At 62.3% G+C, this 57,671-nt stretch carries 41 protein-coding genes and 1 pseudogene (2 of these 42 cut by a window edge); 17 read left to right on the top strand and 25 right to left on the bottom strand.

The genetic code is table 11. The features are described from left to right. The 5 genes and pseudogenes from XI02_RS17570 to XI02_RS17550 all read right to left on the bottom strand — a co-directional run. Positions 1 to 348: the beginning of an AAA family ATPase gene (locus tag XI02_RS17570; protein WP_172648095.1), read on the bottom strand. The gene continues 849 nt to the left of window position 1, outside the view; the window shows 348 of its 1,197 coding nt (coding positions 1–348); it begins with the start codon at positions 346 to 348; its stop codon lies beyond the left edge, outside the window. Continuing rightward, on the bottom strand, positions 348 to 1,316 hold the full coding sequence (gene cpaB / locus XI02_RS17565; RefSeq protein WP_172648096.1) for a Flp pilus assembly protein CpaB: 969 nt from the start codon (positions 1,314 to 1,316) through the stop codon (positions 348 to 350). Before cpaB ends, XI02_RS17570 begins: the two co-directional genes overlap by 1 nt. Before the next feature lies 1 nt (position 1,317). Beyond that, on the bottom strand, positions 1,318 to 1,824 hold the full coding sequence (locus XI02_RS17560; RefSeq protein WP_172648097.1) for a prepilin peptidase: 507 nt from the start codon (positions 1,822 to 1,824) through the stop codon (positions 1,318 to 1,320). A 419-nt stretch (positions 1,825 to 2,243) separates the two neighbouring features. Further along, positions 2,244 to 2,444: a Flp family type IVb pilin gene (locus tag XI02_RS17555; RefSeq protein ID WP_016845998.1), complete on the bottom strand. Its 201-nt coding sequence runs from the start codon at positions 2,442 to 2,444 to the stop codon at positions 2,244 to 2,246. Positions 2,445 to 2,852: 408 nt separating this feature from the next. Continuing rightward, positions 2,853 to 3,743 (bottom strand): annotated as a pseudogene (locus XI02_RS17550) (IS481 family transposase). Between the two features lie 35 nt (positions 3,744 to 3,778). Here XI02_RS17550 and XI02_RS46380 point away from each other — a divergent pair. From XI02_RS46380 to XI02_RS17530, 4 genes are read left to right on the top strand one after another with little or no spacing between them, the layout of a single operon-like run. Then, positions 3,779 to 4,252 (top strand): transposase, encoded by a 474-nt coding sequence (locus XI02_RS46380; protein WP_172648098.1) that lies wholly within the window; start codon positions 3,779 to 3,781, stop codon positions 4,250 to 4,252. Continuing rightward, positions 4,249 to 4,602, top strand: a complete 354-nt coding sequence (tnpB, locus tag XI02_RS17540; protein WP_027577378.1) for an IS66 family insertion sequence element accessory protein TnpB — start codon at positions 4,249 to 4,251, stop codon at positions 4,600 to 4,602. The genes XI02_RS46380 and tnpB overlap by 4 nt, the downstream gene beginning before the upstream one ends. A gap of 50 nt (positions 4,603 to 4,652) precedes the next feature. Next, positions 4,653 to 6,215 carry an IS66 family transposase gene (locus XI02_RS17535; protein ID WP_194483463.1) on the top strand — a complete coding sequence of 521 codons (1,563 nt, stop codon included), beginning with the start codon at positions 4,653 to 4,655 and terminating at the stop codon, positions 6,213 to 6,215. 50 nt (positions 6,216 to 6,265) lie between these two features. Next, complete coding sequence (locus XI02_RS17530) at positions 6,266 to 6,841, top strand: UPF0149 family protein (protein WP_244980693.1); 576 nt, start codon at positions 6,266 to 6,268, stop codon at positions 6,839 to 6,841. A gap of 526 nt (positions 6,842 to 7,367) precedes the next feature. On the opposite strand, the gene XI02_RS17525 is transcribed toward XI02_RS17530, so the two are convergent. The 3 genes from XI02_RS17525 to XI02_RS17515 form a co-directional block, all read right to left on the bottom strand. Further along, on the bottom strand, positions 7,368 to 7,568 hold the full coding sequence (locus tag XI02_RS17525) for a Flp family type IVb pilin (protein ID WP_016845996.1): 201 nt from the start codon (positions 7,566 to 7,568) through the stop codon (positions 7,368 to 7,370). Between the two features lie 198 nt (positions 7,569 to 7,766). Further along, positions 7,767 to 9,266 (bottom strand): hypothetical protein, encoded by a 1,500-nt coding sequence (locus XI02_RS17520; protein WP_244980694.1) that lies wholly within the window; start codon positions 9,264 to 9,266, stop codon positions 7,767 to 7,769. A gap of 398 nt (positions 9,267 to 9,664) precedes the next feature. Beyond that, entirely contained in the window at positions 9,665 to 9,898 is a 234-nt protein-coding gene (locus XI02_RS17515) for a hypothetical protein (RefSeq protein ID WP_172648100.1), read from the bottom strand. Here XI02_RS17515 and XI02_RS17510 point away from each other — a divergent pair. Continuing rightward, entirely contained in the window at positions 9,885 to 10,142 is a 258-nt protein-coding gene (locus XI02_RS17510; RefSeq protein WP_172648101.1) for an NYN domain-containing protein, read from the top strand. The two genes, XI02_RS17515 and XI02_RS17510, sit on opposite strands and share 14 nt — an antisense overlap. After that, complete coding sequence (locus tag XI02_RS17505; RefSeq protein WP_172648102.1) at positions 10,139 to 10,369, top strand: NYN domain-containing protein; 231 nt, start codon at positions 10,139 to 10,141, stop codon at positions 10,367 to 10,369. Before XI02_RS17510 ends, XI02_RS17505 begins: the two co-directional genes overlap by 4 nt. Positions 10,370 to 10,754: 385 nt before the next feature. Here XI02_RS17505 and XI02_RS17500 read toward each other — a convergent pair whose 3' ends face one another. Beyond that, positions 10,755 to 12,020, bottom strand: a complete 1,266-nt coding sequence (locus XI02_RS17500) for a glycosyltransferase family 87 protein (RefSeq protein ID WP_172648103.1) — start codon at positions 12,018 to 12,020, stop codon at positions 10,755 to 10,757. Between the two features lie 503 nt (positions 12,021 to 12,523). Here XI02_RS17500 and XI02_RS17495 point away from each other — a divergent pair. Next, positions 12,524 to 13,282 (top strand): hypothetical protein, encoded by a 759-nt coding sequence (locus XI02_RS17495; protein WP_172648104.1) that lies wholly within the window; start codon positions 12,524 to 12,526, stop codon positions 13,280 to 13,282. A 28-nt stretch (positions 13,283 to 13,310) separates the two neighbouring features. Beyond that, positions 13,311 to 14,102, top strand: coding sequence for a hypothetical protein (locus XI02_RS17490; protein WP_194483462.1), 792 nt, complete (start codon positions 13,311 to 13,313; stop codon positions 14,100 to 14,102). A gap of 72 nt (positions 14,103 to 14,174) precedes the next feature. On the opposite strand, the gene XI02_RS17485 is transcribed toward XI02_RS17490, so the two are convergent. The 8 genes from XI02_RS17485 to XI02_RS17450 form a co-directional block, all read right to left on the bottom strand. Beyond that, positions 14,175 to 15,545, bottom strand: a complete 1,371-nt coding sequence (locus XI02_RS17485; protein WP_244980695.1) for an HlyD family type I secretion periplasmic adaptor subunit — start codon at positions 15,543 to 15,545, stop codon at positions 14,175 to 14,177. 8 nt (positions 15,546 to 15,553) lie between these two features. After that, entirely contained in the window at positions 15,554 to 17,266 is a 1,713-nt protein-coding gene (locus XI02_RS17480) for a type I secretion system permease/ATPase (RefSeq protein WP_172648105.1), read from the bottom strand. 217 nt (positions 17,267 to 17,483) lie between these two features. After that, on the bottom strand, positions 17,484 to 24,080 hold the full coding sequence (locus tag XI02_RS17475) for a VCBS domain-containing protein (protein WP_194483461.1): 6,597 nt from the start codon (positions 24,078 to 24,080) through the stop codon (positions 17,484 to 17,486). A 24-nt stretch (positions 24,081 to 24,104) separates the two neighbouring features. Beyond that, positions 24,105 to 24,476 carry a hypothetical protein gene (locus XI02_RS17470; RefSeq protein ID WP_172648107.1) on the bottom strand — a complete coding sequence of 124 codons (372 nt, stop codon included), beginning with the start codon at positions 24,474 to 24,476 and terminating at the stop codon, positions 24,105 to 24,107. A 570-nt stretch (positions 24,477 to 25,046) separates the two neighbouring features. Further along, positions 25,047 to 25,523 carry a hypothetical protein gene (locus XI02_RS17465; protein ID WP_172648108.1) on the bottom strand — a complete coding sequence of 159 codons (477 nt, stop codon included), beginning with the start codon at positions 25,521 to 25,523 and terminating at the stop codon, positions 25,047 to 25,049. Between the two features lie 201 nt (positions 25,524 to 25,724). Next, positions 25,725 to 28,517 (bottom strand): DUF11 domain-containing protein, encoded by a 2,793-nt coding sequence (locus XI02_RS17460; protein WP_172648109.1) that lies wholly within the window; start codon positions 28,515 to 28,517, stop codon positions 25,725 to 25,727. Positions 28,518 to 29,715: 1,198 nt separating this feature from the next. Continuing rightward, positions 29,716 to 29,961 carry a hypothetical protein gene (locus XI02_RS17455; protein ID WP_016845446.1) on the bottom strand — a complete coding sequence of 82 codons (246 nt, stop codon included), beginning with the start codon at positions 29,959 to 29,961 and terminating at the stop codon, positions 29,716 to 29,718. 120 nt (positions 29,962 to 30,081) lie between these two features. Continuing rightward, positions 30,082 to 30,375: a hypothetical protein gene (locus tag XI02_RS17450; RefSeq protein WP_172648110.1), complete on the bottom strand. Its 294-nt coding sequence runs from the start codon at positions 30,373 to 30,375 to the stop codon at positions 30,082 to 30,084. Positions 30,376 to 31,132: 757 nt separating this feature from the next. Here XI02_RS17450 and XI02_RS17445 point away from each other — a divergent pair. The 6 genes from XI02_RS17445 to XI02_RS17420 all read left to right on the top strand — a co-directional run bounded on the left by XI02_RS17445 (position 31,133) and on the right by XI02_RS17420 (position 39,140). After that, the gene (locus XI02_RS17445) at positions 31,133 to 31,669 is read left to right on the top strand and encodes an NYN domain-containing protein (protein ID WP_016845444.1); all 537 of its coding nucleotides are present in this window, start codon (positions 31,133 to 31,135) and stop codon (positions 31,667 to 31,669) included. A 124-nt stretch (positions 31,670 to 31,793) separates the two neighbouring features. After that, positions 31,794 to 32,252 (top strand): hypothetical protein, encoded by a 459-nt coding sequence (locus XI02_RS17440; RefSeq protein ID WP_016845443.1) that lies wholly within the window; start codon positions 31,794 to 31,796, stop codon positions 32,250 to 32,252. Positions 32,253 to 32,615: 363 nt separating this feature from the next. Next, on the top strand, positions 32,616 to 34,220 hold the full coding sequence (locus XI02_RS17435; protein ID WP_244980696.1) for a TolC family outer membrane protein: 1,605 nt from the start codon (positions 32,616 to 32,618) through the stop codon (positions 34,218 to 34,220). Positions 34,221 to 34,469: 249 nt separating this feature from the next. Further along, positions 34,470 to 36,641, top strand: a complete 2,172-nt coding sequence (locus tag XI02_RS17430) for a type I secretion system permease/ATPase (protein WP_051110152.1) — start codon at positions 34,470 to 34,472, stop codon at positions 36,639 to 36,641. A gap of 14 nt (positions 36,642 to 36,655) precedes the next feature. Then, the gene (locus tag XI02_RS17425; RefSeq protein ID WP_018270880.1) at positions 36,656 to 37,906 is read left to right on the top strand and encodes an HlyD family type I secretion periplasmic adaptor subunit; all 1,251 of its coding nucleotides are present in this window, start codon (positions 36,656 to 36,658) and stop codon (positions 37,904 to 37,906) included. A gap of 220 nt (positions 37,907 to 38,126) precedes the next feature. Continuing rightward, positions 38,127 to 39,140 carry a transglutaminase-like cysteine peptidase gene (locus XI02_RS17420; protein ID WP_018270879.1) on the top strand — a complete coding sequence of 338 codons (1,014 nt, stop codon included), beginning with the start codon at positions 38,127 to 38,129 and terminating at the stop codon, positions 39,138 to 39,140. 84 nt (positions 39,141 to 39,224) lie between these two features. Here XI02_RS17420 and XI02_RS17415 read toward each other — a convergent pair whose 3' ends face one another. Next, positions 39,225 to 48,947 (bottom strand): DUF5801 repeats-in-toxin domain-containing protein, encoded by a 9,723-nt coding sequence (locus XI02_RS17415; RefSeq protein WP_194483460.1) that lies wholly within the window; start codon positions 48,945 to 48,947, stop codon positions 39,225 to 39,227. Positions 48,948 to 49,185: 238 nt separating this feature from the next. Between XI02_RS17415 and XI02_RS45400 the strand changes: the two genes are divergently transcribed. Beyond that, positions 49,186 to 49,626, top strand: coding sequence for a hypothetical protein (locus XI02_RS45400; protein WP_244620856.1), 441 nt, complete (start codon positions 49,186 to 49,188; stop codon positions 49,624 to 49,626). Between the two features lie 50 nt (positions 49,627 to 49,676). Here XI02_RS45400 and XI02_RS17405 read toward each other — a convergent pair whose 3' ends face one another. Both XI02_RS17405 and XI02_RS17400 read right to left on the bottom strand, forming a co-directional pair. Then, positions 49,677 to 50,228, bottom strand: a complete 552-nt coding sequence (locus tag XI02_RS17405; RefSeq protein ID WP_018270875.1) for a DUF3617 family protein — start codon at positions 50,226 to 50,228, stop codon at positions 49,677 to 49,679. Positions 50,229 to 50,495: 267 nt separating this feature from the next. After that, a complete protein-coding gene (locus XI02_RS17400) occupies positions 50,496 to 51,080 on the bottom strand; it encodes a DUF3617 family protein (protein WP_018270874.1) in 585 nt (194 codons plus the stop codon). A gap of 326 nt (positions 51,081 to 51,406) precedes the next feature. Here XI02_RS17400 and XI02_RS17395 point away from each other — a divergent pair, with 326 nt between their 5' ends. Next, positions 51,407 to 51,781 carry a hypothetical protein gene (locus XI02_RS17395; RefSeq protein ID WP_016845748.1) on the top strand — a complete coding sequence of 125 codons (375 nt, stop codon included), beginning with the start codon at positions 51,407 to 51,409 and terminating at the stop codon, positions 51,779 to 51,781. A gap of 62 nt (positions 51,782 to 51,843) precedes the next feature. On the opposite strand, the gene XI02_RS17390 is transcribed toward XI02_RS17395, so the two are convergent. The 5 genes from XI02_RS17390 to XI02_RS17370 all read right to left on the bottom strand — a co-directional run bounded on the left by XI02_RS17390 (position 51,844) and on the right by XI02_RS17370 (position 56,695). Continuing rightward, entirely contained in the window at positions 51,844 to 52,107 is a 264-nt protein-coding gene (locus XI02_RS17390) for a hypothetical protein (RefSeq protein WP_018270873.1), read from the bottom strand. Positions 52,108 to 52,204: 97 nt separating this feature from the next. Then, positions 52,205 to 52,975, bottom strand: a complete 771-nt coding sequence (locus XI02_RS17385; protein WP_018270872.1) for an SDR family NAD(P)-dependent oxidoreductase — start codon at positions 52,973 to 52,975, stop codon at positions 52,205 to 52,207. A gap of 53 nt (positions 52,976 to 53,028) precedes the next feature. Next, positions 53,029 to 53,826, bottom strand: a complete 798-nt coding sequence (locus XI02_RS17380; RefSeq protein WP_018270871.1) for an SDR family oxidoreductase — start codon at positions 53,824 to 53,826, stop codon at positions 53,029 to 53,031. Next, positions 53,826 to 55,214 (bottom strand): transaminase, encoded by a 1,389-nt coding sequence (locus tag XI02_RS17375; RefSeq protein WP_018270870.1) that lies wholly within the window; start codon positions 55,212 to 55,214, stop codon positions 53,826 to 53,828. Before XI02_RS17375 ends, XI02_RS17380 begins: the two co-directional genes overlap by 1 nt. Continuing rightward, positions 55,211 to 56,695, bottom strand: coding sequence for an aldehyde dehydrogenase (locus XI02_RS17370; RefSeq protein ID WP_172648112.1), 1,485 nt, complete (start codon positions 56,693 to 56,695; stop codon positions 55,211 to 55,213). Before XI02_RS17370 ends, XI02_RS17375 begins: the two co-directional genes overlap by 4 nt. Positions 56,696 to 56,912: 217 nt before the next feature. On the opposite strand from XI02_RS17370, the gene XI02_RS17365 reads away from it, so the two are divergent. After that, positions 56,913 to 57,671 carry the 5' portion of a Tm-1-like ATP-binding domain-containing protein gene (locus XI02_RS17365; RefSeq protein ID WP_018270868.1) on the top strand. 504 nt of this gene lie beyond the right edge of the window, so only the first 759 of its 1,263 coding nucleotides appear in the window; the start codon lies at positions 56,913 to 56,915; its stop codon lies off the right edge, out of view.

Below are 57,671 nucleotides of genomic sequence, written 5' to 3'. Positions count from 1 at the left end.
AAGATACTCGGTGATACCGATTTCCATCAGCTCCCGGTAGAACGTGATCTCCCTGCTCTCACCGACCAGAGACACCCTGACATCGGGTGGGCAGACGCTTGCCAACCTTTCCAACTCGGCAAATGGATCATCGATACCACTGATGTCGACCACCAGCGCAAACAGCTCAGTGTCGGATTCGAGCATCCGTATGGCATTGCGGATCGTACCGCGCCTGATCGCCAGGTTGCTGCCTTCGAGGCCTTTTCGCAGAGCCGCGGCACTGATCTCGTCGTCGACGAAGCAAACGACTCTGTCGCGCGCGACAACCGAGACAGCTTCAGGCGGGCTTACCATTGCCAAGTTCATCACCTCTTCTCCTGCAACTTGCCGGTGTAACCCGCTGCCGCCGCTGTAGTCTGGCGGGCAACCTCTGGCGACCCATCGCAGCTAACGCCAGTGACGTTGTCTGGGTCTTCCTTCCTGACCGAGAACTCCTTGCGCTCGCCGCCGGAATGAACAACCACCGCCGTCGTCTGGCCAGCAATTGCATTCTGGCGGGCGAGTTCAGGTGATACATCGCAGCTCGACATGGCGCCGTCGTCTACCTTGTCCCATTGATCGACAGCCGCGCGCACGGACAGTGAGAGCGTCCCGAGTTGTTTTGCGACCGTGATCTTCTTGACCTGGTCAGGCCCAAGCTCCAGTGAAACGGTTTGCGCCTGTTTGCCTGTCACGCCGCTGATGCCGCGCCCGCCCTGCACGATCTCCTGATCGATAGCGATGACCCGAACATTCCGCAGAACGGTTTCGCTCAGTGCACGGCGCGCCGGATTTGCCTTCTCGAACACCTGGGTCAACAAAACATCCACGTAGTCGCCTGGCCTGATCAGGCCAGAGACGCCGGACTCTTCGTCAACCTTGATGCTGATGGCACGGCTGTCCGGTGCCAAGACACTGGCAAGAAAACCGCGATCCTTCGGACGCAGGATGTCTTGCAACGTCACGGGACTGCCGGCGTCGACGAATTTGCGAACCAGAGCACCGGGAAGTCCAGCTTTGGAGGCGGGCGTCTCAAGGATCGCTCCCGCTGGAACACTTTCCGGTGCAGACGTGCGCACAGCGAAGTCTTCGTCGCGGGCCAATGTCCCCCTTGGCAGCGGCCGCGCCGCAACAAAATAGCCCACAGTCGCGGGCGCAGCTGCTGGAGCCGGAGCGCCGTCCGCAACCGCCACGGGGGCTTGTTTCGGCTGGTTCAAATTGAGAGCAATCAGCCCGAACGCGGTGGTTGCCAGCAACAGCACCACGATGATCGAAATACGCAAAGCGGATGACATCTCAAATTCCTTTGCTCAAAATGGTCCAGATGCCACCGCAGGCTATAGCAACGCCGTACGGCAGCGGTGCGTGCCGCAGATGGCGCCAACGCTCTACCGCGTAGACCCGGCGCGCGAACGACGACCCGGCGGGAGCCAGTTTCGGATATGGCAGATTGCGCATCACCAGATGCGAAAGGGCAAGCACGCCGCCGGCCAGCGAGGTGATGGTTAACAGCTCGATCACGCCGGTTAGCGGCAGGCCAATTGCCAGGGCGACCAGCAACTTGACGTCGCCACCGCCGATCGCTCCTCGCGTGTATACAGCGAACAGCAGCAGAAACAGGATCGCTGCGACGATCAGCGACTGCGCAATCAGCATCGGGCTAGCCAGTTGGCTGGCGCCCCCGAGCAGCGCCAGGGCTAGACAGATCTCGTTTCGTATCAGTCGTGTCGCGACATCGATCGTTGCCACATACAGCAGCAACAGGATTTGCAGAACCGAGGCTATGGGCACAATCCAACTCATCAAATACTTGCCTCAAGAAAATAAAAAATGCGCGTCTCAAAAAAGCAGTCGTAGATTCAAATGTCTCCGTCAGAAGGTGATTTAAGCTCAAGTTGCAGCGACGATGGCAGCACCAATCGCGATTACCGTCGACGATTGTCGGGATCGAAAACAGCGATCACGGCGACCACGGCGACCACGACACAAACAGCGACGATCACGTATTCGAAGGATACCACTCCGCCTCTGTCCGTGAGGAGGCATCAAAGCATCAATGATCTTATCGCAATACCCCAACACCGGAAAAATCCTTCATTGGCTTTGAGGGGCTTCTTCAAAAAAGCAGACGTACGTCCAATCCGACTTGAAAATAAAATGCCGTAGAAGAATGGAGGTGAAAGAGGGGAAGACGTGAGCCCGCCCCTCTCTCGCGAGATCGATCAGAGGCCACTCATAGTGCTCGAGATCTTGACGATACCGTTGTGCAGAGCGGTCGAGATGCTGGTGTCGGTCTTGAACACGGCGAGCACCACGGCGACGATGCACGCGGCGACGATGATGTATTCGAACGACACGACTCCGTCCTTGTCGGTGGCCAGCCGCTTGAAAGCTTCCTTGGTCTCGGTAAAGTAATTGAGCATAGGAAAATATCCCTCTTGAGATGAATTTGCGCGATTACTGTTGGCCAGCAATTCCGGTGCCAACTGGAATTTGTTTATAATCTTTCGCCAGTTGGCTGTCATCCGGTAATCGTTTGTTAACCCTACTGACACAGCGGCGAGCGGCTCACACGGGCAGGTTGTCACCACGCAAATGACCGGAATCCTTTGAGATAGCTCGGACTTTCCGAACGCTCTGTAACCCGGTGAAGCCGCTCCGTGCGAATACGGTGCGTGGCTTCTACGGGGTCAATGCAAGGGAAATATTGCGACAAAATGCCCGAATGGGGTCGCTCGTACGATTTCGGAATATTAGAAGAATATCGCTGAATTGCCCGACGTGTCAAGTTGACTGGCCTAGGTGTGACTGGCCTAGGTGTGTTGACTGGCCTAGGTGTTCAGTCCCGAAGTCAAGTGGATGGGATCGATCTTGAAGCGGGTTGGCTCGTCAGCCCATGCCTTGCAGATGGCTTCATAGGGTGTGAGACCGTGTAGGGTTTTAAGGCATCTGGCGAAGTTGTAGGCTTCAACGAAGGCAGCGAGGTGATCTTCCAGTTGGCGATGGGTCTCGTAGTGGTATCGCCGGACAGTGGCCTCCTTAAGCGTGCGGTTCATTCTCTCGACCTGACGTTAGTCCAAGGGTGATTGGGTTTGGTCAGGCGATGTTCGATGCCATGTCCTAGGCAGGCTCGGTCGAAGGGGTGCCGCGCCAGCTTGCGATGGCGCCACCGCGATTCTTGAGCAGATCGGCGAACTAGATACCGTTGTCGGTCAGCACAGTGTGGATCTGGTAAGGGATAGCTGCCACCAACTCTTCGAGGAAGGCCCTGGCCGCGGCACCCGTGGCCTTTCTCACCAGCCGTGCAAAGGCATACTTGGCGGTCCGGTCCACCGCCATAAGAGATAGAGTTTGCCTTCCTCGGTGCGAACTTCGGCGATGTCGATGTGGAAGTAGCCAATTGGGTAGCGCTTGAAGGGTTGCCTGCGGGGCTTGTCGCCGGCGATCTCGGGCAAGCGGCTGATCCCGTGACGTTGCAGGCAGCGGTGCAGGGACGAACGCGTGAGATGCGGGATCGCTGCCTGCAATGCGTAGAGACAGTCATCCAGAGGCAGCAATGTGTAGTTGCGGAAGGCGACGACCATCGCCTCTTCCGCGGTCGAGCGCACGGTCTTGGAGCCCATCGGCGCATCGTGGATGAAGGCGCGTTTACGCCACTTGGCAACGGTCTTCTGTAACCGGCATGAGCCCCCCACCTGGGCATCGCGCGAATGAGCTGCGATACAGCCTGGTATGACCTGTTTTTTGGAGGTGGGCTATGGCAGATGCCATGCATGAAGCCATGCTTGATGCCAGGCAGGAAGGCGGCTCCTATCGTCGGATCGAGGTGATCACCGGGCAGCGTCGGCGACGGCACTGGACGGCGGAAGAGAAGGCCCGGATCGTGGCGGAGAGCTTCGAGGAAGGGGCCAATATTTCCGAGGTCGCTCGGCGCCATGGCGTTGTCCGTGGGCTGCTGACGGTGTGGCGGCGCAAGTTCGCGACGGCAGCGAGCTTTCAGGCGCCAGGCTTCGTGCCGGTCCGGATCGCTTCTGAGAGCGGTCCGGCGACGGCAGACGAGCCGGACCGGTTCGCGTCCGCGCATAAGGTGCTGCCGCAGATGGCATCGCCCCCAGGCAAGCTTGGCGGGACGATCGAGATCGAGGTGGGCGGGGCACGCGTCCGGGTCGAGCCCGGAGTGGAGCTGGCGACGCTTTCGACAGTGCTATCGGCGCTTCGGGGCATCCGTTGATTGCATTACGGTCTGACCTCAAGGTGGTGCTGGCGGCACAGCCGGTCGACTTTCGCAAGTCGGTGCACACGCTGTCGGCGCTGGTGAGCGAAGCGCTGCGTGCGAACCCGTATTGCGGCGACGTCTTCGTGTTCCGCAGCAAGCGCATGGACCGAGTGAAGCTTCTGGCGTGGGACGGCAGCGGCATGGTGCTGGTGACGAAGTGGCTGCACCAGGGGCGCTTCACCTGGCCGCCGATCCGCGATGGCGTGGTGCATCTCAGTGCAACGCAGCTTGCGATGCTGCTCGACGGGCTGGAGTGGACGCGTGTCTCACCCAAGCCTGTGAAGCAGCCGGCGGTTGTCGGCTGAGAAGTGAGGATTTCGCTGGAGCCTGTGGCGCGCGGATGTATCGTTTGATCATGGCGATTCGCCCCGACGCTCTCCCGGCCGATCCAGCAACGCTAACCGAGATGGTGCTCGCGCTTGACGCCGAGAACGAGAAGCTGCGCGTGGCGATGCAGACGCTCAAAGAGATGATTTTCGGGAAGCGCTCGGAGCGGCTTGCGGTGATTGTCGCGGCCCAACTGGCGCTCGAGCTGGGCGATCTCGAGACCGACGCCACCACGCTGCCTGCGCCGACCAACGACGATACGCCCGCGACGAAGCCGTCCGACAAGCCGCGCAAGAAGGCGCGCCGCAACATCGGTGCGCTGCCCAAGCACCTGCCGCGCTGCGAGCAGGTGCTGGAGCCGGCAGCGACCGCGTGCCCGTGCTGTCAGGGTCAGCTTCACAAGATCGGCGAGGACGTCAGCGAGGTGTTGGACGTGATCCCGGCGATCCTGCGGGTGCTGCGGACGATCCGCCCCAAGTACGCCTGTCGCAGCTGCACCGACGGTGTGGTCCAGGCGAAGGTGCTGCCGCGTTTGGTTGAGGGCGGAATGGTATCGACGGCACTCGTGACTCACGTGGTGGTCTCGAAGTTCGCCTGGTATCTGCCGCTGTACCGCCAAGTGCAGATCCTGGCTGGCCAGGGCATTCATCTCGACCGCGCGACGCTCGCCGGCTGGGTGAAGCGTGCGGCATGGTGGCTCAAGAGCCTTTATGAACTTCAGCTGCGGACGATCCAGGCTTCGCCGCGGCTGTTTTGCGACGAGACGCCGATGCCGGTGCTCGATCCCGGGCGACATCGCACCCGTATCTGCCAGTTCTGGGCGCATGCGATGGATGATCGCCCGTGGGGCGGCCCATCGCCGCCGGCGGTCGCCTATGTGTTTGCCGATGGCCGCGGCACCGAGGAGATCGCCGGGCAACTAACCGGCTTCTCCGGCATTCTGCAGGTGGATGGCTATGCCGCCTACAAAGCGCTTGCCCGCGGTCATGGCGGCGCGATCCAGCTCGCTTTTTGTCTCGCCCATGCCCGCCGCAAATTCGTCGAGGTGTACAAGACGATGCAGTCGCCGTTCGCGCGCGAGATGATCGAGCGCCTGCAAGCGGTCTACGCCATCGAGGCCGAGATCCGCGGCTTGAGCGCCGAACAGCGGCTTGCCGCCCGCCGCACCAGGACCGCACCGCTGATGGAGGTGCTGAAGGCGCGACTGACCTCGATGCTCGACCAACTGTTCTCCCAGTCGAAGCTGGCGGAGGCCATCAACTATACGCTCAATCACTGGGACGGACTGACGCTGTTTCTCCGCGACGGCCGCGTCGAGGTCGACAGCAACACCGTCGAGCGTTCTATGCGCCCGATTGCGATGGGAAGGCGGAACTCATTGTTCAGCGGTAGCGAGGGCGGCGCCGAGAGCTGGGCAATTCTTGGGTCACTGGTCAATACGGCAAAGCTCCACGAACTCGATCCGCAGGCCTATTTGGTCGATGTGCTGGAGCGCATCGTCTCCGGTCAGGCCAAGAGCCGCCAGTTGCACGAACTTCTCCCCTGGAACTGGAAGGCGGCCCGCGAGCTCAGCGCACGGGAGGCTGCATGAGCCGACGCCGCCGTTCATCATCATCTTCATCATCGATGGCGGCAGCCGCGATGCCGCTCGACGAGCTTGAGCCTTGGCTGCAGGCTCGCGCCGAGCAGCATCCCATCGCCACGAATCTTTCCATGCTCGACGGCTATGTCGCCGCGATCGTGGCCGGGCCGGTGTCGATGAGTCCGCCCGACTGGATCTGTCCGCTACTCGCCATCGACGCCGACGCATTCAACCACGGCGGCACGCCGGAATTCGCTGCGATTTCGGCCGTCGCGCTGCGCCACAACGACATCAGTAACGTTCTTTCCACCGCACCACATCGGTTCGCGCCAATCCATGGCCGCAAGCCGAATGGCGACGTCGATGCGCGGCCGTGGTGCCAGGGATTCTATGCCGCCATGCGGCTGAGACTATCGGCCTGGGCCCCGCTGCTCGACATCCGCAACATAGACCACGGCTTGCTCCTGCCCATCCTGCTGCATTGCGTCGACAATCAAGGGCGTCCACTGCTTGGACCGCCAAGGCCAGGCCGCGAGACCGAGGAATTCCTGCGCAACGCCCATACCGACATTCCGGACGTCGTCGAGGCCATGCGCCAGTACTGGATGCCGACCCGCTACGCTCGCGCGCGCTGATCACGGCAGACGTGGGAGCTCATACCGGTTACGGTCTTCTGATTGAGACCGTGCTGGGCTGCTAATTCTTTGAGCGAAGCCTTCGATCGCTGTATCGCCGCTCGGATGGCGTGCGTTGTCGTGGCGGTGCCATGGAGTATTTGGCATAGGCACTCCCAGAATGAGGGATCGGCATGGCTAATTCCCCCACACTCCGGGACTAGACACCTAGCGCGGGCCGCCACACCCACTACTTTGCATGGGGCTGTTGTTCGAGATTTTGGCAGCGCCCCTGCGACGGGCCGCCAGTGGTCGCAGGTCGGACGCGCAATAATTGCGTGGATCGGAGAGAGGCTGCCAAATGACGGCCGGCGAAGCAATCCTGAGTGGAGGCAGCCTGAGATTGCCGTTGCGGATGTCGGCAGCGTCAGCCAGATCGCAGACTCAACCGGACTCTCGCCTGCCGAAATTCAGCGGCCTCCACTCGCCCATATCTAAACGTGTCGCTCGGGGGGCAGACCCTGTCCTGCCCCTCTCCGGCGGTCGATCAGAGGCCCGAGAAAGTGCTGGAGATCTTGGTGATTCCGTTGGACAGAGCAGTCGAGATGCTGGTGTCAGTCTTGAACACCGCGAGCACGACGGCGACGATGCAAGCCGCGACGATGATGTACTCGAACGACACCACGCCATCCTTGTCGGTGCGCAGACGCTTCAAAGCTTCCGTGGTCTTGATGTAATACTTCAACATAGGAAAAATCCCTTTTACTGAGATGAATTTTGCAAAAGCCCGTCAGCAGGCAATCTCACTGCCAACCACTCAATTTTACAATATTTCGCCTAAAGTTGTCATGTTAATCCTTTCTTAACCTTACTATAATAGTAGCCCTTCCGTATTTTGACGGCTGCTCAGACCATCGCAGGGAGCGCCGCGCCTGGTGCGCGCCCCCTACTTTCGCGCATCCACATTTTCCGGATGCGCGCGCCGAATGTGAACGACGGCCACCTCATCGGCATAGGCCCGCTCCCAGTCTGGCAGCCGATCGAGCAGACCTGCGGCTCGAGTCGACGGGGCGAGCAGCGTTGCGTCGATCTTGTACTCGTCGAGCAATCTGACGAAGTCCGGCACATCGTGAAGCGAAACGGCCAGGTAATAGCGGGTGAGAAAGGCCGACCCATAGAGTTCGGCGCGTGAATCGATGAATGTCGGTATGCCCTCGAAGATCAGATATCCGCAGAAATAGTAGTCATTCAGGATGCGACTTGCCTTCAGCTCCTTGAGCCTCTCGACTGCATCGCGCGGAACACGTGGCAGCGTGTACTGCACCGTCGCCATAACCATCCCCGTCGCGACAACAAGGGCGGCGATCGCTGCCACGAACGCCGTCCTTGCTGGTTGAACCAATTTCCGGCTGTGCTGCAGCTCGGGCCACAAAAGCTGCCGGCCTAACGGACCGGCAATGAAGAAAGGCGCAACGAGCGCTAAAACGTCGACATAGCGGACATGGGCCAGGGTCTGCCAAATGACAGCAAGCAGCGCCGCAACCCTGATCGGAGGCAACTTGAGCCCGCTGTACAGGGCGTAGCCAGCGCCAGCAATCAAGCACACCGTCACAGCGTTTGTTTCGCCGAAGTCCAGCGGTTGCCACTCGCTGATCTTTGAAAGAATCGGTCCCAGTTGGAAAAGGCGCATCGTAACCAGTATAGATTCCGGCCCATACGGAGTGATGCAGGCGGCCGCGAGTGCAAGCCCGCCAAATCGAAGCCAATGCCACGCGACCGTCACCCGGGCGGATTTGTCTGCGGTCCAAAGCGCCTCCAGCGCGAACGGCCCGATCAACGCCAGGCCCAGCGTAAAGCTGCCGTGAAGGTTCGCCCAGAGCGTGATGAGCGGGAGAAACCAGAGCGAGGGCGCGCGTCGCTGTTCGCTCGCCTCTACCAGCGCGTTTGCCCACAGCACCATCAACGGAAAGACCAGGACATGCGGCCGGGCCATCGTGTGGATCGCCGCCATGGCGATTGCAGCGGCCACCATGATCATGACCGGCACGTTCGGCAATGCTTTCAGTAGCAGGCGAGTGAGCAGGAAAATCGCCAAAGACGCCGACAGCGCGGCAAGCATTGCAAGTCCCTGCCATCCGGCCAATTTGAACGCAGCGAAATAAATGACCTCTGCCAACCACGCGCTGGTTATCCAGGGCGCGCCGGACATCGTGAAAGAGAAAGGATCAGCATGCGGTACGGCACGATGATCGATGATCCACTGCCCCACCACAATATGCCAATAGATATCAGAATCGACTAACAGGTTGCCCTTGATGATGAGTGCCAGGTAGGTCGTGGCCGCGAATATCAGCGGCAACCAGGGCCGAAGATGATCGCTGCGCGCGGTGGCAACGCTCAGCTTCGTTTCGGAATCCATCTGAACCGAGTGATTGCTTGAAAGCATGCTGTGGTCCCGGACGCTAATTAACGATGTCAACTTCACCCATAGGCGCAACACACTTGCGTCGATGAGGCGCCATCGAGGGCACGTCGACAAAAAACAATCCAACAGAACGGCAAACCAAGGTCGACCGCAACAGGCAACTGTGCGCAAGGTTTACGGGCCGGCCAAACGGCAAGCTCCGGCGTTCCTGCAATTGATGGACGGGACAATATTCGGACCGCTTGGAAGGGCTGATCCAATTCCAAGACTGGTGGAACTCGGAACTCCGCGCGAATTGGGCCGAGCCTGCGCACCACATAGCCATGAAACGATTTCCGCACCTACTCACGTTGTTTGACTTCTGTTTTATGACCCGACAGTGGGCAGTGACCAAGACGGCCGCACATCATGCCGCCGCGCTACGCGAGTATTGCATCCGCAAAAATACGGGGCACATCGGTCGCGGACGTCGTCGGCATCATTCCAAAAAAATAGCCACCGGCATTGACGCCGCAGAGCCATTTTCCGCTTTCTCCCTGCCAACTTCTTGTTCTAGGATTCAGTGGGAAAGCTCGCCCGCAAGGCTCAAGCAACGTCAAGAACCAAGCGCCGCGAATATCCGGCGTCATGGGGATTGAGATGACCGACTGCATTGCACTTTCTATTCATGACGCGAATCTTCATACCACCGTCAAGAGCCTCGGCTTCGAAGTCGATTTCCGGCGATTGCTCGCGGAGTTCGGCAAGTACGGACTGATCGTCCGTGCCTACTTCTACGCCGTGGGGACAGACGAGGACGAGTTCAGAAGCATCAGGCCACCGGTGGATTGGCTCGATACAACGGGTATACGGTCAGGCGAAAGCCGGCCCAAAGAGCACAGTGACGGCAAAGAGTGAAGCGCAGCGTCGGTGTTGACATCGCCGTCGACGCGTTGGAGATCGCACGCCAGATCGACCACACATTCTTGTTTTCCGGCGATGGTGATCTGCGATCCGTCGTCGAAGCCGTCAAGCGAATGGGGGTCCGGGTCACCGTCGTTTCCAGTATTCGAACGAAACCTCCGATGGTTGTGCCGATGAGCTTCGGCGTGAGGCCGACGTCTTCCTCGAGCCCGACACGCTAAGGGCCCTCGATCGAGCGTCCCCCGCACTCGATCACGCCAAGAATGACGCCTGCCGCGTTGCGGCTGGCTCACCAGGCATGCCCCGGAAATGGGAAGCCCAGACAGGCGTGTCCCAGGCCCTACGGTACGAGCCAGATTCAGCCTACTCGGGGAGGTAGGTTCATGGCGCGCGGCGGATGTAAAAAGCGACCCAGGATCCTGAATAAAGAACTCACCAAGGTGAGAAGCGCGCAGGACATACCGGAGCCGTCACGGACGCTAATGTGCATGTATGGCACCGTGAAGCGGCCGGCCTAACCGTGGAACCCCTCCGTCTAATCGACGAAATCCGCGAGGTAAATCGCCACCATGGCGAGAATGATCGCAATTTGCGCGATGGCCATCATCACGTCGCGCTGTTGGAGCCCGCTTTCCTTTGCAACGGCGGCTCCGCCGGCGCAGGCCGACGGTGCAGCACGAGCACGATCAGCGCTGCCGTCAGCAGCGGTGCAGGCCTGCTCACCGGGATGAGAACGGGCGGGCTGACCAATGGCACGAGCCAGATCAACAGCGCCAATGACCAGCACCACAACGGTGGGCGCGGCGAACCCATCGCCGTCAGCCAAAAAACTGCGGCCAGCGTGACCAGCGCTTGGTCGTAAGGTCCGGAATGCGGAGCCGCGAGCATGGTCGCGGCCAGAAAGACCGCCATCTTCTCTCTGACGCCCAGCTGTGACCGGAACGCGATCACAACGGAGCCCGCGGCAAACAAGGCTGCGAGCAGCTGGAGCCCGGATGCCAGCCCCTGTGGCGCGCCAAGCAGCATCGCGCAGGTGTAGACACTGTTGCCCCATATCCGGCCGACCTCGATCCATTTCGTACCGGAGCCGGCCAGGTTCTCGACCATAAGGGGAAACCAGTGCAGCCAGAGCTCCCATCCGAATATCGCTCCGCTCGCAGCCACCAGGGCCATCGCGGACAGGCCGGCGGCCCAGAAGGCGCGCCATTGCCCCGAGGCAATCAAAGCCAGCGGCACGAGAATACAGAACTGCGGCTTGAAAGTCAGCAATCCCAGGATCAATCCCCCCAGCACGGGGCGGGACTTAAGGAGGCGCAGTCCGCCGACAATCAACGCCGCCACCAGAAAAACCGCTTGGCCATCGATCACATTGATGAAGGACGCCGGACAGAGCAGAACAATAGGAAGCAGGACTTCGGATACCGTCCAATCAGCCGCCCTGAACCGCAGCGCGACGGCCAGCAGGCCTGCAGTCGCGAGCTGAAACGCAACATAGGAGCCAAAGAAGCCCAGCGGGGCAAATGGCAGCAGCAGCAGCAGGAAGCTTGGCGGATAGGCCCATGGCCTTAGGTCGAGCGGCTTAGAGAGCCAGTCCGCAAAAGCCGTGTTGAGGAAATCGGTGAAACGCTCGGCGTCGAAAATCAGCGATGCGTGTCCATCCAGCACCGAGCGGATCGCGCCGTAGAAGACCATCCAGTCGGTGCCAAGGGTATTGTAATTGACCCCGATCTTGCCGGGATAGGGAATGGTCGTGACCAGAACCGTCAGCGCATAGATCGACGTGATCAGGCCGCCAACAAGCACACCCGCTGGCGGCCGCAGCACTATCTGCTCGGCGTCGCGCTCCCCGCCGCCGGCAACATTGACGCTCATCTGAGCAACCCCCGACCGATTCAACCCCGACCTCACTACGCTTTTTGGTGGTTGCGACGCACCGTCGGCGGCCAACGTCCGCAACCAGCCGATTGAAGCGACGCTTGATCATAGGTTCAATGACGAAATAGCTCAACGCCAGCGAGGCCGCTGCCACCAGTGGCGTCGGCAGCGCAATATCGACGCGACGTCGCGATTGCCGATATCACCAGGAAATGCGGTACGCGCGCATAAGCGGTGATCTGCTTTGGCACGGGACCATTGACCCGCAAAAATACGGATTTGACTCCTCCAGCCACCTGAAAACAACGCTGTCGCGCACAAGTTCGGCCGGCGGCAATGGCGCGCAGCCTGGTAGGTGCCCGCCGCCGTGCTGCGGTTGGACTACCGCCAAAAACCTAAATGACTATTTCTTGAGGCCTTTGGTGAGGTGGAGTAGAATCTGCGCATTGGCGAAGTCCTTCTAAAAAATTGGATAACCGCATCGAATAGGCGTCTTTTACATGCGCCGCGTGATCGACACCGCTCCAAAGGATGGAACATTCGTCATTCTTGAGGATGACGTAAGCGGACGCTTCGAATCTGCTCAATGGTCGGCTGAGGGGCGTGGGTGGGTTAGGAAAAATGGCGAGCCAAGCGAGATCACGCCGACGCATTGGCAAACAATGCATCTTCCAAAGGAAGGTGATGAATTTATTCTGCAAGATGAATTTATTCTGCCAAAGGAAACTGGATTGATCGCCTCTCCGGCGTCGCCAGGGCCGCGCTCCTTTTGTTTCCCCGCGGGCTTGGCCGAACGCGCGAGGGTAACGGAATTAACTCGTCTGGTTACGAACGCGGACCCGGTCACTGACGTCCTGGTTGAACTGCGGGCCACGCAGAGCAAACAGGAGCGCGGACCGACCGCGTGGCGCGCCATCTCCTCGATCGCCGCGGTGATGGTCGGGGCGACGCTCATCGGCTGGTATTTCGACGCTGAGTTCGTCGCCCATGTGACGCGATACATCGGTCAGCAGGATAGCGTCAGCCCTGGCGCAGCTGGCGTGGAGGCCGTCAAACAAGAGACCGAGCTCCCAAGCCAGGACTCGCAAAAAGCCGATTCATTGGCGCGGGATCCGGCTTTTCATCAGCAAGCCGATCGGGCGATCTCACAGGCACCGCAGGATACTGCGCAGGGCAAGCAAAGTGCGGAGGCAATGCAGCCGGAAGCGCAGCAGTCTTTGGAAAAGGAGCGACGCCGCGCAGGAGGCTTTAGCAAATGAACTGGCGAGGGCGCAGCAGATCATTGAGATGCAGGTAGCGCAGGCGAACAAGGCGCGCGATCGGGCGACGCAGCTCAGTCAGGCCGCGGAAAGTGGGGTGGCGGAGCTGCGACAGTCTCTGCGAAAGGAACACGACAGAGCCGAGGCTCTGGCGGGCGAGCTTGCGAAGGCGCGGCGCGATCTCAAGGCCCAGCTGGCGCTGTCAAGCAAGGCTAGCGACGAGGCGTCGCAGGCGAAGAAGGCCGCCGAGACGGCGACGGCGGAGCTGCGACAGTCTTTGAAGACGGAGCACGACAGGGCCGAGACGCTGACTGGCGAGCTCGCGAGGGTACGGGGGGAGTTGGAGACCCAGCTGGCGGTATCAAGCAAGGCCGGTGGCGGAACGGTGCAGGTGAAGAAGGGCGCCAAGGGCGCGACGGCGGAGTTGCGACAGTCTCTGAAGAAGGAGCGCGACACGGCCGAGGTGCCGGCACCGGGCCACAAGCCCACGCTGATGCAAGCCGCGGAGGCGGCTGCGACAGAGCAGCCAACGGTTGCTGAGGCGCAAGGCGATCCGGAAGTTGCCCGGTTGCTGGCGCGCGCCAGCGCCCTGCTCGTCCAGGGGGATATCGGTGCAGCTCGGATCGTGCTCGAACACGCTGTGGGGACGGGTAGCGCACGGGCAAGCTTTATGCTTGCGGAGACCTATGATCCCCTCGTTCTTTCCACGTGGAAGACCTATGGAACGCGCGGCGATGTGACAAAGGCGCGCGAGCTATACGCAAACGCGCTTGCCGGTGGCATCCAGCAGGCCAGGGATCGATCTGTTGCGTTGCAATAGTCTAAGTGCGGCGATGGTTGCCCACCCCCGCTGCTAGACCGAGCGCAAGCATTGCGAGCTCGTTCGTTGCAATCACTTCTGCCGAAACGCGTGATTGAACGACATCACGAGCGGCCCCACGATGTAATCAAACGCGGTCCGCTGGATCGTTGGTATCATCACGGTTGCCGGCATTCCCGGATAAAGGTGAATGTTGGGCATGGTCGCCAGCTCATCCTGATCGATCCGAACGAAGGCCGTATAATAAGGATTGTTGGTCTTGGGATCCGTCAAACGGTCCGCGGAGACCTGGATGACGTCGCCATGAATGATCGGAACGATCCGCTGTTTGTAGGCGGTTAGGTGAACTTCCGCGCGCGTGTTCGGGTGCACGTCGCTGATGTCCTCGACGGCCACCTGGGCTTCGATCGTCAGCGAATCCTCGTCAGGCACGATGTCCAGAATCTTGTCGCCGCGCTGGATGACGCCTCCGACCGAAAACACGTTGAGCCCGACCACGCGTCCGGTATAGGGAGCGCGTATTTCCATGCGGCCCAGCACCGCCTTGGCGTTCATCGCCTTCGGGATCACCTCCAGGAGCTTGGCTTGCGTGTCGCGCAAGTCCTTCGTGACGTCGGTCATCCGGTCGTTGTCGAACTGGGCGATCTGCTGCTCCTGCTCCGCAATCGCCTGGCGCGCCTTGGCGATGCTAGCGTTTGCATCGGCGATCTGGCCTTCGAGGCCGTATGCCGTGCGCTCCAGCTGCAGGATGCGCGGGCGGGCGATCAGCCCTCGCTCGACGAGCGGAGCGATGTCCTTGGCCTCCTTGCGTACCGAATCGATCTGATTGGTAAACGACTTCACCTGCGCTTCCGCGCCAACGATCTGCGACCCCAGCTGGTTGATCTTCTCGCGAACGACGCTTCGTTGCCCTTCGAGCGACGCCCGGCGGCTTTCAAACTGGCTGAGCTGACCGTTCCAGACGCTCTTGAAGTAGACATCCTCAGAGCGCGCCTTCAAATCCGCCGGCATGACAAGCTGGGAGCCATGGTCAAGCTCGGTCAAGAGCCGGACTTCCGTTGCGCGCAGCACGGCGTATTGCTGCGTCAGCACCTCATGTTCGGCGCGGGCTTGGGTCTCGTCCAGGACAATCAGTAGATCGCCTGCGAGCACCCTGTCGCCTTCCCTGACATGCAATTGCTTGACGATGCCACCGTCGAGGTGCTGGAGGCTCTTGCGGTTGCCGTCGACCTTCACGACCGCATTGGCGACGACAGCCCCATTGAGCGGCGCGGTCACCGCCCAGGTGCCGATGCCGCCGAAGAAGATGGCGATGATCAGCCACCCCGCTACCGCGACACCGCGAATGGAGTCGTTCGGCGCGCCATCCCTGTTCGCGCGCCTTGTCTCGCGTGGGGCGGCGCCGGAGCGCATCGACAGGTCTGTGACATCGAGCAATGCCATGATCTCTCCTAGCCTGCCGCGCCCCGAACTGCCGGAACCGGCACGGGCCGCGTCAGGCGCGACAGGATTTCGCTGCGTGGTCCGAACATCTCGGCTACGCCCTCACGCAACACCAATATCTTGTCGACCACGCCGATAGTGGCAGGCCGATGCGAAATGATCACCACGGTCGTTCCACGCTTCTTCAATTCGGTGATGCAGTCGGCCAGCGCAGCGTCGCCCTCGGAGTCGAGGTTAGAACTTGGTTCATCAAGCACAACCAGGCTTGGATTACCGTAAGCCGCGCGCGCAAGAGCGATACGCTGGCGAATGCCTCCAGACAGGATCGCACCACCCTCTCCGACTTGAGTATCGTAACCGTCGGGCAGTCGCAGGATCATGTCATGCACACCAGCCATCTGCGCCGCCGAAATGATCTCCCTGTCCTCTTTCCGGTCGAACCGGCAGATATTGGCGGCGATGCTGTCGGCAAACAGCTCGATATCCTGCGGAAGATAGCCAAGATGCTGGCCGAGCGACGACCTGATCCACGTCGAAACGTCGGACCCGTCGAGGCGAACGGCACCCGCCGATGGGACCTGAACACCAACGATATGGCGCGCCAGCGTGGATTTTCCGGCCCCCGAGGGGCCGATAATTCCAAGCACTTCACCCGGGGCAATCTGGAACGTGACTCCCCGCAGAATAGGCTTCGATGTGCCAGGCGCGGCAAAGGACAGCGCTTCGACCGAAAGGTGACCTTCGGGTCGCGGCAGCATCAGTTCTGGCTGACGCGGCGGATTCGCAGCCAACAACTCCTGCACCCGCAAGAATGCACCGCGGGCCGAGATGAGACTGCGCCATGACCCGACGATCTGTTCGACCGGCTGTAGGGCGCGGCCAAGCAGGATGCTGGCGGCAAACATGGCACCCGCGGTTGTGAGCCGCTCGATCACGAGATAGGCGCCAAGACCAAGGATCAAGGATTGCATCGACAGCCGCAGGAAGCGAATCATGCTCTGCATGGTGGCCGCGCGATCGCTCGCCGCGACCTGGCGCTCGATCATCCGGTCGCGGTCCCTGCTCCAGCGCTTCAGAAGGCCGGCGGACATCCCCATTGCGCGCACCACTTCGGTGTTGCGCAGGCTCATCTCGGTGAAACCGTAATTTCGATTTGCCGCCTCGCTGGATTCGGAAAGCGGCGGCTTGACGACCCATTCATTCAGGAAGGCCATCAGCACCAGAATGATCGAGCACCCCAGGGCAAATGCCCCGAGGAGCGGGTGCAGAGCGAAAATCACGGCGATATAGATCGGCGCCCACGGCAAATCGAAGATCGCATGAATTCCCGATCCGGTGATGAATTGGCGAAACGTGTCGAAATCGCGCAACAGCTGGCTGCGCGCGCCGCCAATTTTTGCCGAATGGTCGATGATGGCGGTCATCACCCGCGGCGCGACCCTCCGATCAAGGCGGATGCTGGTGCGCGCCAGTACGCGCGCGCGTACCGCATCGAGACCCGCAAGCGCCATGAACGCCAGCAACAGCGCAAGGGTCAGCATCAACAGCGTGACCTCGCTAGCGCTCGAAATCACGCGGTCATAGACCTGCAGCATGTAGAGCGGACCCGCCAAATAGAGCAGGTTGATGGCTAGGCTGAATATCGCTGCAGTCACAAAATAGCTCTGGCAGGCTTGCAGCGCCTGCCGGAATTCGTCTGCTCTTTTACGAAGGGTACTCACTTGGAATCCTGGCCGGAGCCCCCCTTAAACATGATGGCCGGCAGCTATGAGCCGACAGCCGAAAAGCTCAAAAAAATCAAACATACAATCGGCTCCTACTTTACATGGCCGACGGCCAGGCGAACAGCCGCCGCCGGCGCGAAACCGCCAAGAGGGTAAACTTACGGGGTCAACCTCCCCCGGTTATTATTCGCCGCGAGCGACGCGTTCACGACGTTCAGGCGATGTGGTGCGGATCATAGGTGATCACCGTGCCGTTCGCGGCGTCGGCCTTCTCGGCAAAGCCATTCGGATCGTATTGACCGAGCAGGACGATGTTCGCCGTGTGCGCCCCGTCGGATACCGTCAAAGTGCCGCCCGTCCCGGCCTCGTTCTCCGTGAAGCTCAACGTGGTGCCGGCGCCGAAGCTGACGCCCTTGATGTCGATGTCGTCATTGCCATCGAGGCCGGTCACCGTGCCGGAGAAGTGGAACGCATCATCCAGAATCAGGTGGCCAGCGGCGGTCGTGTCGAAGGTGACACCTGCCGCCGAAGCTGACCCGAACTCGATGGTGCCGGCCCCGCTGATCAAAGCGTTGCCGCTGCCGGTCACCTCGCCTTCCGCTGTGACCGTGCCGCCATTGGCCCAGATCAGGCCGCTGTTGGCCACCGCGCTGGCGAGCACCAGCCCACCCGCGCCGGTCGCCTCCAGCGTGCCGGCATTGGCGATCACGTTGGCGCCCGTGTCGATCACCAGGGCGTGGGTCCCGGTGGCATCGATGATGCCCTCGTTGCTCAGGGTCAGGCTCCCCTGCCCGATCTGCCCGGCTCCCGAGATCACGTTGTCGACGTTGTCGAGCGTGACGTTCGAGGCCGTGCCGGCGACGATGTTGTGGTCATCGTCGGACAGGGTCACATGGCCGCCGCCATTGAGCGTGAGCCCGGTCTGGATCAGCTGCAGCAGCGTGTCGTCGCCGGAAGCCTGCAGGTCGATCTCCCCAGTGTTGTGGATGACGCCCGACAGCGGCAGCATCGCCCCGTCGCCGATGGTCATCAGGCTTGGATTTTCGACGGTCGGCGTGACGTCGAATTCGAAGTTTGCTGCGGTCAGGTCCGCCGTTTGCACGTGGTCGAGCGTGATGGTCTGGCCGTCAGCCAGCGTGATCACAGCATTGCCATTTCCGTCGTCCGCGGTATGGGCCCGGACGTCCGCGAAGCTCTGCCAGCCATAGCTGATCAAATCGATCACATCGGAGGACACCTCGAAGCTCTGCACGACATCGTTGCCGATCGGCTGCGAGAACACGAAAAGGTCATGGCCGCTCGAGCCGGTCAGGTGATCGTCGCCCGACCATGCAAAGATAGGAGAACCTGGCGCATAGGCCTCGATGTTATCGGTGACATAAGCGGTACCAGTCGAGCCGTCAGCATTGCTCCAACTCATCGAGACATTGAGCACCGCCGCTCCCACGTAGTCCGCAGGCGTAGTAACAGTAAGTGCACTGACGTCGCTCGTTGTCACAGTCCAGGTGCCGTCACCAAGTTTTGTCCCGTAGAGCACCGTCCAGCCGTCGGGAAGGTTGTTGAGCGTTAAGGTGACTGGCGCTCCCGAGCCAGACGGATCGCTGAATCCGAGGTTGAGCGGCTGCCCAGCCACGCCCGCTGGCGCGAGATGGATGAATTGTGGACCTGTAGCACTCAAGGCGACGTTCCCAGCCGCATCCTTGATGTCAGTGTTCGCCTTGAGATTGATTCCAAGCGAGTCACTGGAGGCCTGACCAGGTGCGTAATTCACGGTCACCACGTAGCTTGCGCCCGAGCCGCTGACGCTCGAGATCGAAATCCCGGAAGTCCCGGCGGCCGTGCCGGTCAATTGAAAATCATCCGTCGTGACGTTTGTTACTGCCTCAGAGAACGTCACACTAAAGGTCGCAGTTGGTTTTGAATTTGTCCCCAGGCTGATCATTGCCGTTGGCGGAGTGGTATCCGCTGGAGCGCTTACGATTACGCTTACGGAGTCGGAATCGCTCAACGCTCCTCCAGCTCCTGTAGCACCTTGATCGTTGCTGACAATGCTGATGCTGTCAGGTCCCGAATAACCGTTATCGCCTCTATACGTAAGCGTCGCGAGTGCAGCGTTTACGTTCGCCAGAGTCCCTGTGAACACCATCTGGTGATCGCCTTGAGAATCGCTGAACGTCAGGCCAGTTGTAGTGCCAAGGGCCAGATTGCCATGCTGTGCAGACAACATAATCTTTATTGGCGAAGTCCCAATGTCTACATCGGTGACCGCAAATCCGGAGATTGCAGTCGTTGACTGATAACTTACAGTCTGCGTGCTGGGGACACTGTTCACAGGTCCATCGTTGACCGCTCCAACGGTCACATCGGATTCAATATGTAGGCTGCTTGCGTCGACACCGCCGTTGGTAGTGCCACCGCTGTCCTTGATCGAGGTCAACGTGATCGCCCGCGTCCCGGCTGTCGGGTTGTCGATGTTCGTATCCTGATACGTAATGCCGTTGATCAGCGTATCGGCAGCAGCAGCCGAGAGGCCCGCCGCCTTCGTCAGCGAAACCGTCGCGGTTCCGCTCGCGATCGTGACCGAATAGCTCATCCCATTCGTTGTCGTTGTCCCGGACGAGTTAGCGCCGAGCGTGATCGCCGTGCCGTCGACCGAGATTTTCTCATTCGCCCCGTCCTGCAGACCGCTAACCGTAAAGGTCAGCGCCGTAATCGTCTGCCCAGACTCGACGGTGCTCGCATTCGCACTCGAGAACACCGAAACAGCGGCCCCTTGCGAACTCCCCGCTGCTTCCATGAAAGTTGGATTGGACGCCGTCGCCGTTAGTGTCGGGGCGTCGTTCACCGGCGTGACCACCACTGTGCTCGTCGCCACATTGCTCAGGTTGTTGGATCCGGAGCCGTCATCGACCTGGTAACTTATGGTGCGGCTCGCCCCCGACGGATTGTCGCTGGAGTTGAAGTAGGTTACCGATGCCAGCGCTGCCTGGTACTGCGCAACAGTAGCGCTGCCGCTTAACGTCACCACCCCGGTAGAGGCGTTGTAATTGCCGGTAATGCCATTCTGATTAGTAAAGCCGAGGAAATCCTGACCAGCGGCGAAGTTGCCGGTGATCGACACCATAGCTCCGGTTAGATTCGCGCTGTCGACGTCCGACACGGTCAATGCCGTGTCGATCGCCGTCGCCGCCTGGTTCTCGGTATAGGATAGCAACCCACCATTGGCGCTGATCACTGCGGCGTCGTTGGTGCCGAGGATGTCGACCTTGACCGAGGTGTGGGTGCCGTCGGCGCTGACCACGTCAAAGTTCTCGGTGTAATGCTGGCCGGCGACGAACTCGTCATGGGCACTGTCGGCCGTGTAGGTCCAGGCGCCGGAGGCGTCGATCGAGAACTTGCCGTAGCTGCCCTGCGTGTCGGTCTGCGGCACGAAGGTTGCCGAGCTGTCGACGTCGCTGATCGTCAGCGTGCCGGAGGTCGAGATGTCGGCCGCCGAGTTGGTCTCGGTCAGGTTGACGCTGGCCGAGGACAGGATCGCGGCGTCGTTGGTGCCGAGGATGTCGACCTTGACCGAGGTGTGGGTGCCGTCGGCGCTGACCACGTCAAAGTTCTCGGTGTAATGCTGGCCGGCGACGAACTCGTCATGGGCACTGTCGGCCGTGTAGGTCCAGGCGCCGGAGGCGTCGATCGAGAACTTGCCGTAGCTGCCCTGCGTGTCGGTCTGCGACACGAAGGTTGCCGAGCTGTCGACGTCGCTGATCGTCAGCGTGCCGGAGGTCGAGATGCCGGCCGCCGAGTTGGTCTCGGTCAGGTTGACGCTGGCCGAGGACAGGATCGCGGCGTCGTTGGTGCCGAGGATGTCGACCTTGACCGAGGTGTGGGTGCCGTCGGCGCTGACCACGTCAAAGTTCTCGGTGTAATGCTGGCCGGCGACGAACTCGTCATGGGCACTGTCGGCCGTGTAGGTCCAGGCGCCGGAGGCGTCGATCGAGAACTTGCCGTAGCTGCCCTGCGTGTCGGTCTGCGACACGAAGGTTGCCGAGCTGTCGACGTCGCTGATCGTCAGCGTGCCGGAGGTCGAGATGCCGGCCGCCGAGTTGGTCTCGGTCAGGTTGACGCTGGCCGAGGACAGGATCGCGGCGTCGTTGGTGCCGAGGATGTCGACCTTGACCGAGGTGTGGGTGCCGTCGGCGCTGACCACGTCAAAGTTCTCGGTGTAATGCTGGCCGGCGACGAACTCGTCATGGGCACTGTCGGCCGTGTAGGTCCAGGCGCCGGAGGCGTCGATCGAGAACTTGCCGTAGCTGCCCTGCGTGTCGGTCTGCGACACGAAGGTTGCCGAGCTGTCGACGTCGCTGATCGTCAGCGTGCCGGAGGTCGAGATGTCGGCCGCCGAGTTGGTCTCGGTCAGGTTGACGCTGGCCGAGGACAGGATCGCGGCGTCGTTGGTGCCGAGGATGTCGACCTTGACCGAGGTGTGGGTGCCGTCGGCGCTGACCACGTCAAAGTTCTCGGTGTAATGCTGGCCGGCGACGAACTCGTCATGGGCACTGTCGGCCGTGTAGGTCCAGGCGCCGGAGGCGTCGATCGAGAACTTGCCGTAGCTGCCCTGCGTGTCGGTCTGCGGCACGAAGGTTGCCGAGCTGTCGACGTCGCTGATCGTCAGCGTGCCGGAGGTCGAGATGCCGGCCGCCGAGTTGGTCTCGGTCAGGTTGACGCTGGCCGAGGACAGGATCGCGGCGTCGTTGGTGCCGAGGATGTCGACCTTGACCGAGGTGTGGGTGCCGTCGGCGCTGACCACGTCAAAGTTCTCGGTGTAATGCTGGCCGGCGACGAACTCGTCATGGGCACTGTCGGCCGTGTAGGTCCAGGCGCCGGAGGCGTCGATCGAGAACTTGCCGTAGCTGCCCTGCGTGTCGGTCTGCGACACGAAGGTTGCCGAGCTGTCGACGTCGCTGATCGTCAGCGTGCCGGAGGTCGAGATGCCGGCCGCCGAGTTGGTCTCGGTCAGGTTGACGCTGGCCGAGGACAGGATCGCGGCGTCGTTGGTGCCGAGGATGTCGACCTTGACCGAGGTGTGGGTGCCGTCGGCGCTGACCACGTCAAAGTTCTCGGTATAATGCTGGCCGGCGACGAACTCGTCATGGGCACTGTCGGCCGTGTAGGTCCAGGCGCCGGAGGCGTCGATCGAGAACTTGCCGTAGCTGCCCTGCGTGTCGGTCTGCGACACGAAGGTTGCCGAGCTGTCGACGTCGCTGATCGTCAGCGTGCCGGAGGTCGAGATGTCGGCCGCCGAGTTGGTCTCGGTCAGGTTGACGCTGGCCGAGGACAGGATCGCGGCGTCGTTGGTGCCGAGGATGTCGACCTTGACCGAGGTGTGGGTGCCGTCGGCGCTGACCACGTCAAAGTTCTCGGTGTAATGCTGGCCGGCGACGAACTCGTCATGGGCACTGTCGGCCGTGTAGGTCCAGGCGCCGGAGGCGTCGATCGAGAACTTGCCGTAGCTGCCCTGCGTGTCGGTCTGCGGCACGAAGGTTGCCGAGCTGTCGACGTCGCTGATCGTCAGCGTGCCGGAGGTGCTGATGGCAGCCGCGCTATCGCCTTCGGTCAGGTTGACCGTCGCCGACGACAGCACCGCGGCGTCGTTGGTGCCATTGATGGTGACGGTGATCTGCTGCGCTGTGCCGTCGATCGCGGTGACCGTGAAGCTGTCGGTCAGATGACCGCCGACGTTGAGCGCTTGAACCGCAGCATTGCTGTTATCCAGCGTGTAGGTCCACACGCCCGCGGCCGTCATCCCGAAGGTGCCGTAGCCATTCGTCGTCGCATGTCCAGCCGCGACCGCCGTAAAGCTGTTAGCCACGTTGTCGACGTCGGTGTCGGTCAGCGTGCCGCTGACCATCGGAGTGCCGGTGATTGCGTTGTTGACGCCGCCGGCCTCCACCGCGGCGCCGCTCGTCGTGCCCGAGATCACAGCGGCGTCATTGGTACCGTTTATGGTGACGGTGATCTGCTGTGCCGTGCCGTCGATGGTGCGAACCGTGAACGTGTCGGTCAGATGACCGCCGACATTCAGTCCCTGGACCGCGGCATTGCTGTTGTCGAGCGCATAGGTCCAGGTGCCACCTGCGGTCATCTGGAAGGTGCCGTAGTGGTTATCCGTGGCCGAGCCGGCCGCCGCCACCTGGAACGTATTTGGCGTGTTGTCGACGTCGGTGTCGGTCAGCGTGCCGCTGACCATCGGAGTGCCGGTGATTGCGTTGTTGACCCCGCCGGCCTCCACCGCGATGCCGGCTGTCGTGCCTGAAATTACCGCCGCATCGTTGGCCCCCGCGAACTGCACGGTGGCAGTGGCCCAGCTAAGCGTCCCGTTGCCAAGCCGAATTGCATAGGTGAACGTATCGTTGAGGACTTGACCTGATTGCAGCGCGTCGAGTTGTGCTTTGAAAGCTGCGCTCAATGTTGTTGCGTCATAACCGACCTTGCCGTCTGAAGTAATCCAGATCTTCGCGCCGTAGAGGCTGGTATCACCGGTGGTCGCTTCAGCGCGGGCGGTATCTTGGGTGATCAAATCGGTTGGACTAGTGCCACCCGCACTGATGCTATTATCAACCGAGAAAAGGCTCTTAGAGTTGCCGCCCAGATCGTTAGCCATGACGTTAAAGTAGACGACCTGAAGGTTGTCCTCCGTCAGTGCAACGCTCGCCGTTCCACTCGAGCTAAGAAGGCCAGTGGTGAAGAGATCGTCTTGGGCTTGCGGGGTATTGCCGAAAGAAGTGGTGCTGCCGCCGCCGGTTGTCTGAGTAGCCATTTTGGTCCTCGAAATTCGCGATATCTAAATATTGATTTGAACCGGCCCAGCGTACGCGCCAGCAATTTGGGACGTCGTTGAAGCACTGGCTTTAGTGATCTTCCGAAACTGTCGAGCCGCTTGATGTGGTGTCGAAATAACGGCCTCGCCTACCAGCGAAAGCTTCTCTTCAAGCGGACCGTTGGGATTGTTCACCGGCGAATCGCCTGTGATGTGTGGTTCGTCGGCATATGTCGGACCGTGCGGCGCCGACGGTTCGACCGGAAGGTTATCCAGTCGAGCGGCTTTCGATGCACCCTGGAGACGAGGTTCGATCCGCGACCAACTGATCGCAGCCAACTCAACCTTCGCTGGTTCAGCCTTCACGACAAATAATACGCGACCCAATTCCGGCATCCCTCAACTCTGCTAACGCAGAGCAGATGTGATCGCACCCGAAAATCAATTCACAACAACACGCACACGATGCCCATCAGCAATATTCGTGGGGCGCGCGGCCAAAAGGCCGCCCAGTGCCATTAGACGCCTACCGTGAAAAGACTCCGACCGCCATTACCCTGCCCGTTTCGCGTGCGGCCCTGCTCTCCGCATGCTCGCAATTTTTCTTTTCTTTCAATATTCAGCTTCGAGAGGCTTCGGCGCCTGGTCCGCAAGACTGCGGGCGCCCAAACCTCTAAACCTAATTGAATGCAATTTGCCGCAAATTTGCGCAGCCGTCTAGAGCCGCGCGATTTGCTCTACTTTAACGATTAACGTCGTGCCGCCATGGGGTTCCCTCCTGCCTACACCAATGCCCCGTTGATTTACGGGTTGCCCGAACCTCGCATCCGCGCCTAGGGCTCCGACGCCATCCCGACCATGCCACGGTTCGTCACTAGAACAGTCCGCGCTTCGAGCTTATGGCGAGTCTGTTTCCAGATGCAGTGCGTGCTCTGGCAAGGTCAAGAACAGCCTGCGACGAACGCTTCAATAACAAGTCCTGAGTCGCCTCCGAGCCGGCCGCAACTTTCCCCGTTGGATTGCCGCCACTGCGTGACCGCTGGCGCCAGCTTGCCCGCGTCCGCCGGCGCAGCCGGTATCCTGCTGCGCTCTTTCGAGGATCAGCGAATGAAGCTTCTGGATCTGGACGTTGCGTTCGAGCAAGGAGATTGTTTTGGCTTGAACCTGCTCGGCCGACACCTTGCGCAGGGCGTTCTCCCGATCGAGCAGTTCGGGAAACGGCAGCAGCGGCCGGACGAGCTCGGTCGCCTTGATGACGCATGACGCCGGGCCACCGCTTGCGCGATCTGATCCGGATAGCCGCTGCGGCATTCCACGAGTGCGCCACTCAAAGTTGATATTTGCTGTTGCCGGCTCCGCCTCCTCGATGGCCTGCCGCGCGGCCGCGCAACAGCCCAGCAAGACACAGTGCGAAACGACGAGTGCGCGCCGGAATTTGTCCATCTGACTCGGGACGAGCTGGATGAGCGGCGCCGTCTGTCCATGCCGCGACTCAAAGCCGTTAGCTGATGTGCCGTGCCCTCAAGCGGACGACTGCGGTCATTTGATCCGCCGGCCCGACCGCGGCATCGGAATCCTGTGGTAAGTGGAGAGTCCCGGACGAGCAATATATTCTCATCCGGGCAGTTTCTACGTCGCCCGCGGTCAGACGGTGCCGAAGTTGTTGTAGTGATCCAGATCTGTGTGGAGCTGGCTTGCCGAGAGATCAATCGCCTGACCGAGCAGCGGGACGTTTGCCACCGGGCTGCTCCACATCGCAGACGACGTCTTGACGGCCGAGCCCGACGTGAGGTCGTCCGCCACCGACAAAATATGGAAGTCAGCGCTCGATCCGGAGGCTCCCGGTTTTGCCTGCGTGTATTCGAGCCACTTGATTGCGTCATCGATGTCGTGTCTCGCGGTGCCTGCCGAACCATCACCGATTGCATTACCTTCAAGATAGTTCAGCCAGGTGGCTACAAGGTCCCGCCCCAACATATAGCGGCCATCCTGCACCTGCTTGTCGGACGCATTGAGCAACGTAAGCGCATCGGCGGTCGAGATGAACAGCACGTTTTCGCCATTGTCTTGGAGACCGTCGAGATTGTAATCACCGATCAAGAGACCCGCTTTGTCAGCAGATGTGACATGCGCGTCGTGATTGGAATCTACGGCGTAGGTGATTTCACCGCTGGCAAAGCCATCTGTTCCGGCCTGCTTCGGCTGATTGTTGGTGTTGCCATCCCAGAATGTTTGCCATGTCTTCTGCGCCCAGAATCCCGGAGTGCGCACGCCCGGTCCCAATGGGACGTGCGCCGTATCGTAGTCCGTTACGTTCTGATCGTCAGTGACCGTGGCAGTATTATCGAGCAAGCCGTCGCCACCATTGAGCCAGTTGTTGTCCAGGTCTGCTTGGGTCAAGGTATGGGTCGTGGTGTAAGTCCAGGTCTCACCGACATCGAGAACATGATTTCCGTTGTCGCCGGTTACCGTCGAATTAGAATTATCTAATGTAGCAAGCGAGTAGCCTTCCAGCGCATCCGTAACCTTGATCCCGGTGAGCGTCACGTCGCCGGTGTTCTCCACGGTGATCTGATAGGTGATGACGTCACCGACGTGGTCGGCGTGTCCGCCTGTTACTGAAAGAACGGTCTTGGTCAGGTCAACGGCAGGCTTGTAATCGATCGGTTGATCGACCGAGCTGCTGACCGGGGTGGTCTGGTCACTGTCCGCGGTCGCCGTGTTGGTGATCTTATCATCCGCGGTGAGGTCAACCAGGTTGGAGCCGTGGTTGTCGATGTCGGCCTGGGTCAGCGTGTAGGTCGCCGCCAGGTCCTCGCTGCTCCCAACGGCCAGGGTTGATAGACCGCCCGCCGGATTGCCCGTCAGCGCGTCGGTCACCGTCACGCCGGTCAACGTCACGTCACCCGTGTTCGCGACATGGATATTGTAGTGAATGATGTCGCCCGCGTCGGTCAGCCCGTCACCATTGACGTCATCTACCGACACCACTGTCTTCACGATCGACATCGACGGCTTGTAGTCGATCGGCTGATCAACCGAGTCGCTGACCAGGGTGGTCTGGTCGCTATCCGCGGTCGCCGTATTGGTGATCTTGTCGTCCTGGATGAGATCAACCAGGTTCGAGCCGTGGTTGTCGATGTCGGCCTGCGTCAATGTGTAGGTCGCCACCAGATCCTCGCTGCTCCCGACGTCAAGCGTCGACAAACCGCCCGCTGGATCGCCCGTCAGCGGGTCGGTCACCGTCACGCCGGTCAGCGTCACATTACCCGTGTTCGCGACATGGATGTTGTAGTGAATGATGTCGCCCGCGTCGGTCAGCCCGTCACCATTGACGTCGTCGACCGATACCACCGTCTTATCGACCGACATCGACGGCTTGTAGTCGATTGCGACAGACGCTGTATCGGTAGCATCGGGAACACCCGTTGCTGATGCTGTAGCCAGATTGTCGATGAAGCCATCACCTGGCGTGCCACCTGCGCCAGTGCCGTAGCCATCATGGTCGATATCAGCCTGCTGAACGGTGTACGTCGCTGTGTACTGCCAGTGTTCGCCGGGATCGAGCAGGTTATTGTGGTTCGTATCACCCAGATTGTACGTCGCATTATTGAAAGTCGTTGTCACGGCAACAGCAGCCGTGGCGCCTAAGCTTTCGATTTGGTCGGTAACTGACGTCAGGGTGAGCACGCCCGTTCCGGTATTCCCAACCTCAATGGTGTAATCAATCTGCTGGCCGGCATGGTCGACCACCAAATTTTGAGTATTGCCATCGATATCGTGAACCTGTTTGACGACGCTCAGCGCGCCGAGCCCGCTCCCCCCACTTCCGATGACACCCCATTCTTCGAAACCGCTATTTGCAGCATAGTCGCCGCCAACAGCGCCAAACTGCGAATAGAGATAAACGTAAGGGTCGGCTCCGGACGTATCGAAATTGGAAAGTGGGACAAGGATCACATAATCACCCTTGCCGCTGCCCGCATCCCACTGCGCGTTAAGCAAAACCGTATTGTCGCCAAGGTCGAATTTCGGCGTTTCGCCGGCGAAGTCGGTCAGGAGATTACCGCTGCTTTCCTGATAGATCTTCAATTGATCCAACGAGATCAATTGGGGTTGGTTGGCCGACCCGCTTTGATTGATGTCGAGTCTGAACTCGAGGTACTGAGTTCCTGCAACGGTGCCGTTCTGACCATCTCCTGTGACCACCGGAATCGACGAAAGCAGGATTGCGTTGGTATGCGATGCTTGTTTGTCGTCAAGCGGCAGAGGCGAGCCATCCGTATTGTAGCCCTGCTCGGTGCCGTTGTTCTGGATAACCAGAAAGCTGTCGAATACGCCTGTGCCGGTCGAAACAACCGACGTTACGTTCGTGAAAACTGCTCCGGTGTCGGTGGTGGCTGTTGAGCTCTGAGCTATAACGTCGATGGTAGCCATGAAGCCTTAACTCCCTAAAATATAAGCATTCGCGGCAATGATCCGGCGCAGTATCCGGATCACCTGACCGCGCATTGCACGCGGTTGCTAAGCGCACGCAGCAAAAAACCGCACCGCTAACGCGCTGCGGGGACGCACAAATTCAAACTGGCATGTAATCCGCTTTTTCAAATTAACGCAATATCAACCTATCCGGGAAGAGATCGATCTCCCCCGCGCATCCGATCTCCGCTTTTCCCAGCTTTTGCCAGCGCGCCGACCTCAAAAATGCAAATGATTCCTGCTGGATGACCATTGAAATAGCAAACGGTCGAACCGTTGCTCGGCGCTCGCTTCGGACGCAAGCCCTCCGGCCAACGATGCAGGTAATTGTGGACCTCTCCGCGTAGACCAAGCTTCTGCGCCGAAAGGGCAGGTATCGCAGCTCCTCTCGAGAACAGCTCCCAAATTCCCTGATCGCGGGAGCGCCTTGCAGACCTTCCGCGGCACGAAGGCGCAGAATAGCGAAATAATGGCATGTCCGCTTGCAAGCCGGCCCGCGACCGCTGCCTTATCAGCAAGCGCACGATTCGTGCGCTACCCGCGATCGCAAGAACTTCCGCTTCTTCCCTGCCGAGTCCTTGCTCCAGGATTAATCATTTCGGCTAGGGTGCTCACCCCGGATACGCCCGTGGAATTTTAGAACCACGCACGCCACCTGAGCAGACACAAACAGAGGCGAACGAGGACTCAAATGATGTTCAACGTCACGAGAACCGAATTCCTCCTCTACGTCATAGCCGCATTGACCATTGCAGTGCTGATCGCTTGGGACGAGCCGTGGATCATGGGACGAATTTGAAAGTGTCCTTGAGAGACCGGCACGCGATGCAATCCGCAGGCTTTGACGAGAAAAACCTGGGGCGCCGGGCATGCCGACGCAGCCCTCGCAGGTACGCGGTGCGCAAATTGGGCCTGATCGCGGATCTCCGAGATGACGCCCCACTCTTCGACTACTGCGCGCCAGGCCAGATCCTGCGCTGGCTCTTCCATTTGCCAGCGACGTAAGGCGCGAGGTGCGCCTTAGTGTTGGAACATTTGGTTTGCATCCAGGTGAAGACTGGATGTGCGCCATGCTCGCTCTCGATCCACCAGACGCGTGCATGATTGAGTTGATTTCGCACCTCGGCGGTTGGTCTTCACCAGATCGTCCGGCTGCTCACGTCCGCGATGGCGCCCCCACGGGTACGTTCATGGCGAGCGACAGGATCAGGCGATTGAGGCCGCAGCCAATCGGACCGGCCTCGTAGCAGAGCTGCACACCGACAAACCGGCTGGCGATTCGTTCAACGAGCCGGTGTATGCCGGTCGCCGTCGCGTCGACCTCACGAAAAAAGCGGCCTATTTCGGCGATCGCGATGGCATTTTTCAGCTTCGCGACGTCGATTCCGACAAAGCTTCTCAACAAACTGCCACGGCTCGTCCTTCCTTGAAGAGGATCGGCTCGGATCACCCAAGTGCCGCTCGGACCAGCAGAATAAGCGAGCCACCTCACTGGAAGGGGCGGACATACGGCGCCTTCCACTCAATAACACGTCCCAGAATCCCCTCCGAGCCGGCCGCAACTCTCCCCATTGGATTGCCGCCACTGCGTGACCGCCAGCGGCGGCTTGCTCGCGTCCGCGAGCGCGGCCGATAGCCTGCTGCGCTCCTCTTCGAGGAGCTGCGAATGAAGCTTCTGGATCTGGATGTTGCGCTCGAGCAGCGACATCGTTCTTGTCTGAACCTGCTCGGCCAGCGCCTTGCGCAGGGCGTTCTCGCGGTCGAGCAATTCGGGAAACGGCAGCAGCGGACGTACGAGGTCGGTCGCCTTGATCACGCAGGACGCCCGCGCCACGGCTTGCGCGATCTGATCCGGAAATGCGCTCCGGCATTCCGCGAGCGCTCCGCTCAGGTTGACCGTTGCCGCCGTCGGTACCGGCGTCGCCTCCGGTATCGTTGTCGCCGCTGGTGCCGGCTCTGTGGGCGCCGTTGCCGTCTCCGTCGTTGGCTCCGCGACCGGTCCCGCCTCCTTTTCGATGGCCTGGCGAGCGGCCCCGCAGCAGGTCAGCAGGATGCAGAGCGCGACAGCGACCAGGCATCGCGCGCGCTTCGGCCAAGCCCGTCCATCCCGATGCACGATCGGGTCTCCGGTTGGCGCAACAGATGTGCCGCCATGCGTCGCGCTCTGCCGGCAAGATCGAAATGTCTGTGCAATCAGGGACGCAGGACCGCGCTCTCCACCGTGGCAAACAATTCGTATCGGCAAAAATGACGTCTTCAAAAATGGCTCGGTGCGAAATGGCACCGAGCCCAGCTGATTGATTTTAGATACAATTCAGCTGTTTACGCAATAGCGCCCTCGCGCATCGGCGGCCCGCAAGTCGATCGCGCCGCTGCGCTGCACTATTGGCGCAGCATCGGCGCGTGCGCCCGATGAGAACCGTGTCGATGGTTGGCGAAAATTTCCGCTTCTTCCCGGCCAAGCCCCTGCTCTAGGATTAGCCATTTCAGCTAGGGTGCTCACCCACGATGCGCCCGTGGAATTTTAGAACCACAGCATACAGTGACTGATCCGGGCGTCATGGGGATTTGAGATGGCCGATCGCATTGCACTTTTCATTGATGGTGCGAACCTCCACACCACCGTCAAGAACCTCGGCTTCGAGATCGATTTCCGGCGACTGCTCTCGGAGTTCGGCAAGTATGGACAGATCGTCCGCGCCTACTTCTACACGGTCGTGAGAGACGACGACGAGTTCAGCAGCCTTCGGCCATTGGTGGATTGGCTCGATTACAACGGATATACGGTCAGGAGAAAGTTAGCCAAAACCCACGATGACGGCGAAGGGCGGCGGCGAATGAAGCGCAGCATCGGCATCGAGCTCGCGGTCGACGCATTGGAAATCGCGCACCGCATCGACCACGCGTACCTGTTCTCTGGCGACGGTGATTTGCGCGCCGTTGTCGAAGCTGTCAGGCGGGCTGGTGTCCGCGTGACAGTCGTTTCCAGCATCCGAACAAAGCCTCCCATGATCGCCGACGAGCTTCGCAGGCAAGCTGACGTCTTCCTCGAACTCGAAAACCTCAGGGCAGCGATCGAGCGCCCAGCGCACCCGATCGCGCCCGAGTGAAATCGCGGGCGCCTCTTCCGGCGAGGAAGCAAAAGGGCGGCTTTGCTTGTCCGTAAATCACCGAGTTGCGCGAGTCGGGCGCTGACATCACTATCTCCCAAACAACGAAACAGAGGTAACACCCATGTGGAGGTCGGTCGGCTGCCTGTTGCTGTTCTTGGCGGCGACGAGCGCTGCGATCGCCGAACCTTCCCGGTTCACCTGCGACACGCCGCGGGGCAAACGGGTCGAGCTCGGCCCGTCAGGCAAAGGCGGTGACGCCCAGTGGATCGATGACGATCTCGATACGATCCGGCCCGCCGTCGTGATCGATGGCGACACCTTCACGGTCACCTGGGGGACATCTGTCGCGGCAGACGGCAAGGGAGGAGCCAAGCTCACGACCTACGTCTTTGCGGCCGCCCGCCGTTCCGCCGCGTCGATCTTTGCGACCCGCACGGACGACACCACGGCCGAGATCTTCCGGTTCTATTTTGGCGACAAATCGCTCTACAAGTTAACGAGCCGGCTGGGGGGCCCCTCCGCGGACACCAACGCCGCGCCCTTCGTTGCAACCTACCTGGCGACCTGTCGTCAGCAGTAGCCGGCTGCCGCCAACCTTAAGACGGGCTTAACTGATCTTTCATGTTCCGGTCGCCGGTGTTGCGCGTCGGCACCACTCGCATGACCACAAAATGCCAGGTAAACCATTGAATTTTAATAAAAACGCTTGGATTTCCGCACGCCGAGACTGATGGCTCGGTCCCCACTTAGGGCGCCTGTGTGGCTGAAATGTCATAGGTCGCGGAACTGTCCTTTGTTACCCTTCGGAGGATTCTACGTAATATTTTTGTGAGTAGGGGCGGAGATTATGAAGTCGGCATACACGGTCATCGCGTGCCTATGCTTGGCGGCAACGCCAGCATGTGCCGAGGTTTTTTCTATTAATGATGCATTGCGCCAGGCCATGCAGACCAACCCGGGTATCGGCGAGGCTTCGGCGAACCGGCGGGCGACGGAAAGCGAGCTGCGGCAAACCCAAAGCACACTGCTGCCGCAGGTGCGCATTGACGCCAGCTACGGCCCGGAAAAATTCGATCAATCGCCGGGCTTCATCACCCCGAACATCCAGGCGGCGCCGACCGTGGGTTCAGGACCATGGCGCAATGGCAGCCAGGAATCAGTCGTGGTGCGCCAGCTGCTGTGGGACGGATTTTCGTCGATCTATGACGTCTGGCGCCAGACCGCGCGCGTCAATGCCGCTGCCTCCCGCGTCAAGGAGAGAACCGAGCTGCTGGCTCTCGACGCCGCCGAAGGCTACATCGACGTCGTGCGCTACATGCGGCTGGTCAGTCTTGCCCAGCAAAACGTCGCCAACCACGAGAAGATATTTTCGAACGTGAACTCCCGCTTCTCGGGCGGCCGGGCCGGCGAAGGCGACCTGGAGCAAGCCCGCGAGCGCGTCGAGGCCGCCCGCGCGGCGCTCGCCGAATTCCAGCGCAGCCTGGATGACGCCAGGGCGAAGTACCGCAAGACGGTTGGCCTCGAGCCGATCAACGTTCGCTTCCCTGCTCCTTTGGCGGGATTGCCGCACAGCCGCGACGAAGCGCTGGCGACCACCCTCCGGTTCAATTCGACGATCGCGGCGGCACAGTCCGACGCCGACGCCGCCAAGCATGCGTTCAAGGCCACGGACGGCACATTCGGCCCGAAATTCTATCTCGAGGGACGGGCAACCCATTACGACAACTCCTACCCCTACGTGGCGGCCCCGGGAACTCCCTCCATCACGCATGAGGACTACAGCGGCAAGGTTGTGATGTCGTGGGACATCTTCCGCGGCGGCCAGGATGCGTGGAATCGGTCGGAGAAGGCCGAGCGCTATACCGAAGCGACCATGCGCCACGCCCGCCTGCAGCGCGACGCGTATGAGTCGATCGACAAGGCGTGGAATGCCCGTACGATTACGGCGACGCGCATCGGCGCCCTGACCCGTGAGCTGGAAGCAGCCAGGAAGACCATCACGGCCTACCAGAAGGAATACGAGCTCGGCCAGCGCTCCCTGATCGATCTCCTGAACGCGCAAAACCAGTTCTTCAACACGTCCGTCTCGCTCACCTCCGCCCGCGGCGTGGTCGTGTTCGCGGACTATCAGCTGCTGGCCGCGATGGGGACGCTGATTGAGTATCTGAAGGCTCCGCCGCCGGTCGATGCCGCGCCGACGGACATGCTTTCGATTGGCCTGCCCCGCTACTCGTTCCCGACGCTTCGCGTGAACCTCCCGCAAACCGGGTCCGAGCCGCTGCGCGTCGCCGTTCCGGCGCCTGTCGTCCGTCCTGCCAAGACCTATGCGGCAGCCCAGACGAAGGACGTTGGCTTTGCGGACCGCTTCACCGGCGCGACGACGACTGCAGCGGTGCCCGGCTCAGCGGAATGGATGCAGCAGCAAAAGACCGCTGCGGACGGCCCGAACGTCATTTACGCGGATCCGTCGGTCACGGCGAACGCGAGCTCCTATGCGTCGACCAAGCCCCACTGGCTGCTGTCGGCCTTCCCGAGTTCCGCTCGATAGCGACCGCCAACAAGCTCAGGACAGGACTGCCGGAAGGGCCCCAAGTCGGGGCCCTTTCGATTCCTTATTAATCGTTAAGATAAGTTTCGCTGAATTTGTTCGCTGTTTGTTGTAGTCTGCCCGAAATCTAGTGCGATTGCTGCATTTCCATTTTGCTTGTCGAGGTTTCAGTTGTTGTTTCGAACCCCCAGCGCGGCGGCCGACGCCGTCCGCCCCTCGCCGGATGACTCAACCTCAAAGCCTGTCGCGATAAATGGGCCACGCGCGCTGGGCGACGATCCCCTCACTGCATCGTTGACTTATCTCGCCGCCCATCACGGCCGCGCGGTGAGCCGCGAAGCTCTGCTCGGCGGACTTCCGATCACGGACGGACGCTTGTCCGTCTCGCTCTACGACCGCGCGGCAAGGCGCGCCGGTCTGGAGACCGAGGCCGTCAAGCGCGACATTTCAGACATTCCCGCGCTGGTCCTGCCGGCCGTCCTCGTCATGAAGAACGGCTCCGCGCTGATCCTTCTGGGTGTGGACCCGGCGAACAAGTCGATCAAGGTCGTTGATCCGGCGACGCCGACCAGCCCGCGCGTCGCCGACATCGCCTCGCTCGCCACGGACTATACCGGCTATGCGTTCCTGGTGAGAAGCGCGCCGCAGGCCGATGCGCGCGCCGTCGCCGCAGGCGACATCCCCAAGAGCCACTGGTTCTGGTCGGTGGTGAAGACGCATTGGCGCAGCTACGGGCACATCGCGGTCGCGGCCTTTCTGACCAACATCCTCGCGCTGGCGACACCGCTGTTCACGATGAGCGTCTATGACCGCGTCATCCCCAACGGGGCGATCCCTTCCCTGATCGCGCTCTCGATCGGCATGGGGCTCGGCATCGTCTTCGATTTCATCTTCCGCATGGTCCGCAGCCGCATGATCGACGTGACCGGCAAGACCATCGACGTCGTGCTGGCAGCGAACATTTTCGAGCACGTGATGTCGGTGAAGATGGCGCAGCGGCCGACTTCGGTCGGCATCCTGGCCAATCAGCTCCGCGACTTCGACTCGGTGCGCGAGTTCTTCACCTCCGGAAGCGTGGTTTCGGCGACCGACCTGCTGTTCGCCATCCTCTTCGTTGGCGTGCTGTTCCTCATCGCCGGACCGCTGGCCTGGATTCCGCTGATCATGCTGCCGCTGGTCATGCTGATCGGCTTCCTGCTGCAGCGCCCGCTCGATCGCGCCATCAAGCGGCTGCAGGCAGAATCCGCCGCCCGGCACGGCGTGCTGGTCGAGTCCCTGTCCGGCCTCGAAACCGTCCGTGCGACCGGCGCCGAGGCCCGCATGCAGACGTTGTGGGAACGCTCGGTTGCCGCGACCGCCCGATCCGGCGAGGACGTTCACTTCTGGTCGTCGATGTCGCTGACGAGCGCGAGCACGGCCCAGCAGATCACGAGCCTGCTCCTCGTCATCGTCGGCATTTTCCTGATCCTCGACGGCAAGCTGAGCGTCGGCGCGCTGGTCGCCGCAAACATGCTCGCCGGCCGCGTTCTGGCGCCGATCGCCGGGATCGCCTCGGTGATCACCAAGGGTACGCAGACGATCACGGCCCTCAAGGCGATCGACCGCATCATGTCGATCGAGCGGGAACGGTCGCCGACCCGGTCCTATGTCGCAAGACGAATCGAAGACGGCAAGGTCGCCTTCGAGAACGTGTCGTTCGCCTACCCCAACGCGCCGGGTAACGCGCTCGAAAAGGTCAGCTTCAAGATCGAGGGCGGAGAGAAGGTCGGCATCATCGGCAGGGTGGGATCTGGCAAGACCACGGTCGGCAGGTTGCTGCTCGGATTTTACGAGCCGAAGGAAGGCCGCATCCTGGTCGATGGCGTCGACTCGCGCCAATATGATCCCTCGGACCTGCGCGCCGGCATCGGCTTCGCGATGCAGGATACCGACCTGTTCTTCGGCAAGCTGCGCGACAACATCGCCCTTGGCAAACCGGAAGCGACCGACGAGGAAGTCCTGCTTGCCGCGCGGCTCTCCGGCGTCGAGAGCTTCATCGCCGGCCACCCGATGGGCTATGACATGCCCATCTCGGAAGGCGGCCGCAGCCTGTCGGGCGGCCAGAAGCAGGCCATCGGGCTCGCGCGCGTTTTGATCCGCAAGCCTCGCGTGCTGTTTCTCGACGAGCCGACGGCGCACTTCGATATTCGCAGCGAACAGGAATTCCTTGAGCGGCTCAAGGGGCTCAATGATGATCGCATGACCATCATCATTTCGACGCATCGCCTGTCATTGCTGAATATGGTCGATCGCTTGCTGCTGTTCGACAATGGCCGCCTGGTTGCCGACGGCCCGCGCGACAAGGTGCTCGCCCTGCTCCAGGGCCGGCCGGCGTCCGCGGCCCCGTCGCCGGAGAATACGATTCAGCCGAAATCCGCATAACGAGCAAATACATTATGGCGTCTTCCGATTTCACCTTTGCAAATGATATCCGGTCCGCGGCGCTGCTGCGCACGCCGCGCACCTCCCGCATGCTGCTGTGGACCTCGTGCGCGCTGCTTGCGACGTTCTTGATCTGGGCTCATTTTGCCGTGCTGGACGAGGTCAAGCGCGGCAGCGGCCGCGTCGTGCCGTCGCGACAGATGCAGGTGGTTCAATCGCTCGAAGGCGGGATCGTCGGCGACATCCTGATCCGGGAAGGCGACATCGTTCAGCAGGGCCAGTCCCTGATGCGCATCGACGATACGAAATTCGCTTCCGAGTTCGGCGAGATCCGCGAGCGCCGCGCGGCGATGGCGGCGCGGGTGGCGCGTCTCGACGCCGAGGCGCGCGGCCGAGCCGAGATCACCTTCCCGGATGATCTCGACAAGATGGTTCCCGCCGCCGTCGCGACGGAGACCAGCGTGTTCAAGATGCGGGGTCAGAAGGTCGCGCAGGACATCGACGTTCTCAACCAGCAGGTCACCCGCCTCACCGGCTCCCTCAAGCTCCTGGAGCGCGAGCAGACCCTGACGCGCAGGCTGTATGAGCAGAAGGTCGTGCCCGAGATCGAGATGCTGCGACTTGATCGGCAGGCAACCGAGATGAAGGGACAGCTGGCCGAAGCGCAGTCGAAGATCGCGAACATCACCGCGTCGTTCCGTTCGCAGGCCGACGAGGATCTCGCCAAATCGCGTGCCGACCTCGCCGTGCTCGACGAGAACATCAAGTCCGCCCAGGACCGGGTGCGCCGCACGGATCTGAAGGCGCCGGTCCATGGCATCGTCAACAAACTGAACATCAGCACCATCGGTGCCGTCGTGCAGCCGGGCGCCAACCTGATGGACATCGTGCCGCTGGACGACACGCTGCTGGTGGAAGGCCGGATTCGTCCCCAGGACATCGCGTTTATCCGTCCCGACCAGGATGCGGTGGTGAAGATCAGCGCCTATGATTCTTCGGTCTATGGATCGCTGAAGGGCAAGGTCGAACGCATCAGCGCCGACACCATCGTCGACGACAAGGCGGAAAAGACCGAACGCCAGGAAACCTTCTACCGGGTCATGGTGCGCACCGATAAGAACCATCTCGGCACCGAACAGCATCCGCTGCCGATCATTCCGGGCATGGTGACCACGGTCGAGGTCCTGACCGGCGAGAAATCGGTGCTGGACTACATCGTGAAGCCCGCTCGCCTGCTGCGCGACGAGGCCCTGCGCGAACGCTGATCGCGACCAGGGAGTCCGTGGTTAACCGATCGTGACCTCGGTTCGTTCAATTTCGAACGAACCGGCAAACCCCGGATTGACCGCCTTTTTGACATTCGAGGCGGCGGCCCCCTCCACTTAACTCCGCTTAAGCTGCCAAGGCGCCAGTTTGCGTCCCGATAACAGCGGGGACGCAGATCGACGCACAGACGTTGACGGTCCCCGACATTGGGGACGTCATATGAAGTCGTTGAAGTTTGCTTCGTCGGCGGTCTTGGCCGCGGCTGCACTGACAATCGGTCTTTGCGCCACGCCTGCCGCGTTTGCCGCGGACGAGCTCTCTCTTGGAAGACCCGCCGGCGAACGCGCGCGCGCCGTGGACGCCGCGTCGAACCGCCCGCCTGCCACCTTCTTCACCATCGCCGACGTCCTGGCCAAGCTCGACCGGCAGCGCGGCCGTGGTCCGAACGCCATTCGCACCGCCTCGCTCACGCCGCCAAACACCGCGACCGACGCGGTGCCCGCGGCAAAGCCGCTTCCGCCTGTCGGCGCCGAGCCGTTTGGCCTGTTCACCTTCCGCGCACCGGAAAACGGCCTGTGGCGCAAATGGCGCGGCCTCGAATCCGATCTCGCAAAGGAGCAGAGCGTTCTCGAGCAATGCCGGGACAGCGCTGCCGGCTGCCCATCGCAAGCCGCGCAATTCCTTCGCCTGATCGGCGCGGTCAAGTCCAGATCCGGACGCGACCGGCTGGATGAGGCCAACCGCGCCGTCAACCAGGCGATCCGCTATGTCAGCGACTTCGCCCAGCACGGCGAGGCCGACCGCTGGACCGCCCCGCTCGCCACCTTCGCGACCGGCAAGGGCGACTGCGAGGACTATGCGATCGCAAAATACATCGCGCTCAGCGAAGCCGGCTTCCCGCGCGAGGATCTGCGCCTGGTGCTGGGTCGCGATCGCACCATCCGCCAGGATCATGCCGTGCTGGCGGCGCGCCTGGATGGCCATTGGCTGATCCTGGACAGCCGCCGCTCCGAACTGATCGACGACGGCGAGCTCGGCAACTTCACGCCGATGTTCGCGATCAACGACCGCGGCGTGCAGCTGTTTGCGGCACCTTACGCCAAGCGGCTCCCGCTCGGCGATGAACTCGACGCGGCGCCGGCGGCCGCCAATGCGGTGGAGACCGAATGGACCGGCGCGGAAGCGCTGGACGCGGCAAGCCCGCTCTTGGGCTTCCTGCCCGTGCTGATGTGATTGCGCGCGAGCAAGGCGACAATTCAATCAGTAAAAATCCGCGGAGAGGTCTCCGCGGATTTTCGATTTTGCTGCAAGCCTGGCCTAGAAAATATGAACGTTCGTAGCCGCCGGCAAGCCGGTGCTCACATGTGCGAGGTCCACCTTGTCGGAGCCCGTGCCATTTGCCGAGTACCAGAGCTCATGGGTCGTATTGTTGAAGAAGAACTTGTTCGTGCTGGCACTTTCGTTCCAGGCGCTGGCGCTGTTCTCGGTCCCGCCGGTGACTGCCGATGACGTGAACTGACCGGCCGTAAGGGCGTTTGAGGCGCCCGTCGGCAGGCTCAGACCGGCCACGTCGAGAAGGAGCGTATCACCGCTGTTGAAATCACTGATGATTTGGTGGGCGCTGAGATTGAGAACAAACTTGTCGTCCCCACCATTGCCAGTGAGCGTCTCGCTGGTTGGTCCGGCGACAATGACATCATTGCCGGCCGTGCCCAACAGGGTCGTGGTGCCATTAATGTTGATATTGATGGTGCTCGACGCCGTGTCGCCGTCACCGTCAATCGTCGACACGTTGAAGCTCAGATCCTCGGAGACGTTCGTGGTCGACGAAACTCCGACGCCAACCAGGTCGACCTTGCCGCTGCCTGTCACGTCCGTGAACTGGACAGTGTAGAGCTGCATGCCGGCCGGCGCTGTGGGCGTCGACCATTCGGTGGCGACCGTGGTGTGGGTGGAAGGATCGAAATCACCGGATACCGATGTGATGGAGGCGGCGTGCACTCCGTCCCAATAAGATACGACATAGTGGATTTTGTCGCCGCTGGCGTAGTGCGAGAACGTGTAGTTCGCGACCGATTCGTTTGCCGGCGGATGGAACGCGGCGTTGCCGACCGGGCTGGCGATTGCGCCGCTCGTGAAATCGAACAGCAGCTTTTCATTGGGGTCGAAGTTATTGTTGTCGACGCCCCAACCGCTGGTTGATCCGTTCACACCGCCTTGGCTGCCGCCGGAGGTCGAGCCCGAAACAACCGCCAGCTGATCGGTGTTCGAAGAAAGAATCTGCTCTTCCGATGGTCCCGAGCCGAAGGAGGATGAACTGCCGACATTCTGGATCGTCGTCTCCGTGAATGGCTGAAGCAAAGTGAATAGGTAGTGACCGCTTGTGTCATCCAGATTCAGCGTGAAGATATTATTCGCTGCCGACGGGGCCGCACCGATATAGGCCGTCAAATTCTGTCCAAATGCGTCGATGGAATAGTGCACGGTCTGGCCATTGAACGTCAGACCGGCCGGCGGCGTGTTTCCAGTCAAGGTGAAGTCATATGCGCCAAAACCATCGGCGCCGGAGAACACGGGTAGGTTACCGAGCACGGACACTCCCGCGTAATCGGCAATGATTCCATGCTCGATCGTGCCGAAACTCGGGCCGTCGTCGAGGAAGCTGATATGAGTGCTGATGTCGGCGGTGGCCGTCACATGATCGCCATCGGCGTCCGTCAACGTGACCGTCGCGCCGATCTTGCCGGCCGTCATCGTCAGCAGATCGTTCGGACTGGCGGTGCTGTTGTGGTGGAGCGAGAGATAGTCCGCCACATAGAGCTGACCGGTGATCGGATCGATGGCGATCGCGAAGGCCGTTTGGCCCGTCAGGCTCGGGTTGGCGACATCGTTGCCCACAGTACCGATGATCCGGCCGCTGGCATCCAGCGACAGCTCGATCCCTGCGCCATCCGTCAATGTCAGACCTGACGCAGCGCTGAGGACGCTCAACGCATAGGTCGTAGACCCCGCGCCGTCAGAGCCGAAGCTGCCGCCGGCCACCGCCAGGATGCTGCTCGCGCCCGTCGAGGCAAAGCTGAGCGCACCGTTGTCAAGTGACGCTGCCGACACATCGGTGTCGACGCCCTTGTTCGCGACCGTGCTGAACAGCGCGGCGACAGTGCTGGCGGCACCGTTGAACGTGATCGCAGTGGAGCCGAGCACGTCGCTCGCGCCACCGATGGTCTGCACGCCGGGCGTCTCGTCCACGCCGATGTTAGCTGCGCTGACCGTCGCTGTCGGCGCCGTCGGACCGCTGTCCTGGATCGTGAACACACCGGTGCCGAGGTCGAGCGGCGTCGACACGCTGTCGCCGTCGGCATCGACGATGGTCTGCACCACCTGCAACAGATTGGCGCTAGCCAGCGTCAGCGTGGCCGCATCGTCCGAATTGTTCGGATCGGAGTGCCAGATGTTGTTGACCTGGGTGAAGGTCACGATCCCGGTCGCGGGATCAATGGTGATCGTGAAGTAGGTCGTCGCGCCAACCGAACCGGTGATCGTGTTGCCGGACTGGTTCAGCAGAATCTGCGCACCCTGTCCGATACCATCGCCGTCGCCGGCAGTCTTGTCGGTCGCATCGAGCGCATAGAGGCCGGAGGCCACGTTCGAGCCCGTCAGCTTCAGCGTGTAGGTCGTCGAACCAGCACCGTCGCTGCCATAGCTACCGCCGGTGAAGTTGTCGGAGAAGTTCGCCGTCACGGAAACAAGCCCGTTCGGCGCCGTGCCGCCCGCGGTGTCGGTGCCAACAGGACGCGTCTCGTCCAGCACCAAGGTATCGGTCGGGCCGGTCACCGTGCCGGCGGTCGGGCCGCTGTCCTGGATCGTGAACACGCCGGTGCCGAGGTTCAGCGGCGTCGACACGCTGTCGCCGTCCGCATCGGTGATGGTCTGCACCACCTGCAGCAGATTCGCGCCAGACAGCGTCAGCGTCGCGGAGTCATCCGGGTTGGTCGGATCGGAGTGCCAGATATTGTTAAGCTGGGTGAAGGTCACGATGCCGGTCGAAGGATCGATCGTGATCGTGAAGTAGTTAGTGCCGCCGACTGAGCCGGTGATGGTGTTGCCGACCTGGTTGAGCACGATCTGCGCACCCTGTCCGATACCATCGCCGTCGCCGGCGGTCTTGTCGGTCGGATCGAGCGCATAGAGGCCGGAGGCCACGTTCGCACCGGTGAGCTTCAGCGTGTACGTCGTGCTGCCAGCACCGTCGCTGCCGTAGCTGCCACCGGTGAAGTTGTTGGAGAAGTCCGCCGTCACGGAATCAAGGCCGGTCGGCGCTGTGCCGCCTGCGGTGTCGCTGCCAACGGGACGGGTCTCGTCCAGCACGAGGGTGTCGGTCGGACCGGTCACGGTACCTGCCGTCGGGCCGCTGTCCTGGATCGTGAACACGCCGGTGCCGAGGTTGAGCGGCGTCGTCACGCTATCACCATCGGCGTCCGTGATGGTCTGCACCACCTGCAGCAACTCAGGGCGCGTCAGCGTCAGCGTCGCCGCATCGTCCGGGTTGGTCGGATCGGAGTGCCAGATGTTGTTGAGCTGGGTGAACGTCACGATCCCGGTCGTCTCATTGATCGTGATCGTGAAGTAGGTCGTGCCGTTCGCCGAACCGGTGATCGTGTCGCCGACCTGGTTGAGCACGATCTGCGTACCTTGGCCGATGCCATCGCCGTCGCCGGCGGTCTTGTCGGTCGGATCGAGCGCATAGAGGCCGGAGGCGACGTTCGAGCCCGTCAGCTTCAGCGTGTACGTCGTCGACCCAGCACCATCGCTGCCGTAGCTGCCGGCGGTGAAGTTGTTGGAGAAGTCCGCCGTCACGGTGTCGAGCCCGGTCGGCGCCGTGCCGCCGGCAGTATCCGTTCCTGTGGGACGGGTCTCGTCCAGCACGAGGGTGTCGGTCGGACCGGTCACGGTACCTGCCGTCGGGCCGCTGTCCTGGATCGTGAACACGCCGGTGCCGAGGTTGAGCGGCGTCGCAACGCTGTCGCCATCCGCATCGGTGATGGTCTGCACCACCTGAAGCAGGTTCGCGGCCGACAGGGTCAGCGTCGCGGCATCGTCCGGGTTGGTCGGATCGGAGTGCCAGATGTTGTTGAGCTGGGTGAACGTCACGATCCCGGTCGTCTCGTTGATCGTGATCGTGAAGTAGGTCGTGCCGTTCGCCGAACCGGTGATCGTGTCACCGACCTGGTTGAGCACGATCTGCGTTCCCTGCCCGATGCCGTCGCCGTCGCCGGCGGTCTTGTCGGTCGGATCGAGAGCGTACAGACCGGAGGCGACGTTCGCACCGGTCAGCTTCAGCGTGTAGGTCGTCGACCCAGCACCATCGGAACCATAGTTGCCGGCGGTGAAGTTGTTGGAGAAGTCCGCCGTCACGGTGTCGAGCCCGGTCGGCGCCGTGCCGCCGGCAGTATCCGTTCCGGTGGGACGGGTCTCGTCCAGCACCAAGGTGTCGGTCGGGCCGGTCACCGTGCCCGCCGTCGGGCCGCTGTCCTGGATGGTGAACACACCGGTGCCGAGATCGAGAGGCGTCGACACGCTGTCGCCGTCGGCATCGACGATGGTCTGCACCACCTGCAGCAGATTCGCGCCAGACAGCGTCAGCGTCGCGGAGTCATCCGGGTCGTTCGGATCAGAGTGCCAGATGTTGTTGAGCTGGGTGAACGTCACGATCCCGGTCGTCTCGTTGATCGTGATCGTGAAGTAGGTCGTGCCGTTCGCCGAACCGGTGATCGTGTCACCGACCTGGTTGAGCACGATCTGCGTTCCCTGCCCGATGCCGTCGCCGTCGCCGGCGGTCTTGTCGGTCGGATCGAGAGCGTACAGACCGGAGGCGACGTTCGCACCGGTCAGCTTCAGCGTGTAGGTCGTCGACCCAGCACCATCGGAACCATAGTTGCCGGCGGTGAAGTTGTTGGAGAAGTCCGCCGTCACGGTGTCGAGCCCGGTCGGCGCCGTGCCGCCGGCAGTATCCGTTCCGGTGGGACGGGTCTCGTCCAGCACCAAGGTGTCGGTTGGGCCGGTCACTGTGCCCGCCGTCGGACCGCTGTCCTGGATCGTGAACACGCCGGTACCGAGGTCGAGCGGCGTCGTCACGCTGTCGCCGTCCGCGTCGGTGATGGTCTGCACCACCTGTAGCAGGTTGGCAGCCGACAGCGTCAGCGTCGCAGGATCGTCCGGATTGGTCGGATCGGAATGCCAGATGTTGTTGAGCTGGGTGAAGCTGACGATCCCCGTCGAGGGATCGATCGTGATCGTGAAGTAATTGGTCCCGCCAACCGAGCCGGTGATGGTGTTGCCGACCTGGTTCAGCAGGATCTGTGCACCCTGCCCGATGCCATCGCCGTCGCCGGTGGTCGTGTCGGTCGCATCGAGCGCAAAGAGCCCGGACGCGACGTTGGCGCCGGTGAGCTTCAGCGTGTAGGTCGTGTTGCCCGGGCCGTCGCTGCCGTAGCTGCCGGCCGAGAAGTTGTTCGAGAAGTCTGCCGTCACGGTGTCGAGGCCGGTCGGCGCCGTGCCGCCCGCCGTGTCGGCGCCGACGGGACGGGTCTCGTCCAGAACCAACGTATCTGCCGCCGCGATCACCGTGCCGGCGGTCGGGCCGCTGTCCTGGATCGCGAACACACCGGTGCCGAGGTTGAGCGACGTCGTCACGCTGTCGCCGTCGGCGTCGGTGATGGTCTGCACGAGCTGCAGCAGTTCGGGGCGCGTCAGCGTCAGCGTCGCGGCGTCATCCGGGTTGGTCGGATCGGAGTGCCAGATATTGTTGAGCTGGGTGAAGGTCACGATCCCGGTCGCGGGATCGATCGTGATCGTGAAGTAATCGGTGCCGCCGGCCGAGCCGGTGATCGTGTTGCCGACCTGGTTCAGCACGATCTGCGCACCCTGCCCGATGCCGTCGCCGTCGCCGGTGGTCGTGTCGGTCGCATCAAGGGCGTAGAGGCCGGACGCGACGTTGGCGCCGGTGAGCTTCAGCGTGTAGGCCGAATTGCCCGGGCCATCGCTGCCATAGCTGCCGCCGGCGAAGCCGTTCGAGAAATCCGCCGTCACGGTGTCGAGCCCGGTCGGCGCTGTGCCGCCCGCGGTGTCCGTGCCGACAGGACGCGTCTCGTCGAGTACCAGCGTGTCCGTTGCGCCGGACAGCGTGCTCGCGGTCGGGCCGCTGTCCTGGATGGTGAACACACCGGTGCCGAGATCGAGCGGCGTCGACACGCTGTCGCCGTCGGCATCGACGATGGTCTGCACCACCTGCAGCAGATTCGCGCCAGACAGCGTCAGCGTCGCGGAGTCATCCGGGTTGTTCGGATCAGAGTGCCAGATGTTGTTGAGCTGGGTGAACGTCACGATCCCGGTCGTCTCGTCGATCGCAATCGTGAAGTAGGTCGTGCCGTTCGCCGAGCCGGTGATGGTGTCACCGACCTGGTTGAGCACGATCTGCGTTCCCTGCCCGATGCCGTCGCCGTCGCCGGCGGTCTTGTCGGTCGGATCGAGCGCATAGAGGCCGGAGGCGACGTTCGCACCGGTGAGCTTCAGCGTGTAGGTCGTGCTGCCAGCACCGTCGCTGCCGTAGCTGCCGCCGGTGAAGTTGTTGGAGAAGTCCGCCGTCACGGTGTCGAGCCCGGTCGGCGCCGTGCCGCCCGCGGTGTCGCTGCCAACGGGACGGGTCTCGTCCAGCACGAGGGTGTCGGTCGGACCGGTCACCGTGCCCGCCGTCGGGCCGCTGTCCTGGATCGTGAACACGCCGGTGCCGACGTCGAGCGGCGTCGTCACGTGGTCGCCGTCCGCGTCGGTGATGGTCTGCACCACCTGCAGCAGATTGGCAGCCGACAGCGTCAGCGTCGCGGAGTCATCCGGATTGGTCGGATCGGAATGCCAGATGTTGTTGAGCTGGGTGAACGTCACGATGCCGGTCGTCTCGTCGATCGTGATCGTGAAGTAGGTCGTGCCGTTCGCCGAGCCGGTGATGGTGTCACCGACCTGGTTGAGCACGATCTGCGCGCCCTGCCCGACGCCATCGCCGTCGGCGGTGGTCGTGTCGGTCGCATCGAGCGCAAAGAGGCCGGACGCCACGTTGGCGCCGGTGAGCTTCAGCGTGTAGGTCGTGTTGCCAGCACCGTCACTGCCGTAGCTGCCGGCCGAGAAGTTGTTCGAGAAGTCCGCCGTGACGGTGTCGAGGCCGGTCGGCGCGGCGCCGCCCGCGGTGTCGGCACCGACAGGACGGGTCTCGTCCAGCACCAACGTATCCGCCGCGGCGATCACCGTGCCGGCGCTCGGGCCGCTGTCCTGGATCGTGAACACGCCGGTGCCGACATCGAGCGGCGTCGTCACGCTGTCACCGTCGGCATCGACGATGGTCTGCACCACCTGCAGCAGATTGGCGCCAGCCAACGTCAGCGTCGCCGCATCGTCCGGATTGGTCGGATCGGAGTGCCAGATATTGTTGAGCTGGGTGAAGGTGACGATCCCGGTCGAGGGATCGATCGTGATCGTAAAGTAATCGGTGCCGCCAGCCGAGCCGGTGATCGTGTTGCCGACCTGGTTCAGCAGAATCTGCGCACCCTGCCCAATGCCGTCGCCGTCGGCGGTGGTCGTGTCGGCGGCATCAAGCGCGTAGAGACCGGACGCCACATTCGCGCCGACGAGGTTCAGCGTGTAGGTCGTGTGGCCCGGGCCGTCGCTGCCATAGCTGCCGGGCGTGAAGTTGTTGGAGAAGTCCGCCGTGACGGTGTCGAGGCCGGTCGGCGCCGTGCCGCCCGCAGTGTCCGTGCCAACCGGACGGGTCTCATCCAGCACCAGGGTGTCGGTCGGGCCGGTCACCGTACCGGCGGTCGGGCCGCTGTCCTGGATCGTGAACACACGGGTGCCGACATCGAGCGGCGTCGACACGCTGTCGCCGTCCGCGTCGGTGATGGTCTGCACCACCTGCAGCAGGCTCGGGCTCGACAGCGTCAGCGTTGCCGGATCGTCCGGATTCTTCGGGTCAGAATGCCAGATGTTGTTCGACTGCGTGAAGGTGACGATACCGGTCGACGGATCAATCGTGATGGTGAAATACGTCGTCCCGCCGGCGGAGCCGGTGATCGTGTTGCCGGACTGATTGAGGATGATCTGCGCGCCCTGTCCGATGCCGTCGCCGTCAGCAGTGGTCGTGTCGGTCGGATCCAGCGCGTAGAGACCCGAGGCCACGTTCGAGCCCGTGAGCTTCAGCGTGTAGGCCGTATGGCCGGGGCCGTCGCTGCCGTAGCTGCCGGAGGTAAAGTCGTGGGAGAAGTCCGCCGTCACGCTGGCAAGCCCGCTCGGCGCAAAGCCGCCCGGCGTGTCGCTGCCAACCGGGCGCGACTCGTCCAGCACCAGCGTTTCCGCCGGGCCTTCCTTCTCGATCACCGTGCCGGCCGTCGGACCGCTGTCCTGAATTGTGAACACGCCGCCACCGAGGTTGATCGGCGTTGTCACGCTGTCGCCATCCGCGTCAGTGATGGTCTGCACCACCTGCAGCAGGCTGGCGCTGGAGAGGGTCAACGTCGCCGCGTCATCCGGGTTGGTCGGATCGGCATGCCAGATGTTGTTGACCTGGGTGAAGGTGACGATCCCGGTCGTCTCGTTGATCGTGATCGTGAAGTAGGTCGTGCCGTTCGCCGAGCCGGTGATGGTGTCACCGACCTGGTTGAGCACGATCTGCGCACCCTGCCCGAAATGAGCCGGGTTGGTGTCGGTCGGATCAAGTGCATAGAGGCCCGAGGCCACGTTCGTGCCGGTGAGATGCAGCGTGTAGGCAGTGCTGCCGGCACCGTCGGCGCCGTAGCTGCCGCCGGTGAAATTGTTGGAGAAGTCCGCCGTCACACTGGCGAGGCCGGTCGGTGTCGTGCCGCCCGCGGTGTCGCTGCCGACAGGACGCGTCTCATCCAGCACCAGCGTGTCGGTCGCGCCGGTCACCGTGCCCGCCACCGGACCATCGTCAAGGATGGTCAGATGCGAGCCGACATCGACGCTCGCACTTGCCGACTGATTGTTGTTGTCAGTCACGGTGGCGGTCAGCGTGATCAGACCCGACGCCAGCGTGATCCCTTCATTGAAGTTGCCCGGCGTTGCCTCATGAACCGCGCGCAGATCGGTCAGCGTCACATGACCGGTAGCGTCAACCGAGACCGTGAGGACCAGATCGCCACTGATCGCCGTGCGCCCTTCCACGACGCCGGCCGCGTTGACCGTCAGCAGAACGTGCTGACCGGTCGCCGAATCGATCAGACCGGAATCTTCGTTCGGTGTCGTGACCGACAGCGCATAGGTCAGCGACTGCTGGCCGCCCGGTACCGTGACGTTGAACGACACCTGCACAGACGCGACCGTTGCCCCTGCGGGTCCGAGCCCCGAACCGGCAACGCCATGGTTGGTGGCCGCGGTCAGGAAGCTCTCATCGACAATCAGCGCCGACAGGGGATTGCCGGAAATGATCGGAGGCGGAGCAATGCCCAGCACGAAGCCGGTCGGCGGCAGCGCAGTCACGAGGTTCGGCAACTCTTCCTGCGGCGCCAACACGTTGGTCGGCACAGGAGCTAACGGATCGACCGCGAACGGACTGAAGTTCGCGCCGCTCGCCTGCGCGTTGCCGTTCGAGTTGCCGCCATTGTCGGCGGCCGGCAACACCGAGGCGTCCGTGCTGATCGGAAACAGATTGGCGAATTCCTGGACCGAAACCTCGCGCCCCGGCGCCATCTCGATCGTGACATTCTTCTGCCCATCCGCACGGGAGTCGAAGAACGGCTCAACCGTGACGGTCGACTGGTTGTCGAACAGGATGATCAGCTTTTCGCCGACGTGAACCAGCGTGATCTTTTCATTGGCGATCGACGAAAAATCGACCTTCACCTTCTGGTCGTATCCAAGATTGACGACCACCGCCTGATCGGTCAGCGGCTTGGTCAGCTTGTAAATTCGTACGGGAGCCGAATTGGTGGAATTGCCGGTGCCGGTTGCCTGAGCGACCTGAAACGAACCCTGCATTATCAACTCCGCAAAATGCGATTAGAGGAAAAGTTGTAGAAAAATTTAGTTTTAGGCTATTGTTAACCCTCCCCGCGGTCAAGAAATGTATTTGGTTAATCAATGCTTTCCGTTGAAGTGTGGTAAAGATCGGACAGGTCGAAGCTGGAAGAACAACGGCTTAGCCGGATTAACTTGTTCGAAAGCAGTATTTCCCCGGGCCCTGTTCGTCCTTCCCGGCGATTTGGAGCAGCAGTCGATGCGGGTGATTCTTCGGGCGTGTGCCGCTGTCTTGATTTGGGGCTGTTTCGGCGCGGCGGCCGCGCAAGCCCCTGCACAACCCGCCCCCCAGGAGACCACGGTGGAGCGCCAGGTTCGCGCCCTGGCCAACCGGGACACCCAAATTGGCCTCTACCTCAACGTGTTACCTGATTGCACGTCAGGGCCGCTGCCGACCATCCGCCTGGTCACTGCACCGGTTGCCGGAAAGGTTGTAGTGAAGTCGGCGAAGGCGAAGGCCACCAATTACAAAGCCTGCCTGGCGCTCGAGGTGCCAGCCTATGTCGCCTTCTACAAGGCGCCGCCGGAATTTCTCGGCGACGACGCCCTGACCATCGAAGTCAAGTATCAGGGCGGCCGAACCGAAATTCAGAAGATCACCGTCAAGGTCGGCGGCCCGGGAGGCCAGCAAAAGATCTGACCGGGTGACTGGAAAGCTGATGCCCTGAAGGCTCGCGCAGACCGGCCGCCTTAGAGCGGCTCGCCGTCGGCCGAGTCCTGCTCCGGCACCTCGCTCGGTGCGGAGGCCGGCTGGCTGAGCGAAGCCCTATCCTCGTGGCAATCGCTGATTCGGCGGGCAACCACACGGTCGGTCCGCGGCGCCTGGCCAACATTGGTCTTGTTGACCTCGGTATAGGCCTCGTCGCTGAGAACCGTGATGACAGTGCTGACCGGCCCGAGATAGTCGCAGCGGTTCGAGAAGACGTATTTGTTGTTGATCTTCTCCGGCCGCGAAGAGTGGCAATTTCCAACGGACGGAGATGAGAAGGTCGCCTTCATCGCCTGGGTCGGGTCGACACAGCGCGTCATTTCGCGCGCGAGCAGCGTTTGTCGGACGTTCGAGGACGTGGCGATTTCCAGCGTCCGCACGAAGCGCCACATTCCTTTTCGGAAGGTCGGCCCGCTGAATCCCTCCTCCGCCATGGCGCTCGAGGCGGCGAGCACGAACACGGAAAGCGCGGTCACGACGCCAAGCGCGGATACGAAGATCTTCGACGGGGCGAAGCCCTCACGCGATGTCATTTATTGAATCCCTAACCGGCCGCTTGACGCGGATCGCGTGACTTCGCTTGAAGCACGTCCAACCTCACATCATTCAGGAGCATTTCGTGTTAAGACCCCGTAAATACTTGGCCTTTGCTCGAAGCTCTCTCGAGCTCTTGCGTCAAACACGGTGAATGCCGGGTTGCTTCAGGCCGGGACAGCTTCGGCGCGAAAGGAAGCGCAGCGTCTACGCCGTTGGGGACGAATGGACGCCTCGTCCGCCGCCACCCGCCGTCCGATTGCCGGCTAGTGCTGCAAAGCCGCCGCTACGGACTTATCAGTCTTGCCCTCAGACTTGGCCTCAACCTTGGCCGCGCTACCGTCGTCGCAGTCGCCAATCCTTGTCGCGACGACCGTGTCGGTCCGGGGATGCTCTCCGGTGCTGATCTCGTTCAGCTCGGTATAGGCCTCGTCGCTGCGCACGGTGATGACGGTGCTGACCGTCCCCATGTAATCGCAGCGGCGTCCGAAGGTGTATTGATTGCCAACCTTCTCCGGCTTGTCCGAGACGCAGCTTCCGATCGATCCCGAGGCAAAGGTCGCCTTCATGGCGTGGGTCGGGTCGACGCAGCGCGTCGTCTCCGCGTTGACCACCCGATACTTGAAGTTCTTGTTGGCGGTCCTGACCACATCGAGCGTTCGCACGAAGCGCCACAGACCTTTGCGGAAGCTCGGGCCAGAAAAGGCTTGATCGCCCTGAGCCGGCGCTGCTGCCGCGGCCCGGCCGTTCGCCGGTTGAGGAGCTTGAGTCTGCGCATGAGCTGCCAGCGCAGGCAGTGAGACAATCATCAGGGTCAGTAGCGAACGTGCGATGCCACCACGGAAGTCCATTCCCACCCCCGATGTCCGTCCGAATACGTTCGTGATGCGATCCGGTCAGCTCATTGAAGCAATCTCCGGAACACGACTCAATACATCACACCACTTGCAGGGCGAATTGTGGCCAGTAAAGGTGCATTAACGCTACCGGCCAGCTTGCAGCCGAATTCAGACCCACTGCAGCAAACTTGCAACACCTGACACGCCATTTGCAATGGCGCCGGCCGATCTCCCCGCACCGCACTGGGCAGAGGTTTGACCTTAGTGGTTTTTTTTGCTCATTTAGCGCGAGATATTTTCCTCAATTACTTAGCCTATCGCTGGACGAGGGGGCACTGATGCGTATTCGGTTTGGCTACACGGTCGCAGGCATTTTGGCGTTGGGTGCAACGCTGTTCGGCAACTCCGGGCCGGCGGCGGCAGCGGACCTTGGTCTGGTCACAAAGGCACCGGTCGGGACCTGCACCGAGATCGTCTTCACCTGTGAGAACGGCCATCAATATCCGCTGTGCCCGCGCGCTGTGTCGGTCGAGGGCGAAGTGGTCACGGCCTCCCTGCTCACCGGCCGTGGCGGCATCCATGTGCGGCACGTTCCGATGGGCGTCGGCTATCGCTATGCGGGCCGCGGCGTCTGGCTGGACGGCTTCCGGGAAAACGCGCTGCTCAACTTCGGCAAGCGCCACCAGGTGGCGTGCACCATCGCGCATTCATGAGTGCGCGCTCTGCGTCGCTCCAATGGGCGTGACGCAGAGCACCTCAAGCAGCCGAACTCTCCTCACCCCTTGGTGCGGAGCACGGCGCGCGACGAGCGCGAGAACATATACGCCTTCGGATTGACGTAGACCGGGCAGTAGTCCTGCCACTGGTACAGCTGCCAATTCCATTTCCAGCAGCCCGATACGATCTGGGGCTCTTGTACGTAGTCCAGCCGGTACGGCGGATCGCCAAACGGATAGTAGTCGCCGCATCGCGCCGCCGTCGAAGACAGAACGACGATGGAAGCGGCGGCGGCAATGATCACGGAAAATGACTTGTTCATAACGCCCCTCGATCGAATGACGTGACCGCGCGAGAGTGCCAAATCCGCCGGTCGTTATCAAGATGCCGCCTGCCTCGTGACCGGCTCGCCGACTGTTCTAGACGGCGCGATTTTGCGTCGGCGCGCGGCCGCCGCCATCGGCGACCAGCACCGCGCCGGTCACGAAGGACGCCTCGTCGGAGGCCAGGAACAGGCAGCACGCTGCGATCTCGGCGGGCTCGGCCATCCGTCCCAGGGCAATGCGTCGTTCGACGCCGCGAATCTCGGCATCGACAGTGGTGCCGTTCTGGTCCGCAAGCAGCTGCATTTCATGGGCGCTCATCGGCGTGCGCACCCAGCCTGGCGCCACCGCATTGGCGCGGATGCCGTCGGCGCCGTGCGCATAGGCCAGCGAGCGCGTATAGGCGACGACGGCCGCCTTGCTGGCGGCGTAGCTTGCGCTATCCGGGCTCGCATTGAACGCGGCAACCGATGCGACGTTCACGATCGCTCCGCCGCGCTGCCGGAGCAGCGGCAGGGACGCGCGACAGACGCGCATCGTCCCCGTGAGGTTGACGTCGAGCGTTTTGGCCCAGACCTCGTCGGAGACGCTGGCGGGCTGATCCGGCACGATCAGGCCGGCGGCGTTGACCACGATGTCGAGCCACGCCCCGCAGGCGGTGACGGCCTTGGCGATGTCGTCAGGCTTTGTGACGTCGCCATGGATCGCCTGCCCGCCGCACTCCACTGCTGCGGCCTGCAGGTCGGCGTCGCCGAGGCCGAACAGCACGACGCGCGCACCGCTCAACGCCAGCAGCGCCGCCGTCGCCCGGCCGATCCCCGTGGCGGCGCCGGTCACCAACGCCGTCTTTCCGTCGAGCCGCGGCATCAGGGCGTGATCCGGAAAGGTGGAAACCGGTTTTCCGAGAGGATCATGCCCATCTAGACTCCCCACTGCCGTTCGACGGCAAATCCGGTTTCCGGCAGCGTCGAGCCGCCGTCGACGACGATGGTCTGCCCGGTAACGTATTTGGCCTCGGAGGAGGCGAGATAGAGCATCGCGCAGGCGATGTCGTCGGCGCTGCCCATGTGCCCCATCGGAATGAAGCGCTCGAGCTTCGCCCTGTTCTCCGCCGCGCTCATGGTGCCGCGGCCCGGCTTTTCGATGAAGCCGGCCTCGACGCCGTTGACCGTAATGCCGTCGCGCGCGAGCTCGAAGGCGGCGCCGCGGATGAATGCGTTGACGCCGGCTTTCGCCGCCGAGTAATGCGCGCCGCCGCCCATCGCGACGCGCGCGGAGACCGAGGACGTCACGAGGATGCGCCCGAACCTGACGGCACGCATGTGCGGAATTGCGGCTTGCGCAAGCCAGATGCTGGCGCTGAGGTTCAGCGCCAGCGTATCCTCGAGCTTCGTTTCATCAAGCTCTTCAATCGATGACCACGGACAGCCGCCGGCATTGTGCACGACGATATCGAGCCGGCCATATTGAGCAGCGACGCGATCGACCATCGCCCGCAAGCCGCCGCGATCGAGCCGGTCGAACGGGACGCAATGCGCTGACCGTCCATCGGCCACAAGTTCGCGCGCCAACGCCTCGGCCACATCAAGCGTCCGGTTGGCGATCACCACGGTCGCGCCGGCCTCTGCGAGGCGTCTCACGATGGCCGCGCCGATCCCCCTGCCGCCGCCGGTGACGATGACGACCCGGCCGTCAAGATTGAACGGAAGCGCCTGCATCAGATCGCTCCCGCGCCGCGCAGCAAGTCGATGAACTGCGCCAACACCGCCGTGTGCTTGTCGACGTCGCGCGCCGACGTCGCCGGACACATCAGCAGCATGGTGTGGAACGGGGTCACCAGAATGCCCTCGTTGATGTAGAACGCATGCAGCAGGGTCTCGAGATTGGGTTGCCGGCCGGCAATGACGTCGGCGCCGCTGCGTGGCGGCTGCGGCATGAACATGATCTCGGCGCGCGCGCCGATCTGCGTGACGTGCCAGGGCAGACCAGCCGCCGCGATCAGCCTGCGCGCTTCCTGCGCAAGCCAGGTCGCGGTCCCGATCATCCGCTCGTAATTCGCAGAGGTCAGCACCTTCTCCAGCACCGCGCGCATGGTCGCGACCGTCAGCGCGTTGCCGGCCAGCGTGCCGCCGAATCCAAGATGCGCCGACTGCCGTTCGCGCGGATTGACGTGGGGGACGATCTTCCAGAGCCGCTCGGCGATCTCGTGGGCAAGGCCAAACACGCCGGCGGGGATGCCACCCGCGATCGCCTTGCCCGCGACGAAAATGTCGGGCTCGAGCCCATGGCTCTCGGTATAACCGCCCGGCCCGCAGGACAGCGTGTGGGTCTCGTCGATGATGAGGACGGTGCCGGCGCGGCGGGTCAGGTCACGCAACGCCCGGAGAAAACCGGGATCGACCGGGATCATGCCGAAATTCGTCATCAGCGGCTCGGTCAGCACGCAGGCGACGTCGCCATGCGCAAGCGCGGCCTCCAGCCCGGCGACATCGTTGAATTCAACGACCCGGCTCACGGCATCATGATCGATGCCGTTGGGATGAATCATGTTGCGCAAGCCGACGCGGCCATCGCGGATCTCGACATGCGCCTCCTCGACGCCGCCGTGATAGCAGCCGGAGAACACCAGCACCTTGCGCCGGCCGGTGATCATGCGCGAGATGCGGATCGCGGCGCGGTTGGCGTCGGTCGCCGACGTCGTCAGTGTCCAGTATTTCGGACCGAAGCGGCGGGACAGTTCGGCGCCGACCCAAACGCTGTCTTCCGTCGGCAGCATCATGGTCGCGCCACGCTTGAGCTGAGCAAGCGCGGCCTCGGTCACCGCCTCGGGCGCGTGGCCGCACATGCCGCCGGTGTCGCCAAGGCAGAAATCGACGTAGTCGCGGCCGTCGATGTCCCTGATATGCGCGCCCTGCGCCTCCTCGGCGTAAACAGGGAAGCCGCCGGCCCAGCGCCGCATCCAGTGCGACGGGCCGCCGTAAAGGTAGTGCTGCCTTCCCTCCTGCCAGGCCGCGGCCGATCGCGGGTGCAGCGCGCGAAAGCGCTCCTGCTCGGCATCGAGCAGTCGGTTCAGAACGCCGGCGCGTTCGGCAGTTGCAGCTGTCATAGCGCGATCCAGGCGGTCTTGAGGTCGGTATAGGCGTCGAGGGCGTGCAGCGACTTGTCGCGTCCGAAACCGGATTGCTTGAAGCCGCCGAGCGGCACCGTAATGTCGGCGCCGCCATAGGCATTGACGTGCACGACGCCGGCCTTGATGGCGCGCACCATGCGATGCGCCATCGACAGACTTGCGGTCCACACCGCCGACGCAAGCCCATAGGGGGTCGCATTGGCGAGCGCTATGGCATCTTCCTCGCCCTCGAACCGCGTCACTGCCAGCACCGGGCCGAACACCTCCTCGCGCCAGACCTGCATAGTCGGCGTCACCTTGGTGAGGATCGCAGGCGCCATGAAGTTGCCGCCGCTCTCGACGCGGATCTGCTCGCCGCCGACCAGCCGCGTCGCGCCCTGCGCTTCCACGTGGGCAACGGCGTCCAGATTCTTGCGCAACTGTGCTTTGCTTGAGATGGCGCCGATATCCGAGGTCAGTTCGAGGGGATCGCCGACGCGGAGCTTGGCGGTGGCGTCGAGCAGCTCGGCCATGAAGCGATCGTAGATCGAGGACTGCACCAGCAGCCGCGATCCGGCCACGCAGACCTGGCCGGAGTTTCGGAAGATCCCGCTCGCCGAGACCTTGGCCGCATGCCTGATGTCGGGCGCATCGGCGAACACGATGTTGGGCGACTTGCCGCCAAGCTCGAGATGGACACGTTTCAGGTTCGATCGCGCCGAGCATTCCAGGAGACGCCGGCCCACCGCACCCGAGCCGGTGAAGGCGAGCACATCGACATCCATGTGCAGCGCAAGCGCCTCGCCGGCGGATGAGCCGCGGCCGGTGACGACGTTGAGCACGCCATCGGGTAACCCCGCCTCGGCGGCGAGCTCAGCAAGCCGCAGCAGCGTCAGCGACGCAAGCTCCGGCGGCTTGACCACGACCGAATTTCCGGCGGCGAGCGCCGGGCCGATCTTCCACGCTCCGATCATCAGCGGGAAATTCCACGGCACGATCACACCGACGACACCAAGCGGCTCGCGATGCACGAGCCCGAGCACATCGCCTGAGGTCGGCGCGATCTCGCCATAGACCTTGTCGATCGCCTCGGCGTAGTAACGGATGGTGCCGGCGGCCGAGAGCGGTTCGGCCTTGTAGGCCATGCCGATCTCGGTGCCGTTGTCGCGCACGCCGAGCACCGCGATCTCGAGCGCGTGCTGCTCGATGAGGTCGGCGAATCGCAGCAACACCTTCTTGCGCTGCGCCGGCGCCGCGCGCGACCAGCTGCCCTGCTCGAAGGCCTGCCGCGCGCGTCTGACCGCGGCGTCGACATCGGCCGCGTCGCCGTCAGCTATGCTGGTCAATACCTGGCCGTCGATCGGCGACACGACATCAAGCCGTGCCTCGCTGATCGCCGGCGCCGGCCGGCCGCCGATGAAGAGCTGCTGGGCCGGAATGACGGCCGCGCGTAGTCGATCGATCTGGGCTTGCTGCATGCGAGATCATTATGACGATGACAAAAGCGGCTTCCGAGCAAGACCGCTGACACGGCGCAATCCTCGCCAAATCAAGGCTTTGGCAGCAATCAACCGATAGGTGGATGTCACGGCAAGGCCCGTCCCCATAGCGTGATCGCACGATGGCCGAGCGCTCCGCCTGCGTTATGCAAACCGGTTGTCACCCTCCCTTACGCCTGCCGGCGAGCCGAAGGTCATGCCCGAGATGACGCATCCCCGCATTCTCCTGATCGGAACGGGAGACACCAAGGCCGACGAACTGCTGTTCATGAGCGAGTGCATCGCGCGCGCCGGTGGCCGAACCATCATGATGGACATCAGTGTGCTCGGCGATCCGCCGTACCAGGCGGCACATGACAAGCACGCGGTGGCGGCCGCCGCACAGACCACGATAGAGGCGATCGCATCGAGCGGCGACGAGAATTCCGCGATGTCGCTGATGGCGGTCGGCGCCGCCAATCTGGCGCGCGCGCTCGCGGAGCGCGATGCCATCGACGGCGTCATCGCGATCGGCGGCACGATGGGCACCGACCTTGCGCTCGACGTCGCGCAGGCGCTGCCGCTCGGCCTGCCGAAGCTGATCGTCTCGACCGTCGCCTTCTCGCATCTGATCCCGCCGGAGCGCGTCGCCGCCGATCTGATGATGATCCTGTGGGCCGGCGGCCTCTACGGCCTCAACGGCACCTGCACCGCCGTGCTGTCGCAAGCCTGCGGCGCGATCGTCGGCGCCGCCAGAAGCGCAATCAAGCCGCGCAAGGACCGGCCGGTCGTTGCGATCACCTCGCTCGGCAAGAGCTGCCTGCGCTATATGGTCGAGCTCAAGCCGCAGCTCGAACGGCGCGGCTACGAGGTGGTCGTCTTCCACACCACCGGCATGGGCGGCCGCGCGATGGAATCGATCGCCGCGCAAGGTGGCTTTGCCGCGGTGCTGGACCTCAGCCTGCAGGAGGTCGCC

This window comes from Bradyrhizobium sp. CCBAU 21365 (assembly GCF_015291305.1).
Lineage (GTDB): Bacteria > Pseudomonadota > Alphaproteobacteria > Rhizobiales > Xanthobacteraceae > Bradyrhizobium > Bradyrhizobium elkanii.
Note: the sequence above shows the minus strand (reverse complement) of the source record. Positions and strands in the feature narration are given on the sequence as shown.

Coding starts and splice junctions, on each gene's coding strand:
- cpaB (WP_172648096.1), bottom strand. CDS start 1,316: ATGTCATCCGCTTTGCGTATTTCGATCATCGTGGTGCTGTTGCTGGCA.
- XI02_RS17560 (WP_172648097.1), bottom strand. CDS start 1,824: ATGAGTTGGATTGTGCCCATAGCCTCGGTTCTGCAAATCCTGTTGCTG.
- XI02_RS17555 (WP_016845998.1), bottom strand. CDS start 2,444: ATGCTCAATTACTTTACCGAGACCAAGGAAGCTTTCAAGCGGCTGGCC.
- XI02_RS46380 (WP_172648098.1), top strand. CDS start 3,779: ATGGCAGATGCCATGCATGAAGCCATGCTTGATGCCAGGCAGGAAGGC.
- XI02_RS17535 (WP_194483463.1), top strand. CDS start 4,653: ATGGCGATTCGCCCCGACGCTCTCCCGGCCGATCCAGCAACGCTAACC.
- XI02_RS17530 (WP_244980693.1), top strand. CDS start 6,266: ATGCCGCTCGACGAGCTTGAGCCTTGGCTGCAGGCTCGCGCCGAGCAG.
- XI02_RS17525 (WP_016845996.1), bottom strand. CDS start 7,568: ATGTTGAAGTATTACATCAAGACCACGGAAGCTTTGAAGCGTCTGCGC.
- XI02_RS17520 (WP_244980694.1), bottom strand. CDS start 9,266: ATGCTTTCAAGCAATCACTCGGTTCAGATGGATTCCGAAACGAAGCTG.
- XI02_RS17510 (WP_172648101.1), top strand. CDS start 9,885: ATGACCGACTGCATTGCACTTTCTATTCATGACGCGAATCTTCATACC.
- XI02_RS17515 (WP_172648100.1), bottom strand. CDS start 9,898: ATGCAGTCGGTCATCTCAATCCCCATGACGCCGGATATTCGCGGCGCT.
- XI02_RS17500 (WP_172648103.1), bottom strand. CDS start 12,020: ATGAGCGTCAATGTTGCCGGCGGCGGGGAGCGCGACGCCGAGCAGATA.
- XI02_RS17495 (WP_172648104.1), top strand. CDS start 12,524: ATGCGCCGCGTGATCGACACCGCTCCAAAGGATGGAACATTCGTCATT.
- XI02_RS17490 (WP_194483462.1), top strand. CDS start 13,311: ATGCAGGTAGCGCAGGCGAACAAGGCGCGCGATCGGGCGACGCAGCTC.
- XI02_RS17485 (WP_244980695.1), bottom strand. CDS start 15,545: ATGGCATTGCTCGATGTCACAGACCTGTCGATGCGCTCCGGCGCCGCC.
- XI02_RS17475 (WP_194483461.1), bottom strand. CDS start 24,080: ATGGCTACTCAGACAACCGGCGGCGGCAGCACCACTTCTTTCGGCAAT.
- XI02_RS17470 (WP_172648107.1), bottom strand. CDS start 24,476: ATGCCGGAATTGGGTCGCGTATTATTTGTCGTGAAGGCTGAACCAGCG.
- XI02_RS17465 (WP_172648108.1), bottom strand. CDS start 25,523: ATGGACAAATTCCGGCGCGCACTCGTCGTTTCGCACTGTGTCTTGCTG.
- XI02_RS17460 (WP_172648109.1), bottom strand. CDS start 28,517: ATGGCTACCATCGACGTTATAGCTCAGAGCTCAACAGCCACCACCGAC.
- XI02_RS17445 (WP_016845444.1), top strand. CDS start 31,133: ATGGCCGATCGCATTGCACTTTTCATTGATGGTGCGAACCTCCACACC.
- XI02_RS17440 (WP_016845443.1), top strand. CDS start 31,794: ATGTGGAGGTCGGTCGGCTGCCTGTTGCTGTTCTTGGCGGCGACGAGC.
- XI02_RS17435 (WP_244980696.1), top strand. CDS start 32,616: ATGCAGACCAACCCGGGTATCGGCGAGGCTTCGGCGAACCGGCGGGCG.
- XI02_RS17425 (WP_018270880.1), top strand. CDS start 36,656: ATGGCGTCTTCCGATTTCACCTTTGCAAATGATATCCGGTCCGCGGCG.
- XI02_RS17420 (WP_018270879.1), top strand. CDS start 38,127: ATGAAGTCGTTGAAGTTTGCTTCGTCGGCGGTCTTGGCCGCGGCTGCA.
- XI02_RS17415 (WP_194483460.1), bottom strand. CDS start 48,947: ATGCAGGGTTCGTTTCAGGTCGCTCAGGCAACCGGCACCGGCAATTCC.
- XI02_RS45400 (WP_244620856.1), top strand. CDS start 49,186: ATGCGGGTGATTCTTCGGGCGTGTGCCGCTGTCTTGATTTGGGGCTGT.
- XI02_RS17405 (WP_018270875.1), bottom strand. CDS start 50,228: ATGACATCGCGTGAGGGCTTCGCCCCGTCGAAGATCTTCGTATCCGCG.
- XI02_RS17400 (WP_018270874.1), bottom strand. CDS start 51,080: ATGGACTTCCGTGGTGGCATCGCACGTTCGCTACTGACCCTGATGATT.
- XI02_RS17395 (WP_016845748.1), top strand. CDS start 51,407: ATGCGTATTCGGTTTGGCTACACGGTCGCAGGCATTTTGGCGTTGGGT.
- XI02_RS17390 (WP_018270873.1), bottom strand. CDS start 52,107: ATGAACAAGTCATTTTCCGTGATCATTGCCGCCGCCGCTTCCATCGTC.
- XI02_RS17385 (WP_018270872.1), bottom strand. CDS start 52,975: ATGCCGCGGCTCGACGGAAAGACGGCGTTGGTGACCGGCGCCGCCACG.
- XI02_RS17380 (WP_018270871.1), bottom strand. CDS start 53,826: ATGCAGGCGCTTCCGTTCAATCTTGACGGCCGGGTCGTCATCGTCACC.
- XI02_RS17375 (WP_018270870.1), bottom strand. CDS start 55,214: ATGACAGCTGCAACTGCCGAACGCGCCGGCGTTCTGAACCGACTGCTC.
- XI02_RS17370 (WP_172648112.1), bottom strand. CDS start 56,695: ATGCAGCAAGCCCAGATCGATCGACTACGCGCGGCCGTCATTCCGGCC.